The sequence below is a fragment of the Agrobacterium sp. 33MFTa1.1 genome, from assembly GCF_004328495.1.
GTDB classification, from domain to species: domain Bacteria; phylum Pseudomonadota; class Alphaproteobacteria; order Rhizobiales; family Rhizobiaceae; genus Agrobacterium; species Agrobacterium pusense.
This window is the reverse complement of record NZ_CP036358.1, coordinates 1,917,706-1,975,376: the sequence shown is the minus strand read 5'-3', so window position 1 is coordinate 1,975,376 and position 57,671 is coordinate 1,917,706. Positions and strand designations below refer to the sequence as shown.

Sequence of the window (57,671 nt, the reverse complement as noted above, 5' to 3'; positions counted from 1 at the left end):
GGCCGCTGGCCACAGCGTGCCGCTGCGCGAGACGCTTGCCGCCTTTCTGCATGCAGGTGTTTCACAGATCGTTTCTGCCGGTATCCGTCTCAGCGTCGCGGGCCAGAAAGATGGCGTTGCCATTCTGGCTGCAAGCGAGGCGGGGATTGCCGAGGTGGCGGCACGGGCCGTCCAGTCCACGCTTGATGACCTCGGCAGCGCCACGATCATCGCCGATACGGCGGCGATGCGTCATGAAACACAGGGGACCCGGCTTTTCCGGTCGTGAAAGCGACGGGAGCGAGCGCGTGCCACTTGTTTGTTCTCCCCGCCGAGGAGAAGGTCGCGGCAGCGGGATGAGGGGGCTCCGGTAGAGATATCCGGAGAGCTAGACCCCTCATCCGACCCTTCAGGCCACCTTCTCCCCGGCGGGGAGAAGAAACAAGTGGCACGATCCTTGCGTATATTTGAGCTGTAATTTGAGTGGTTGTCGTAAGATTGGACCACAGCATAGTGAAGGGAACAGAGTGATGAAATCGGGTAATGGTCCGCTGCGCGTTGGGATTGGCGGGCCGGTGGGTTCCGGCAAGACGGCGCTGACGGAAAAGCTCTGCAAGGCGATGAGCGCCGATTATTCGGTCGCCGTCGTCACCAATGATATCTATACCAAGGAAGATGCCGAGGCACTGGTGCGCATGCAGGCGCTGCCTTCCGAAAGGATCGTCGGGGTGGAGACGGGCGGTTGCCCGCATACGGCCATTCGCGAAGATGCCACGATCAATCTGCAGGCGATTGCCGGGCTCAACCAGCGCTTTCCCGATCTCGACGTGGTTTTCATCGAATCCGGTGGCGATAACCTCGCGGCGACCTTTTCGCCTGATCTTGCCGATATCACCATCTATGTGATTTCCGTCTGCCAGGGCGAGGAAATTCCCCGTAAGGGCGGGCCGGGCATCACCCGTTCGGACCTGCTCGTCATCAACAAGAAGGACCTTGCGCCTTATGTTGGCGCGGATCTGACTGTCATGGACAGCGATGCGACGCGCATGCGCAACGCCATGCCCTTTGTTTTTACCGACATGAAACGGGGCGATGGCGTGGACCGCATCGTCGGTTTCCTGAAAGAGCAGGGCGGTCTCTGAATAATGACGATGCCCCGCCGTTTCGGCGCTTACGAAGTTTCCCGTTTTGTCGACGGTGTCTACAAGGCACCGGTCAGCCATCTCATTCACCGCCAGGGTGCCGAAGCGCTGGCTGCGGCCTTTGCCGGCCATCACGGCGAAACAGTGGATATGGACGTCAACTGCTTCACGCTTTCGGGACCTGAGGGCATCTGGCTGATCGATGCAGGCTGCGGCACGGCCTGGGGCGAGGCCTATGGCCATGCCCGTGCGGCTATGATTGCCGCCGGTATCCAGCCCGATGATGTCAGCCGTGTCATCCTCACCCATATTCATGGCGACCACGCGCTGGGCCTCATCGATGGCGACCGGCCTTATTTTCCCAAGGCGGAGATATGGGTGCCGGAGGCCGATCTTGCCTTTTTCACCGATGCAGAGGCGCGAGAGGCATTGCCACCCGCCCGGCAGGGCGGTTTCGATCTGGCTGCCCGCCTGATCGATATTTGCGGCGCGATGTTGCGGCCGATCTCGGTGGGGACGGTTGCCGAGGACATAGAGGCAATCGCGGTGCCCGGTCATACGCCCGGACAGATGGCTTACCTCATAGGAAGAGACGATAAGCGGTTGATGTTATGGGGCGATGTGCTGCATGTCGGGGACATGCAGGCGGCCGATCCCGGAATTGCTTTTGTCTATGATATCGATTCCGAACTCGCCCACGCGACGCGTCTCGAAGCGTTGTCGGCGGCGGCTGACCATGGTTGGCTGGTGTCCGGCGGCCATCTCGGCGGCTTTTTTACGGTCGAGCGGCGGGGCGACAGTTTCGGTTTTATACCGCAGCCTGGATGACTTCCGTGCAATACCCCGAAGGGCGGAATGCCTGATGGCCTCCCGCCCTTCGTCCTCTCCCCGTATTTTCAGATCTGTTTCAGCGCCGCCACGTCATTGACCTGGACGATGCGACCGCGCACCGTGACGCCGGACTTTTTCAGGGTGGAGAAAGCGCGGGAGAGGGCCTCCGGCGCAAGGCCGAGCTTACCGGCGAGCAGGCTTTTCTGGAACGGCAACCGCAGCGAGAAGGATGTCGCGTCGCGCGGGCCCTGATTGATGAGGTAATGGGCGACACGCTGCGGTGCCGTCTGCAGGCGGTCATTGGCAACGCAGTCCATGGCGGCCAGCAGGCTGTTGGACAGGCAGCGCATGACGGCCTTGGCGATGGCCGGTTCCTGATCGATCAGGCTGCGCAGCCTGGTGAGTTCGAAACGCGCCACGGTGCAGCTTTCCGCCGCCTGCGCGCTGTAACGATAGGTGTCGCTACCGAAGATCAGGCATTCATTGAAGGTATCGCCGGGGCCGCTGACGCGCACGTCCGCTTCGCGCCCGTGCCTGTCCAGCCGGTAGAGCCTGACATAACCCGACAGCACGCAATAGAAATGCTGGGCCAGTTCGCCTTCCTTAAAAAGCACATGGCGGGCATTCACATTGGCAATGGTCGCCGCCTCCATCAGCTTCAGCGCCACCGCGTCATCCGCGATCCCGATCAAGGGCGCACGCAGCAGAATGTTCCTGTCCCTGTTGCTCAGCTTCACGGTCTTGTTCACGTCCATTCGGCTCCCGCTCAAACCTTTTGCCGGGCTGTCCGAAGCGATACGAAACCGGGGATGTTCCTTGCCCCTCACGCCCATCTGCACTGAACTCATCGCATTTTCCTCGACCGGCAATTCCCGATGCGAGGGAGACTAGCAGTTCAGGTGGAAAGCGAATTGATTTCGATCAAACGGGGGTGCGGCCGTTGTGAGGAAGGAAATGATGGGGCTGCTCATGCTTCCAATCACAAGGGAAATATGGAGCGAGCGCATGCGGCATATTTCTTCTCCCCGAGGGGGAGAAGTCCGCGGCAGCGGGATGAGGGGGCGAGGGTCGAGATATCAGGAGAGCTTGCCCTCTCATCCGACCCTTCGGACCACCTTCTCCCCGGCGGGGAGAAGAAACGATCCGCGATGTCGTGCTCTCCCAAAGTATATGGAAACGCCGGGCACATGACCCGGCGTCTCAATCTTCAAGCTGCAGCACTCACTCGGCGGCAAGCGGCGGCAGTCGCAATATATTGCTGCCCTTGTCCGCGGCCTTGTCGCCGCTGCCCTTTTCCATACTGGCCACCCGTGCCTCCAGCGAGGAAAGCGCGAGGCTGTTTTCGCGGGCGATCTCCGAGAGTTTCTCGTTGGAGAGGGCCTCTTCCTCCTCTTCCTTCTTGCCGACGAAACGGCCGAAGAGGTGGGCGAGCAGACGCGACAGGTCGTCCATGATCAGGAAGAAGGCCGGCACCACGATCAGCGACAGCACCGTGGAAACGATGATGCCGCCGATGACCGCAATCGCCATCGGTGCGCGGAACGAACCGCCTTCGCCGACGCCGAGCGCGGAGGGCAACATGCCTGCCGACATGGCGATGGAGGTCATGATGATCGGGCGGGCGCGCTTGCGGCCGGCCTCCACCATGGCATGCACCCGCTCCATGCCGTGACGGCGCATTTCGATGGCGAAATCCACCAGCAGGATGGCGTTCTTGGTCACGATGCCCATCAGCATCAGAATGCCGATGAGAACCGGCATGGAGAGCGCGTTCTGGGTGATGATGAGCGCGACTGCCACGCCGCCGATGGCAAGCGGCAGCGAGAACAGGATTGTGAAGGGCTGGATGACATCCTTGAACAGCAGGATGAGCACGACCAGCACCAGCATCAGGCCAAGCAGCATGGCGTTGACGAAGCCCTGCTGCATTTCGCCCTGCACCTTGGCGTCACCGCTTTCGGCAAGCCGAACGCTTGCCGGCAGGTTGGTTTCCGAAACGATGCGCTTGAACTCGGCCGTCGACGTATCGAGCGCCGTGCCGAAAGGCACATCCGAGCCGATGGAGACGACGCGGTTGCGGTCGTTGCGCTTGATCGAGCTCGGGCCTTCCGAGTAATCGATATCGGCCACGCTGTAGAGCGGCACCAGCGAACCGGAGGCGGTCTTGATCTTCAAGGCGCGGATGGTGGCGAGATCGCGGCGGGTATCGAGCGAAGCCTGCACGCGGATCGGGATCTGCCGGTCATCCAGCGAGATTTTCGTGAGCTGCGCATCGATATCACCGATGGTGGCGACACGCACGGTCTGCGAAATCTGCTGCGGCGTGATGCCCAGGCGGGCGATCTCATCCTTGCGCGGGCGGATCTGCAGTTCGGGACGGGGCAGAGCGCCTTCCGAACTGACATTGGCAAGGATGGGCGAAGCGCGCAGGCGGCTTTCGAGAATGCCCACGGCGTCGTTCAGATCCTTCTCGTTGGTTGAAAGGAAGTTGAAGGAAAGCTCGCGTTCCGCGCGGTCGTTCAGCTTGATGATGCGAACATCCGCAATGCCACGCACCTGCGCGAAAATATCCCGCTCGACATCCCATTGCGGACGTGTACGGCCCTTCTCCTCCAGCTTGGGAAGATATTGGCCGATGAGCGGAATGGAGCCGAGCCCCTTGTTGACGAGCGTTTTCAGCAGTGAGTGATCGATATGCTCAAGGATGACATTGACGGTGGCGCGGCGCAGCTCCAGGTCCCCCTTGGGCGAAGCACCACCGAGGATGAAGACGCTTTCCACGCCGTTGATGTCACGGATCGCCTGGTAGATCTGCGTCGTCGTGCGGTCGGTCTCATCCAGCGTCGCATTGGGCGGCAGTTCAACGGACAGGGTGACACGCGAGGCGTCATCAGGCGGCAGGAAGCTGCCGGGGACCTGGCTCAACAGCATCACTGAGGCGATGAGGAAGGCAATCGCTCCCAATAGCGTGAGATAACGCGCCCACCATTTCCGCGTGGTGGCGGTCACCATGCGCGTATAGGCCTTCATCAGCCTGCCGTCATTGTCGTGGTGATCGTCCATCGCGTCTTCGGCGCGCATCAGATAGGCCGCCATCAGGGGTGTGATGAGACGGGCCACTGCCAGCGAGAAGAATACCGAGAAGGCGACAGTGAGGCCGAACTGGATGAAGTACTGGCCCGGAATACCCGGCATGAACGAGACGGGCACAAAGACGGCGATGATGGTGAAGCTGGTCGCGATGACGGCAAGCCCGATTTCATCGGCTGCTTCGAGGGCCGCGCGATAGGGCGTCTTGCCCATCTTGATATGTCGGGCGATGTTCTCGATTTCCACGATGGCGTCGTCCACGAGAATACCCGTGGCGAGCGTAAGCGCGAGGAAGCTGACGAGGTTGAGCGAAAAGCCCATGATATCCATGATCCAGAAGGTCGGGATCGCGGAAAGCGGCAGCGCCACGGCGGCGATCAGTGTCGCGCGCCAGTTCCGGAGGAAGAGAAGGACCACGATAACGGCGAGGATCGCGCCTTCGATCAGCGTGTCTAGTGCGGCCTTGTAGTTGCCATAGGTGAAATAGACGGCGTCATCGACCATCTCGATCGAGACATCGGGGTGGTCCTTGCGGACCTGATCGAGACTTTGCGCGACGGTTTCGGCGACCGAAACCTCGCTCGCGCCCTTGGAGCGGAACACCGCAAAGGTGACGGCCGGATTGCCGTTGAAGCGCGAGAAGGACTTCTGCTCTTCATATGTGTCCGTAACCGTGCCGAGTTCGGAAAGCTTGACGAAGCGGCCGTTGGAAAGCGCAATCGTGGTGTTGGCAAGCTGGCTTACATCGCGTGTATCGCCCAGCGTGCGGATGGTCTGCTCGTTGCCGCCCACCTGGCCGCGGCCGGAGCCGAGGTCGATATTGGTGCCGCGCAGCTGGCTGTTCACCTCTGTCGCGGTGATGCCATAGGCATCGAGCTTTTCGGGGCTGAGCGAAACGCGCACCTCGCGGTCCGCGCCGCCGTAACGGTCGACCTTGCCGATGCCGGACTGGCCCTGCAGCGAGCGCTTGATCGTGTCATCCACGAACCAGGACAGTTCCTCCAGCGTCATGTTCGGCGAAGAGACGGCGAAGGTCTGGATCGCCTGTCCCTCGACGTCGATCTTGCTGACGACGGGCACTTCGATATCGGAGGGAAGATCGCTGCGGATCTTGTCGATGGCGTCCTTGGTGTCCTGAACCGCTTCTTCCGTCGGTTTTTCGATACGGAACACGACCGTTGTCGTCGACTGGCCGTCGACCACGGTGGACTGAATTTCGTCGACGCCACTGATGGCGGCAACGGCGTCCTCGATCTCCTTCGTCACCTGCATCTCCAGTTCGGAGGGCGAAGCCCCGCTCTGGGTCACGGTGACGGCGACGACGGGCACGTCGATATTCGGGAAACGTGTGATCGGCAGCGTATTGAACGCCTGCATGCCGAGCATCATCAAAAGCGCGAAGCCGAGAAGCGGCGCAATCGGGTTACGGATTGACCATGCGGAGAAGTTCATTTCATTCCCTCAGTCAGTTGGACGCAGCCGTCTGGGCTTCCACCGGTCTTATCCGGTCACCATCACGCACGAATGCTCCAGCTTTCTCGACAACCTTGTCTCCAGCGGCAAGGCCGCTGACGATCTCGATGAATCCACCGTCTTCTATGCCGGTCTCGATCTTCACCTGCTTGACGACGTCGCCCTCCACCTTGCGGGCGGTCGAGCCTTCACGCCCGGAAGTGACAGCCGAGAGCGGCAAGGCGAGCGCGTTCGTCTCCTCGATCACGATCTCTGCGCTGGCATACATGCCCGATCGCGCCGGGCTGTTTTCCGGCAGCACCACATGCACGGAACCGAGGCGCGTCGTCGGATCGACGGTCGGCGAAACGAGGCGCACCTTGCCTTCTATTTTCGCTCTTCCGCCAGCAACCGTCAAATAGGCTTTCTGGCCGACTTTCACGTTTTGAATGTCGGTTTCGGAAAGATCGGCAACAAGTTCGATGGCGCCGTCCTTGATGACGGTGAAAAGCGGGTTTCCGGCGCCGCTGGCAATCGCGCCCACCTTGGCGTTCTTGGCTGAAACGATGCCGGCGACCGGGGTTTTCACGCCGGTGCGCGTGAGCTTGAGATCGATATCGGCGATCTGCGCGTCAACCACCTTGATGTCGGCTTCGCCGGCGGAAACGGCCTGCTTGGCCGCATCGAGGCGAGCCTGCGCCACCTGCGCGAGGGCTTCGGTCTTTTCCGTTTCGGAAATGGAGCCTGAACCGGTCTGGCTGAGCTTGGCGGCGCGGTCGCGCTGGCGAAGGGCGTCGGCCAGATTGGCCTGCGCCTCCAGCACCTGCGCCTTGGACTGGGTGACGGAAGCTTCGGCCTTGGCCTTGTTGGCTTCGAGCTGGCTCTTTTGCAGGACGAGGCTATCGGAGGACAGGACGGCCAGAACCGCATTCGCCGCCACCCGGTCGCCGATATCGGCGTTCAAGGTGTCGATCGACAGGCCGTCGACCAGGGGCTGGACGTAGATTTCGTCCACCGGGCGGATTGTGCCTGTCGCAATAACACGGTCCACGAGGTCGCGCTTTGCGACATGCGCGACGATGATCGAGGGCACGTTCTGCTGTTTCACCGGCGCCTGTGCCTCTCCCTCCGCGGCTGCTGGAAGGGGAAGCGCCGTTGCGGACAGAAGAAGAAGGAAAAGAATGCGGTTAAACGTGACTTTATGCTGCATATGTCTTGGCTCGCGCAATATCCGCTCACATGTCCTGCAGGCTACGGCCCGTATCTTAAAAGGTCATGCGATGGCGAATGTGAAACAAGGGATCACAATACTCCCTTTTCGATCCTCCCGATTCGAACGCCCCTCAACGCGAATCTCAAGCACCTTTGCCCTGTGCTTTTTCTACAAGATCAAATTTGGCAGTCTTGTGGGCGGGACTGTAATTCTTGTTGTCGTGCAAATCAATCCGCATAGCCGCGAGGGTTGATATACATTTTTGTATAGGTCGAGGTGTTGTAATTGATTTGATGGGTTACCAATGCGTGACGCGGCCTGGAATTCTGAGAACGCTTAATACCCCGTCATCCTCGGGCTTGACCCGGATCCAGGCACATCGCCGCAATCGAAATGTCGGTAGATCCTCGGGTCAAGCCCGAGCATGACGGAAGAGAGGTTGTCATTCAAGAAAATCGCGCGGTCAACGCCGCGCGATACAATCTTTTCGCCTGCGCCTACTTCAACGCAGCGTCGGTAATTTCGGTCGTATATGCGCCCGAGGGCTCCTTGGTGATGACGGGGTCGGAGCCGCCGCCGAGCAGGGTCTTCACCGTTCGCTCGTAATCCGCCTTGTCGAGAGCGCCCTTCGAGCCGGCCGTCAGCTTTGCCACTTCGCCCATCATGCGCTTCTGGTGCTTTTCGGTCTGCGCGCCGGAGGCGTCGTTTTCGAGAACGATATCGGCGGCCTCGTCAGGGTTTTCCTCGGCCCATTTCCAGCCCTTCATGGAGGCACGGACGAATTTGACCATGTCCTCCTTGAACTTGGCGTCCTTCAGCTTGTCTTCGAGAACGTAGAGCCCGTCTTCCAGCGTCGCCACGCCTTCGTCTTCATATTTGAAGGTGACGAGGTCATCAGGCTTGATACCGGCATCGAGGACCTGTCCATATTCATTATAGGTCATGGTGGAAATGCAGGCGGCCTGTTTCTGCAAAAGCGGATCGACGTTGAAGCCCTGTTTCAGCACGGTAACGCCATCGGCGCCGCCGGTGGTCGGAATTTTCAGGTGCGCCATCCACGACAGGAATGGATATTCATTGCCGAAGAACCAGACGCCCAGCGTCTTGCCCTTGAAATCATCAGGCTTCTTGATGCCGGTTTCTTTCAGGCAGGTCAGCATCATGCCCGACGATTTGAATGGCTGGGCGATATTGACCAACGGCACGCCCTTTTCACGCGTGGCAAGCGCAGACGGCATCCAGTCGACGATGACGTCGGCCCCGCCGCCGGCCAGAACCTGCGCGGGCGCAATATCCGGGCCGCCGGGCTTTATGTCGACATCGAGGCCCTCGGCTTCATAAAAGCCCTTGTCCTTGGCGACGTAATATCCGGCGAACTGCGCCTGGGTGACCCATTTCAGCTGCAGGGTGATCTTGTCGGCGGCCTGAGCGCTAAATGCGGTCAGCAGTGACGCCCCGGCAAGAAGCATGGATGCAAGTTTCATTTTCATCGCTGTTCCCTTTTTCGTTATTTACGTTCGTCCCCCACGGACGGACGGATGCCAGAAGGTGACGGCCCGTTCTGCGAGCGCCACAAGACCGTAAAAGCCCGAACCTGCGAGCGCCGCCACGGCAATCTCGGCCCAGACCATATCGACATTGCTGCGGCCCATTTCCGCCGAGATGCGGAACCCCATGCCGACGATGGGCGTGCCGAAGAATTCCGCGACGATGGCGCCGATCAGGGCGAGCGTGGAGTTGATCTTCAGCGCGTTGAAGATGAATGGCCAGGCGGCGGGCAGGCGCAGCTTTATCAGCGTCGGCCACCAGCCGGCAGCATAGGTGCGCATCAGGTCGCGCTCCATGTGGCTGGCGGCGGCAAGCCCCTGCACCGTGTTCACCAGCATCGGGAAGAAGGTCATGATGACGACGACGGCGACTTTCGACTGCCAGTCGAAACCGAACCACATCACCATGATGGGTGCCACGCCGACGACCGGAAGGGCGGAGACGAAATTGCCGATGGGCAGAAGACCGCGTTGCAGGAAAGGCGAGCGGTCGATGAGGATGGCGACGAGGAAACCGAGGCCGCAGCCAAGGACATAACCCGTCAGTACGGATTTGATGAAGGTCTGGCGGAAATCCGCCCAGAGGACCGGCAGCGAGCCGAGAAGGCGGGCGAGAATGGCGCTCGGCGCCGGCAGCAGGATGGGCGGCACGGAAAATCCGCGGACCACCCCTTCCCAGAGAACCAGAATGGCAAGGCCGAACAGCAGCGGCACGGCGAGGCGGCTTATGCGTTTCGCGCTCTGGGAAATAAAGGCATGGCGTACCAGCCATTCGTTGAAGGCCCAGGCCGCAAGCCAGAAAAGGATAGCGCCGATAAACCAGCCGGGGTTGGTCATGGCCGTGCTCCCATTCGCTTGAGGACAGCGGCATGGGCGATGCCGATGATCGACACCAGAATGGCGGCGACGCCGGCTGCCATGAACAGCGCCGCCCATATCTGCACCGTCTGGCCATAATAGGAACCGGAGAGCAGTCTCGCGCCGAGACCCGCAACAGCGCCTGTCGGCAATTCACCGACGATGGCGCCGACAAGCGCGATGGCGATGGCGATCTTCAGCGATGTGAAGAGATAGGGCAGGGCGGCGGGCCAGCGCAGCTTCCAGAAGATCTGCGCCGGTGAGGCATTATAGGTGTGCATCAGGTCAAGCTGCAGTGTTTCGGGGCTTCTCAAGCCCTTCACCATGCCGACAACGATGGGGAAGAAGGAGAGATAGGTCGAGATCAGCGCCTTCGGCAGCAGCCCGGAAATGCCGATGGAGTTCAGGACAACGATGATCATTGGTGCGATGGCGAGAATGGGGATCGTCTGGCTGGCGATGATCCACGGCATGACGGAGCGGTCCATGGCGCGGTTATGGATGATCGCGACCGCCAGCAGGATTCCCAGCACCGCGCCGATGGCGAAACCGAGCAGCGTAGCCGAAAGCGTGATGCCGGCGTGGTAGACGAGGCTGCGCTTGGAGGTGACGGCCTTGTTGACGGTGGTATCCCAGAGTTCCGCGATGATCTGATGCGGGGCGGGGAGGACCGGGCGCTCCTGCGCGAAGGTTTGCGGCAGGAGTTCGAGGAAGCCCGGTGACTGGCCAGCGCGGGTGGCCTGGTCGCGGGCGAAGGGCATGTTGAGGTAGATGACGGCGAGGTGCCAGAGAATGAGGATGGCGAGGAGGACGGTGAGGGTGGGGAGGACGCGGTGGCGGAGGAGGGTCATGGGGTTTTGCTCCGCTGCTCATTCCGAGGGTGAGGCTTACCCCCCTCTGCCCTGCCGGGCATCTCCCCCTCAAGGGGGGAGATCGGCAAGAGGCGCGACCACCGCTTCATTCGCAAACGTTGAGACGGGCGAGACCCCACCACGAGTCGATCTCCCCCCTTGAGGGGGAGATGCCCGGCAGGGCAGAGGGGGGTAATGCTGGCGCTGACCTCACCCCTCATAGCCATGCCCCGCCTTCAACCCCTCACGCACCCGATGCGCAATCGCCAGAAACTCCGGCGTCTCGCGAATTTCCAGCGGCCTTTCGCGCGGCAACGTGGATTCAATCACATCGGTCACCCGGCCCGGCCGCGGCGACATCACGACGATCTTGGTCGAGAGATAAACGGCTTCCGGAATGGAATGGGTGACGAAGCAGATGGTCTTGCCGGTCGTATCCCAGAGTTTCAGCAGCTGTTCGTTCAGATGATCGCGAACGATCTCGTCCAGCGCGCCGAAGGGCTCGTCCATCAGAAGCAGGTCGGCATCGAAGGCGAGCGCGCGGGCGATGGAGACGCGCTGCTGCATGCCGCCGGAAAGCTGCCAGGGGTATTTCTTGCCGAAACCGTTGAGGTTGACGAGGTCCATGGTGCGGTCAATGCGCTCGCGCTGCTCGGCCTTGCTGTAACCCATGATTTCGAGCGGCAGGGCGATGTTCTTTTCGATGCTGCGCCATGGATAGAGCGCGGCGGCCTGAAAGACATATCCGTAGGACCGGTCCTTGCGGGCATTTTCCGGCGTGGTGCCGTTGACGGTGATCTCACCCGACGTGTGTTTTTCGAGATCGGCGATGACCCGCAGAAAGGTCGTCTTGCCGCAGCCGGAAGGGCCGATGAAGGAGACGAAGTCGCCCTTTTTCACGTCGAGATCGACATTGGACAGCGCGTGAACCGGGCCGTCCCCCGTTTCGAAAGTGAGGCCCAGTTTTCTGGCGGAAACGACGGAGTAGGAAGAGGCCTGGTTCATCGCGGCTTGGTTTCACTTTCCGTAAGTGCGGCGCGCGCCAGCGGCAGCATCTGGGTTTCCGTCAGTCTGGCGATGGTGACGCCGGGGGTGCGGTCGAGATCGAGCCAGCGGACTTCCTCGATTTCCGCCTGCGGGGTGACCTCGCTATGAAGCCTGGCGGTAAAGGCATGGGCGACGACATCAGCGCCCGGCTCATTGGCGGCTTCCTCGCGAAAGATGCCTTCATAACGCGCGGCATTTTCGGGCAGCGTCAGGCCGATTTCCTCGGCCAGCTCGCGGTGAAGCGCCTGTTCCGGCGTTTCGCCTGGATCGATCTTGCCGCCCGGCTGCATGAACTGCGTGGTGCCGCGCTTGCGCACCACGAGCATCTGCCGCTTCTCGTTGAGCAGGATGGCGGCGGCGATGAGGATTTCGCGTTTCGGCTCGCTCATGATCACACGCCCGATGCCGGAATGCCCGTGCGTTCCACCTTGCGTGGCGATACGAGCTCCTTCCAGGTGGAAAGCGCCTGGCTGACGGCCGGATAGGGATCGCGGGCGATGAACTGGCCGTGGCCGGCCTGTGTCTCGATGGTGCCTTCCTCGACGCTCACCAGCCCGCGCGAGAGCGTGTAACGCGGCAGACCCTTTACCTTCTGCCCTTCGAACACGTTGTAATCGATGGCCGATTGGTGGTTTGCCGCACTGATGGTCTTTGTAAGCGCCGGGTCCCAGACGACGATATCGGCGTCGCTGCCGACAAGGATCGCGCCTTTTCTCGGATAGATGTTGAGGATCTTGGCTATGTTGGTGGAAGTGACGGCGACGAACTCGTTCATCGTCAGCCGGCCGGTTGCCACGCCATGGGTCCAGAGCAGCGGCATGCGGTCTTCCAGCCCGCCGGTGCCGTTCGGGATCTTGCGGAAATCACCGAGGCCGAAACGTTTCTGATCGGTCGTGAAGGCGCAATGGTCGGTCGCCACACATTGCAGCGAGCCGGAGGCGAGACCCGCCCAGAGGCTGTCCTGATGCTGACGGTTGCGGAAGGGCGGCGACATGACGCGGCGGGCGGCGTGATCCCAGTCGGGATTGGCATATTCACCTTCGTCGAGGATCAGGTGCTGAATCAGCGGCTCGCCATAAACCCGCATGCCGTTTTGCCGGGCGCGGCGGATGGCTTCATGGGCCTGTTCGCAGGAGGTGTGGACGACGTAAAGCGGCGCACCGGCCATATCGGCGATGATGATGGCGCGGTTGGTCGCCTCGCCTTCGACGGAGGGCGGGCGGGAATAGGCGTGCGCTTCCGGCCCGACATTGCCTTCCGCCATCAGTTTTTCCTGCATCTGCGCGACGATATCGCCGTTTTCCGCATGCACGAAGGGAATGGCGCCGAGCTCCGCGCAGCGCGAGAAGGAGGCGAACATCTCGTCGTCATTCACCATCAGGGCGCCCTTATAGGCCATGAAGTGCTTGAAGGAGTTGATGCCCTTTTCCTGAACCACCGTCTTCATCTCATCGAAGACCTGTTCGCCCCACCAGGTGACGGCCATGTGGAAGGAATAATCGCAATTGGCGCGCGTCGCCTTGTTGTCCCAGCGTTGCAAGGCATCGAGAAGCGATTGCCCCGGCTCCGGCAGGCAGAAATCCACCACCATCGTCGTGCCGCCGGAAAGCGCCGCCCGCGTGCCGCTCTCGAAATCATCGGCGGAATAGGTGCCCATGAAGGGCATTTCCAGATGCACATGCGGATCGATGCCGCCAGGCATCACGTAACATCCGGTGGCATCCAGCACGGTGCCGCCGGTGAGATCAGGGCCGATCTCGGTGATCCTGCCGCCCTCGATCTTCACATCGGCCTTGTAGGTGAGATCGGCGGTGACGATGGTGCCGTTCTTGATGATGGTGGCGGTCATTCCACGATCTCCGCAGTCTCCAGCACCGCATGCAGCAGCACGTCGCAGCCGGCCTTTGCCCATTCGGGTGAAATTTCCTCCGCCTCGTTGTGGGAAAGCCCGTCCACGCAGGGGCAGAAGATCATGGTTGAGGGGGCAACTCTGGCCGTCCAGCAGGCATCGTGGCCGGCGCCGGAGATGATGTCCATGTGACTGTAGCCCAGTCGTTCGGCGGCGGAGCGCACCCGGCCGACCAGCACGGGATCGAAGGTGACGGGGTCGAAATGGCCGATGGCTTCGATCGAGCAGCCGACGCCGAGTTCTTCGGCGATGGCGGGCACCTCGCGTTCGAAGATGGCGCGCATGCTGTCGAGCTTTGCCTGCGAGGGGGTTCTGAGGTCGATGGTGAAGACCACCTTGCCGGGCAGCACATTGCGGGAATTGGGCGTGAAGATCATCTGGCCGACGCCGGCGACGGCGCCCGGCTGGTGGGCCATCGCCACTTCCTGCACTTTTTCGAGGATGCGGGCGGCGGCAAGGCCGGCATTAACGCGCATGGCCATAGGGGTCGAGCCGGTATGGGCTTCCTTGCCGGTCAGCGTCACTTCCAGCCACCACAGGCCCTGGCAATGGGTGACGACGCCGATCTGTTTGTTTTCGGCCTCTAGGATCGGGCCCTGTTCGATGTGATATTCGAAATAGGCATGCATCTTGCGCGCGCCGACCTCTTCCTCACCCAGCCAGCCGATACGTTTCAGCTCCTCGCCATAAGTCTTGCCGTCGGTATCCGTGCGGCTATAGGCGTAATCCAGGTCGTGAATGCCGGCGAAGACCCCCGACGCCAGCATGGCAGGCGCAAAGCGGGCGCCTTCCTCGTTCGACCAGTTGGTGACGACAATGGGGTGTTTCGTGCGGATATTGAGGTCGTTCAGGCTGCGCACGACTTCCAGACCAGCCAGCACGCCAAGCACGCCGTCATATTTGCCGCCGGTCGGCTGGGTATCGAGATGGCTGCCGATATAAACGGGGAGCGCGTCCGGGTCCTCGCCGGCGCGGGTGGCGAACATGGTGCCCATGCGGTCGACGCCCATCGTCAGGCCTGCCGCTTCGCACCAGCGCTGAAAAAGGCGGCGGCCTTCCGCATCCTCATCCGTCAACGTGCGGCGATTATTGCCGCCGGCAATGCCGGGGCCAATCTTCGCCATATCCATCAGACTATCCCACAGACGGTCGCCATTGACCGTCAAGTTCTTACCCGCCGTCATGAAGTGTCGTCCTCACCTGTTTTGTTTTTATCAAAGCAAAGCTTGTGCCGTTCCCTTTTTTGCCGGTTAAGATAACAGCCATTGCCTTGTGGCGGCGATGATGGATAAATTGACCGGCTGGTAAACATTGCAAATTCGCGATGGCGTCAGCAAGGGAATTTGTGACGAAACGCAGTAATTTTGCCTAAGCTATGAACGTCGATTATTTTTTAAGCATACTGTAGCGGCAATTGCATTGAAAAGAAACAGAGAGCTGAGAATGGCCATACCGCGCGCAGCGAAAACACAGAAGCGGACCCGCATTCAGGAGGAAAAGCAGGAAGCGATTCTTGAAGCCGCGCTCAGTGTTTTTTCCACGAATGGGTTCCGCGGCTCCACCATCGACCAGATTGCGGAAGCGGCCGGCATGTCCAAGCCGAATGTGCTTTATTATTTCCGCACCAAGGAGGCGATGCATCGTGCGCTGATCGAGCGGGTGCTGGACACGTGGCTCGACCCGCTGCGCGCTTTCGATGCCGAGGGTAATCCTGAAAGCGAGATCCGCTCCTATATTCGTCGCAAGCTGGAAATGTCGCGCGATTTCCCGCGCGAAAGCCGGCTGTTTGCGAACGAAATACTGCAGGGCGCGCCGCATATCGAGGATGAATTGAAAGGCCCGTTGAAACAGCTGGTGGATGAGAAGGCCGAGGTGATCCGCGCCTGGGTGAAGGCCGGGCGGATGGCCAAATGTGACCCTTACCACCTTATTTTCTCGATCTGGTCGACCACGCAGCACTATGCCGATTTCGATGTACAGGTGCGGGCGGTTCTGGGCGACAAGAATGGCGGCGAGGGACGTTTCGAAGACGCGGCCCGCCATCTGGAACAGCTTTTCATGGGCGGGTTGCGGATAAACGGCTGATCGGCCTGCTTCTCGCGATTATGTGATAAGCCCTCCGCATAAAAACATGAGGAAATTTATCACCTTTATACTTTACTCCAAAACTCATCTTTATTATGGTGCCGGCATCCCGAACGTCGGGGCCCAATATCGGGGTATCAAAAACCAACCGGCAGGTGAGGGAATGGCACGCAAGGAAAAGAAGAAGGCCGAACGTGGCGGCAAGCAGGGCAAAGGCGCTCCCCAGACCGAGCGGGACGTGGCCGAACAGCAGCTTTCCGGTCCGAAAAGCTTTCTTTATGTCGGCGGCCGTGACTGTCAGGTTGCCCATCTTCGCCAGATCGCCAGCAATTTCGGCGCCGAACTGATCCACCACGACGGCGGCTTGCGTGAGGCGGTGTCGCGCATCGATACCGTGCTTCCTTCCGTCGACTGCGTTTTCTGCCCGATCGACTGTATCAGCCACGATGCGTGTCTGCGGGTGAAGTCGGGTTGCAAGAAATTCGGCAAGACGTTCATTCCGCTGCGCAATGGCAGCAAATCCAGTCTGGAGCGGGCGCTTCAGACGATGAATGAACGGAGCCCCAGCGATGAGCGACGAGCGCAATAATTTTCCCGACGAGCACCGCACGGCGGACAGACCGTGTGGTGTGGAACTGCACAAGATGGCCGAACAGGCGAGCGATCCGGCCACGACGGAATTTTATGACATCATCGGCGAACGCGAAAGACGCAGCCGCGTTGCCGGAAGCGGCGGCAATGTGGTGACCTTTCCTCATCAGCGCGCCCGCCAGCCGGGTGAAACGACGGCCTTTCAAACAGGTGTGGCGGCTGAAAAAGGCCGCAACATTCTGCCGTTTCGCTGGACGCGTGGTTAGCGTTGAATCCTTGCCGAGAGGGCAAGATGGCGCCAGGTGTGAGGGAGCTCCGCTCGCACTCCGGGTCACGATGCAGATGCCCTAAAACAATCAGCCTTTAGGCTTCAAAAACGCTCCCGCGCACAACACCAGCCAACCCGCGATCATGCCGATGCCGCCCAGCGGCGCAGCGTATGGAAACAGGCTATGGCCGGAAAAATGCCTGATAACGAGATCGCCGGCGAAGATCGCCGTGCCGAGACCGAGGATCAAGCCCGCCGGAATGGCGGTCCTGATGCGATCCGCACCGATATGGAGCGCGATAAGAACCGGCGCATGCGCCAGCGCCATGGCGGAAGCATTACCGAGCATATAGGTCTCGCCGGTATGGGTGGCAGCGGCGGCAAGCATGACGCCGGCAGCACCCAGCAGGCTGCCCAGCAACAGAATGAAGGCCCGTAATCTGGCCCCGGGCACCGTCGCTATGGTCGCGTTCTGCGTGGTCATTGGCTGTCCGCCTCCCGGTTCTGCATGTGAAAGGCGAGCCTCTCGATCGGGGGCCATATGATGTCGCGCAGCTTGGGATTTTCGATCGTCTCCTCCATGGCGCGGCGGAAGCAGAGCAGCCATTCATCCCGCTCGGCAGGGCCGATGGGGGCGACGAAATGGCGGCGGCGCAGCATCGGGTGGCCGTGCTTCTCGACGTAGACCGGCGGTCCGCCAAGATATCCAGTCAGGTAATCGTAGAACTTCGCTTCGCTGCCGGAAAGATCGGCCGGGTGGATGGCGCGGCAGCGGGCTGCTTCCGGCAGAGTATCCATCAGTTGATAGAAGCGCCGGGTGAGCGCCCTGACGGTCGCATCGCCACCGATCGCTTCATAAAGGGTAATGGTTTCGCCAGTCATAATCCGCCTCTTGTGGCCCTCCGGCTCTTATCGCTCCGCGGAGCCGGAAGAGCAACAGGCACGGGCAGGGTGCGACATTTGGGACAGATTAAAAAGGGCAGATGCCGGGCTTGCCCGGCATCATCCAAAAATCATCCAAAATTTCGGATAAGGTCGAGCCCCTTGCTCAAAAGCGTCTCGGCCTCATCCTGATTGGCAGCTTCGACGTAGCAGCGCATTTCCGGCGCGTTGCCTGACGGGCGGAAGTGGATGGTGCTGCCGTCGGTCAATGACACGCGCAGGCCGTCGATGTCGCTCAGGCCTTTCACCGTGCCAACCGGCGCGAGGAAGGCTTCGAGATTGGTGCGCGAGGCGCGCAGATGAGCCATCAGCGCGGCGCTCTTTTCCTGCGCGAAATTTTCCAGGCGGTCGGCGGCGGCGACCGGAAGGTTATAGGCTGCGGCGATTTGCGACAGCGGTTTTTTCTGTTCCGACGAAAGAAGCAGCACGGCGAGAACGGGCAGGAAGCTGTCACGCGTAGGCAGCGGCGAGAGGGGCCTGCCGTTAAGCGTGAAGGAAGAGGCCGTCAGCAGGCCGCCATTCGCCTCGAAGCCCATCACGCCGTTCTTGCCGGCTGAAAGGGCGTCTGCCATGCCGGCAATGACGAAAGGCGAGCCAACCTTCGTACGAACGACCTCAAAGGAACCATTGGCCTCGATGCCGGAATTGGACGTTACAGGGGTGACAACGACGCCTGCGCCAAGGAAATTGGCGGTGATGAGGCCAATGAGGTCGCCGCGCAGCGGTACGCCCCTCTCATCGGCCAGCAGGGGGCGGTCACCGTCGCCATCGGCGGAAACAATGGCGTCGAGACTGTGCTCAGGAGCCCATTTTTTGAGAAGCGAAAGCGTCTCCGGCGAGACCGCCTCCGTATCGACGGGGATGAAGGTCTCCGAGCGGCCGAGCGGAACGACATCGGCGCCGTAATGGGCGAGAACGTCGACAAAGAGATCGCGCGCCACCGTGCTATGCTGGTAAACACCGATCTTGAGGCCTGAGAGAGCCTTTTCCGGCAACAGCGCGATGTTGCGTTCGTAGAATAGTTCGGCTGCGATGGCGGAATGGTCTTCGGCAGTCGCCGATTCGTCGCTGATGCCTTCCGCTTCGATTTCGGCGGCGAGGGCTGCGATGGCCGTCTCGTCCTGCTTGTCGATTTCGCCATCCGGGCGGTAGAACTTGATGCCGTTGCGGTCGGCCGGGATGTGGGAGCCCGTGATCATCAGCGCGCCCGCCTTCAGCGACAGAGCATAAAGCGCCAGAGCCGGGGTGGGCACCGTGCCGCAATCGAACGGCGTGAGGCCTGCCTTTTTCAACGCCGCGATGCAGGTGGCGGACACATCAGGGCTCGAATCGCGGAAATCGCGGCCAACGAGAATGGGATCGCCCGCCTTTGCCTGGCCCGATGTGAGAAGGTGCTTCGCAAATGCCGTGGCATAAACGGCCGACGCTTTTCCTTTCAGATCGACGGAGAGGCCACGAAGGCCGCTCGTTCCAAATTTCAGGCTCATTCTCAACTCCGCTTCCGTAAAATCCTTGAGGGCCAAATGGATAGTTCAAAAATGTAACGCTTGAAAGAACCGTATCGATCCATTCACGTCAATCCTCCCCTTCCCTGGAGGCCGCGAATAGGCGATGATGACGGCAATGATGCGGGTAACCTAAAATTCACCCGTCATATTTAAACTTGTCCGTCGATAGCGGCTATGGCGACGATGAGGATCATCGGTTGCCGGCTTTTTTTGGTTCGTTCGAGTTGGATTGGCTGATGTACAGGCTTCAAAAGGCGGGACATAAGCAGGTACGTCCGCTCGATGAAAAAAAGGCGCCGGCCGCGAAAACTCATGGTTCCCTGCTGGATGATCTGGTGGATGACGACGAGGTTTTCGAACGCACGGTGCTGAAAGAGCATCTCGAGCCGAAACCGGCCGCGGCTGCCGTCGAGCCCGCTCCGGCCGCGAGACCGGTGAAGGCGTCGTCGCCCAGCGGAAGTCTGGCCGCAGCATTGCCGGGCCTCAGCCATATCGACAGGATCGGCGTTGACGACGTCCTCATCTGGCTTCGCAGGGGCATCGTCTGGATCGTTCTGGCAATCATTCTCTGCGTCGCGGCTGCGCTCAGCTATGCGTATATGACGCCGCCACGCTACACGGCCTATACGGATATCGTCGTCAATCCCTCCAATCTCAACGTTGTCAACGACGGCGTGTTCTCGCCGAACCAGCAGCGTGACACGCAGATTCTCGAAGTCGAAAGCAAGCTGCGCACGATCACGTCGCGCAACGTGCTGGCGCGGGTGGTGGAGGAACTGAAGCTCGATCAGGATCCGGAATTCATCAGCCCGCCGCCGCTCGCCCGGCTGAAGGCGATGTTTTCATCCAGGCCGGAAGATGGCGACAACCGGCTCGGTGCACTCCGCTCCCTCGGCGACCGGGTCGCAGCGGAACGCGACCCACGCTCCTTCGTGGTGACGCTTTCCGTCTGGACCAATGATGCGGACAAATCCGTGACGGTCTCAAAGGCCATCGTGAAGGCGTTTGAGACCGAGCTGTTCCAGACGACCTCCGACAGCAGCCAGCGTGTCGTCGACGATCTCAGGAAGCGGCTTGAGGAAATGCGCGAGAATGTTACTGCGGCTGAAAAGCGGGTGGCCGATTTCCGTCGCGAAAACGGCCTGCAGGAGAATAATGGCCAGCTTGTCAGCAACCTGGCCTCCGGTGAGCTCAATGCACAGGTTCTCGCGACCCAGCAGCGCGTCATCCAGGAAGAATCCCGGCTGAAGCAGATGGAGGCGGCAATCGCGCAGAACCGCACGCAAAGCGATGCGATTTTCGATAGCCAGACCATGAACACGATCCGGGCGCAATACAGCACCCTGCAGCAGCAGATCGGAGCCATGACGCTGACCTACGGCGCGCGTCATCCGCGGCTGGCGACTGCAGGTGCGGAACGGGCCATGCTGGAACGCGGCATGGCCGACGAGGCGCGGCGCATTCTGCAGGCAGCAAAGACAAATGTCGCCGAAGCGCGCTCCTCGCTCGATGCGCTGCGACTGAAAGCCGTGGCGGAGCGTGCCAATGTCTTTACCGATAACGAAGCGCAGGTCCGGCTGAGGGATCTTGAGCGCGACGCCCGCTCGGCAGCGGCGATCTATGAGACCTATCTTACCCGGTCACGCCAGCTCGCCGAACAGCAATCGATCGATTCCACCAATGTCCGCGTTATTTCGCAGCCGGTTGCGCCGAACTCCAGAAGCTGGCCGCCGGGCAAGCTGGTCTTCCTCGTCGCTGGCGGCGCGGGCGGCCTGTTTCTCGGCCTCGCCATTGCGATCGCACTCGGGCTGTGGGGTTATCTGCGCCGGGACGATCATGCGGAAGCCGCGGCGCGTTAAACCTGGGACCCCGCGCCGACTTATTCTTCCGAGATCAGACCATCATAAACTTCAAGGAGAGCGGCGGCGATGGCCGCACCCAGCGCATTGCCGGCATCGCGAATGCCTGCCTCGTCGCCATCACGGACGGAAACGGCGAGATCGGACGCCTCGTTGGCAACGATTTCCTTCGCCCGTTCTATTGCCCAGAGGCCGAAATCGCCGCGGTTGTCGATTGAAATGGTTTCCATGGCCGGGACCTTTGTCATTGATGTTTCCGTCCATTAAACCATCGGACGCCAAACGGGAATAGGCGAGGGGAAGGTCATTCAACCAGCGGGCGTGCAATTTCCCCGCCTCAAGCGGAGGATTTATAAAAATATTAATGATAGTTCTTCGTAGTGTTTGAAGCCTTCTATTTTATGCATATGCGTGCCCATAACAATGAAACGATGCCTATCTTGGACGCCGGACAGATTATGACAGGGAGAGAGATGCCGCAGACGGAGGAGACTGGTCATTCCTGGCCGGTTATTTCTCTTGCGTCCCTACCCATTACTGACGCAACCATCGATGAAACCGCGCGGGATTTCATCCTGCGTGCAACGACGGAGCGTACGCCGGGTGCAAGGCCGTTTTATTCGACATCCGCAAACGGTCAGGTCATCGCGCTCTGCCACCACGACCGCGAATTCGACGCCATGCTGCGGCAGGCGGACCAGATTCACGCCGACGGCATGTCGCTGGTGATCTTCTCCCGCAAGTTCTGTGCCCGGGCGTTGAGAGAACGGGTTGCAACGACGGATCTCGTTCATGCGGTGGCCAAGCGCGCCGAAGAGACGGGCAGCCGGTTTTATTTCCTCGGCGGTTCCGAAGAGGTGAACCGTGCGGCGGTCGAGGAAATGCAGAGGCTTTATCCGCGCCTCGTCTTTTCGGGACGCCATAATGGTTATTTCAGTCCGGGTCGCGGGGACGAAATCATTGCCGATATTGTCGCCTCGAAGACCGATATTCTTTGGGTCGGCTTCGGCATTCCGCTCGAGCAGCGCTTCGTTTCGCGCAATCTGGACAGGCTTTCCGGCGTCGCCGTGATCAAGACCTGCGGCGGCCTTTTTGATTTCATTGCCGGCAAGAACAGCCGGGCGCCGCAGTGGATGCAGGATATGGGGCTGGAATGGCTCTACCGGGCGATGCTTGAGCCGAAGCGTCTGGGAAAACGTTACCTGCTGACCAATCCGATCGCCATATATTCGCTGCTGAAGTATCGCTTTGGCGCTTCGGGGCAGAACCGCTAGATCATTGCGCCGTCTTGCCCGATAAATGTAAGGTTTTTCTAACTTATTGAATCAGCGCGCTGCGGCGCCGAAACCCGTTGCAACTGCGAACGGGTGCGCTACACTGCACAAATATTACAAATTTATTCGAATCAGAGATATTTTGAGGCCACCAATGGTGATTACGTCCATTTCTCTTTTCATATATGGAATTGGCACCGTTACCTCTCTCGCCATGACCTATATTGAAGGCGCCCGCCGCGACAAGAGCTGGGATTTTTATCGGGTAACCGGCATTGTCCTTTGTTTTTTCTGGCCGGTGCTCGTGCCGCTTCTCGTACTTGCGACGGCCTTTTCGTCTTTCGGTTTGCAGAAGCGGCCCGCGAACCCGATGTCGTTCGGCAGGCAAAAGACGCTGGGTTAAACGTGACGGTAAGATCGGGCGTCAGCTTTTCTTCGCCGGTGCCTTATAGGGCGTGAGCGTGATGCCGAGGCTCGCCATCACCCGGCCCAGGGACATGAGGGGCGGATGGGTGGCGGGCAGCAGCGAACCGGTTTTCAGCAATGTGGAAACGGCGCGGAAGAGCGACAGGCACAGGCTGACGGCATTTTTGGCGGCGAGCAGCAGTCCGCCCCTCAGGCCGGGGCGGCGGGCGCGATCGATGCTGTAATTGATGATGCCGGTCCGGAGCGAGCGCTCCATGATCCAGCGCGGTGCCATGCGGCTTTCCGGCACGTATTCGATGATGAGGGCGTTCGCATTCCATGCGAATTTGAAACCGGCCTTGCGGCAGCGTGTGAAGAAATCCATGTCGCCGCCGCCGAGGAAGTTGAACCGCACGTCGAATTCCGGCTTCGGCAAGGTTTCGAACACTCGCCGTGAAATCAGGCAATTGCCCGAGCCGTGGATCTGGTCGACCGGGCCGGTCGGTGCTTCTATGGAACCGAACAGCGGATGCGAAAGAACCGCCCTGGAAGCCGGGGCGTCGAATTCGCGATTGACGGGTCCGCCGACGATATCGGCGTCGAAGGATTTCGCCGCCGAGACCATTTGCCCAAGCCAGACGGGGGAGGCGGCCTCGTCGTCATCGATCATCAGAAACCATTGCGCCGAAGGATAGCTCTGCCGGGCGGTGCGGAACGCCGTGTTGATGGCGTAACAATTGCCCTGTGTCGGTTCTACCAGGGCCAGCCCGGCCATGTCGTTTTCGGCAAAAAAGGCGCGCGCAACAGCAAGACCCTGCTGGCCTGCACCATCATTATCGACCACGACGACCGCGAAGGGAAAATCGACCTTCTGAGTTGCAAGCGATGCAAGTGTCTTCTTCAGGCCTTCCGGCCGGCGGAAACTGGGGATGCACACCACCGCTTCCGGCATGATCTCGGACATGGAAACTCCTAAATTCCGGCAAGTGCTGCGGCGGAAAAAACGACGGCCCGGAGGCTCTGGCGCGGGCGATGGATGACGGTGTCGGCCAGTGCCGAAAAGGCTTCCCGGTAACGGCGGGCACGAAACGCCTGGGCAACGGTATAGGCGTTCATATGGTTTTCGGATTTGCGGCGAAGCCGCCCGAGCTCCTGCGGGGGTATGGCTGCGACGATGGCGGGATCGGAAAACACGGCTTCGATTGCCGGTTCGCAATCGCGGAAGGTCAAGAGCCGGTTCATCATAACGCTCGTCCGGTGAACCCGATAATCGAGGACGTGGCGGCCGGGAAGATAAACAAAGCGGCCCGCGGCGGCTAGCCTGCACCAGCCGTACCAGTCTTCCGCATACCGCAGGGTCTCGTCGAAGCCGCCGAAATCCTGGAAGATTCGGGTTCTGACCAGCATGATGCCGCCATTGACGATGAAGTTTCCGCCGAGCAGCGGCCGAAGGATGAAGCCGTCAGGCTTTTCGCGGCGACGGATGAGGTTGCGACGGCCGATCTTTGCACCGTTTTCATCGATACGCTCGTAATCGCCATAAACGGCAACGACATCCGGGCCGGTGACGCCGGCGCAAAGCGCCGCGACGGCGCCAGGCTTCAGGCGGTCATCGGCATCGAGAAACATCGTCCACTCGCCACGTGCCTGCGAAAGACCGAAATTGCGAACCGCGGAAACGCCCTGCCGTCCCTGCGGCCGGGCAAGCAGTTTAACGCGCGGATCGGAAAAACCCTGCACCTTTTGCGCCGTGCTATCAGTGGAACCGTCATCGACCACCAGCACCTCGCAGACGGTTTTGCCCTGAAGCAATGCGCTTTCGATCGCTTCCACGATGTAACGCTCGCCATTGCGAACGGGGATGACAATCGAAACGGATATCAAGCTTTAAACTCCGTGAGGCATGGGCCAAGAATTCGCACGGCGAAGTTACTACCGGATTAAGCGGCGCTGGCCAATTATGACGTGGTATAGCGGCGGTTAACCTTGCAAATCTTTAATATCCTTTTGGCATGATCAGAATGTTATGTTTTGAGAATGGAGCGTGCCGGGCCCATCCGGATGTGCGGAAACGCTCCGACATTTTGGGCTGCGCATCGTTGCTGGCGAAAATCGATCCCGGTTTTCCCTCGATGCGCCGGGGTTGTGGAGGCGGATGAATGCGGATCGGGCGGCGGAATTTTCTGGGCGGTGCGGCAAGCGCGAGCCTTTTGCACGCCGTGACCGGCACGGCCTCTGCCGCGCAGAAAAAAACCTCGACCAAAACCGCACCTTACGGCGCGGCCATTTATCTGCCTGACCTCACCGCCGATAGCCGCATCGGCGAGGCGATCGTGAAATATTGCTCGCGCATCACCCCCGTGACTGAAATGAAATGGGAGGTCATGCGGCCATCGGAAGCGGTGTTCGATTTTGCGCCCGCCGATGCACTCGCCAACTTCGCGCGCCAGCACAAGCTTTCCATGCATGGCCATCCGCTGATCTGGTACGCCTCAAATGCCCCCTGGATTGCCGGCATCGGTGGCAGCGGCAAGGTCGAGAAGCTGATGGAAACCCATATCGTCAAGGTGATGGAGCGTTACGGGGATGTGGTCCATAGCTGGGACGTGGTGAACGAACCGATCCCGGATGTTCCCGGCAATGTGCGCGCCCGGCGTGACGCCTGGTATTACGGCGCCGGGCCGGACGCCATCAAGAAGGCCTTCGATATCGCCCATCAGGTCGATCCGAAAGCGCAGCTCGTTCTCAATGAATATGACGTGGAATTCGCGGTCGAAAAATCGCCAGCCAAGCGCGAGGCGTTCCGCAATCTCATTCTCGAGCTTCTGGAAAAAGGGGCGCCCATCAACGCCATCGGTCTGCAGGGGCACCTGCGTGGCGGCTGGCCGATCGCCAAGGACGAGCTTGCCGCCTTCGTGACGGAAATGCGCGGTTACGGCCTTGCCGTTCTGGTGACGGAGCTTGATGTGATGGACCAGACGCTGCCCGGTCCGGAAGCGGAACGCGATTTGCTGATCAACGGCCAGGTCCGGGATTTTCTTGAGGCGGCCTCGGCCGGCGGCCCGCTTTCCTCGATCACCACATGGGGTATTTCGGACCAGTATACCTGGATCCGCTGGGCCTATCCGCGTCGTGACGGCACGGCGAACCGGCCGTTGCCGCTCGACTGGAGCTTCAACGAAAAACCCATGATGGCCATCATCAATGAATTCCGGAACCGTGGTGCGTGACTATGAATGCTGAAATGCCGCTTCCTCCCGTCCAGAAAGCGCTGCAGGTCAATCTGCATCCCTTCGACGCTCCGCATGCCGCATTGACGTTGCCGCATCAGCTACGGGTCTGGGGCGGACAGGTGGACCGCATTCTGCTGACTGTCGATACCGGCCAGGTGGGGGCGGGTCGCTACAAGGGCAAAGGCTTCGAAGCGTCGCGCAAACGACTTTTCGACATGCTGGAGGAAATGCAGATCAACTATCCGCATCTCGTCGTCGATATCGTCGATTACAGTGATGAGGCGCGCAAGGCGGTGTCCGAGACCTTCTTTTCCCGGTCGGCGGTTCCCTATCCCGCCAAGGCTTTCGACGGCGGTCCTTTCCACGTCTATTTCCACGGTCTTAAACGGGCCAACGCCCGTTACGTACTGCACATGGACAGCGACATGATGTTTGGCGGCGGCAGCCAGAGCTGGTTTTCCGAGGCGATCGCGCTGCAGAAAGCCAATCCGGATGCGCTGTGCATCACGCCGTTTTCCGGGCCGCCGACAGTGCGGGGCGATCTCGATATTTCCCGCCATGTCGGCATGCCCGGCGTGAAGAACATTCCTGAGCCGCGCAAGTTGCCGTCGCGTATTCCCACCTGGCGCTTCGCCACCGTTTCCACACGTCTTTTCATGATCGACATGGAACGCTTCGCCAAGCGGATCGGTTCGCTGGAACTGCTCAGGCCCGATGTCAAACGGCGCATCCGCTCCTATGCCTATAATCAGCAGCCCGTCTCGATGCCCGCTGAGGAGGTGTTGAGCACCAACATGATGCGCCGCGGCGTCTACAGGCTGGATTTTCTCGGTACGGGTAAAGGCATGTATTCACTGCACCCGCCTTATCGCTCGCCGGAATTCTATTCGGCGCTCGCTTCCATCGTCGAGCGGATCGAAAAGGGCGATATACCCGAAGGTCAGCTCGGCGATTTCGATATCAACGGATCGATGGTGGACTGGACCAGCGCGCTGGCGGCCAAGACACGCTCCAAACGTTACGCGAAGGCCCTGCGCCATCTGATATCGGCCAATGTGGGTCGTTTTACCAAGGCTTGAGGCGGCGGCCCGGCTCGTGTCGGTCTGCGCGGGGCCTCAATAATCGGTGATGAGTTTGCTCCAGCTCTCCGAGCATAGTCCGCCTATATAGATATCCCCGGCCAGCGCCCTTTCCCTCAGCAGATCGTCCCGGGTGGCCATGCAGAAATATCCGTCATGGCGGAAGCTCATGTGGTTCTGGCGGTAAAGCGCGTTGATCAGAAAGGGCTGCGCCATGCCAGTGACATGGGCGTAATTCTCATTGTCAAAATGGTGGAACAGTGTGTTGAGGACATCGTTTTCGCGGCCGGCATCACAGACGAGATTGAGCACATAGGCGGTTCGCGCCGGCTGGCCGAAAAACAGGGCGGCTCCCATGACATGACCTTCGGCCGTCTCGATCGCCAGGCTTTTCAGTTCGCCCAGGCTCTCATTCGTCCTGCTCATGCCGATCAGCCAGTGAAATTCGTCATGGGACCATTCCGGGCGGACGGAAAAACGCTCGATCATCGGCAGCGCTGCGCGGCGGAAGGTTTCGAAATCCACTTCTTTTACCCTGGCGCCCGGAGCCTGCTGCGGCCTTAGGCCTTTTTTCCATTTGCGCAGGACGCCGTCCACGAAGCCGAGCGCCGCCAGGGCAAGCGTTGTCTTGGCCAGTTTCGAACGGCGCGGCATGCGCAGTGCGATGGTTGAGAAGGGCTTCAGCGCCTTATGCCATTGCAGGCTTTCGATGGGCAGCATGTTGCCGCCGGTCGCAACCCAATGGTCGGCGCTGACAGGCGAGGCTGTATCCGAAAACAGCATGTCGTGTTTCGATGCCCGCATGCCGCGGGACAGGCGCGCGGCCCCGAGTGCGCCAAGTTTTCCATCCGACGCGAAAGCACAGAGCAGGCGCGCCGTAACGGTTCTTCCATTGGCGACAAACCGCATGGGCACGGCCAGAATGACGCTTGTCACGCCATTCTCTCCCGCATCGTAAACCACGCTGCCGTAATCCGGATCAAAAACGGGGCTGCTGAAGAACAACGTCTCTACATAGGAGCGGAAATCGAAGCTCGTCGTGGGCCCTGTCTTCCTGAATGCGCTGTTCAGCACCCGCTCGACAGCCGGCACGTCGTCCCTGCGCATGGGGCGGACGCCGGTTGAGCTTTGCGGCGCCGGGCATCGCGTCAACTGACCGTTATCGCTATCGTCCGTCCTGGTGTGCCTCGGAACGTCCACCCTGGGTCTCCAGCCTATGCGCATTTACGAAATCAACCCAAAGATATATCTTGAGTTGTTAATATACGCTAAATAGAGTATCTGCTGGCTGCGTAAGTATACCTCCGGCATGCGAAGACGGTTCTCTTGTCGTGCAAGTAGAGGCGGGCTTTCCGGCCAGGAATTTCGTGGTAAATATTAAGGAAATCAGCGCATTAAATTTTCGATGCGAAGTTAACGCCTGAGAGCCGTTCTTCAGGGCGCAGCTTCTTTCCCGGCAGTCCTTCTCCGTTTCTAACCCTTTGACCTCGTTCCGGAAGCGCGGTCGGAAATGACGGAATTACTATTCTTCCGTGCATTATATATAACTAAAAAATAGGATTTTGGGAGGATATTCGGGTAACCGGATGAAGCATCGGACGGGATGCCGAGGCGGTGGAAAGAGGAAGAGAAAAACCCCTTATGGATGCACCGCATGACGGACAGGGGCGTGGCTACTGGCGGGACGCATTGTTTTATGTGACGTTCCTGTACTTCACAGTCGGTTTTTCGCCCTATATCTCGCTCTCCTCCACCTATCTGGGGTCCGCCATGGCGGCCGGGTCCAACCTGCTCAACCAGCTCACCGCAGTCATCCTGCTCTGCAGTTTTGTGGCATTCATGGCCAGGGAGCGCTCGTTCTCCATCATCCTTGCGCCGCGCCTGCTGACAGCGGCAATTTTCGGCTGGTTTGCCTTGACCTCGCTTCTCGGTGAAGCACCATCGTTTTCTCTACGTCGGCTTGTCATGTGCGCCATCATCTGCGTGCTCGCCGGCGGGTTCCTGCAGCTGCCGCGCACCGAGCGGCATTTCACCACGCTGCTCGCCACCTGCGTCCTCGTCATATTGTTCCTGTGTTATTTCGGCGTCGTCGCCCTGCCTTCGCGGTCCATTCACCTGGCAAGCGATGCGCTGGAGCCGCTGCTGGCCGGCAACTGGCGCGGGGTCTTCCAGCACAAGAACGAGGCCGCATCGGTCATGGCGGTGCTGATCATCGTGTCGATTTATCTTTGCAGGCGCTGGTCCTTCATCGGCGGCCTCTCGGTGCTGCTGCTGTCGGTTTTCTTCCTGGTCAAGACAGGTGGCAAGACGGTGCTTGGCCTGATGCCGATCATCGTGGCAACCGGCTGGTTCATCGTTCGCTGGCCCCGGTGGCGTTATATGGTCGTGACCCTGCTTCTTTTGTTCTGCGCGGCCGTGACCGTGGGCACCACGGTAGACCCGGTGTTTTCACAGATGCTGACGAAAATGGGCATCGACGCCAGCTTTACGGGCCGAACCGATATCTGGGCTGTCGCCATCGATTACATCCGCAAAAGCCCAATCCTCGGATATGGCTACCAGGCCTTCTGGCGCAGCGATACGCTGATGTCGAGCTTCACCGAAGACAATAGCTGGGCGACCACCGCGCCGGCTTCCCATAGCGGCTATTTCGACCTGCTGCTGGAAGGTGGCGTGCCGGGGCTGGTTCTGGTGCTGATATGGATTTATCTGCTGCCGCTCCATAATCTCGGCAAAATGGACAGCGCCACGCGCAACAGTCCGTTGACGCGGCTTTATGTCGGCGTCTGGCTTTACGTCCTGCTATACGGCTTTCTGGAAACCCTGTTTCTTCTGAGCGCGGGTTTCGTCTGGTTTTTCCTGCTCGTCGCGATGATGGGCCTGCATCTGCAGGCCCATGCCAGCCTCGTCGAGGAAGAGGCGGAGCGGGAACCCGGCCAGTCCGGCGGCCCCGTGCGCAGTGTAGCGAAGCCGGGCGGGCCGCCTGCCGCACAACCGCAGGTCCTGCATTCCCGTTGACGGTTCGAGATGCGCCGCCACCGCCGGCCGCGCTGCGTCGGGTAATGATGCAAGATCACTGCTCCATACTGGTTCCATCATTTGATGTCGCGGGCAGCAGCTGCACCGCGAATCCCTGTCGGCACCTGCAATTTTTCGGCGTGAAGAAATTATAAAGTTTTTGATCATAATTATTTTGCGATAAAAGGAATCACGAGCAGCCCATCGATCGGCTCTGCTCAGCTTTTCCTCAAGATGCGGCCTGGCGCCTGGCCTTTCAGGGGCGCCATGCCACGGGGGGAGACGACCTGTGCGTATTGCAGGGACAGGCCCGGACTTTCTTCGGCGTATGCATGATGCAGAGGCAATCCCAGCCGATGATGCGGCTATCGAAGCCCTGATGACCGGGGTCCTCGACGTGCCATGCCAGCCTTGCCGAACACCTCCTGTGGCACGGGGAAGGAGCGGTTTTTTCATGACGTGAGGTTTCCGTGTCCTTTCTCCAGAACGCCAGCATCCGCACAAAAATTCTTTCCCTCATTCTGCCGATCTGCATCGTCGGTCTTGGCGCCACCGGCTTCATGTCCGACCGCTACAAGCACGCGGACACGGCCTATTCCGATTTTATCGCCAAAGACAACGCCGCCCTGGTGGAGCTTGCCCGGGCAAACCGAAACCTGCAGTCCATGGCCTATGGTGCGTATCAGATCATGGTTTATGACGCCAATAGCCCCGACTTTAAAATCGTGAAGCAGGAATATGCGGTGGACAGGGCAGAGGTGGTAACGCGGCTGGACGATGTCAAAGCCATTTTTCCGGAAGAGACAGCAGCACTCGACAGGCTGTTGCGAGACGTCAAGGGCATTATCGCCATCACGGACAAGGCCGTGGAATTCGGTTCGGCCAACCGCAACCAGGAATCCGCTGCGGAGCTTCTGAAGGCTGACGTTGCCATGCGCGCTACGGGCGCCGACATCGCCAATCTTCTTGACAAGCTTGCCAAGGGTGTCGTCAAGGGAAGCGACGACCTGACCGATCAGACCAATTCGACCATCCTCACCTCGCTGATGGCTGTCGGCGTTGCTTTCGCGACCGGCATTATTCTGGCGCTTTTCGTGGCTTCGCGCGGCATCACCACGCCGATTGCCCGGCTGCGCGAGCGCATGGTCTCGCTGGCCGCCGGTGAAACGACGGCGGAAATTGACGGAATGGCACGCAAAGACGAAGTCGGCCAGATGGCGCAGGCGGTTCAGGTTTTCCGTGAAAATGCCATCGAGCGCATTCGTCTCGAGCAGGAAACCGAAGCGAACCGCAGCCTGTCGGAACAGGACCGGATCGACCGTGAGCAGCAGAAGGCGAAGGAAGCGGCCGACGTCAAATTCGCCGTCGACAACCTCGCTGCCGGTCTCTCGAAACTCTCCGACGGCGATGTCTCCTACCGCATCCGCGAGCCGTTCACGACAACGCTCGATACCGTGCGCAACGATTTCAACACATCGGCGGAAAAGCTGCAGGCAGCCCTGACCCGTGTTGCGCAGAACGCCAACGGCATTGGCGCGGGGGCAAACGAAATCAAATCGGCCGCTGACGATCTGGCGAGACGTACCGAACAGCAAGCGGCGGCCGTGGAGGAAACCGCCGCGGCCCTGGAGGAGATAACCACGACCGTGCAGGATTCCACCAAACGCGCGCAGGAGGCGGGCCTGATCGTCAGTCGCGCCAAGGCGGGCGCGGAACAATCTGGCGAAGTGGTGCGCCGCGCCGTGGTCGCCATGGAGCAGATCGCGAATTCTGCCAATGAAATCAGCAATATCATCGGGGTGATCGATGAGATCGCCTTCCAGACAAACCTGCTTGCCCTGAATGCCGGCGTGGAGGCCGCCCGCGCCGGTGAGGCCGGCAAGGGCTTCGCCGTCGTGGCCCAGGAGGTGCGCGAGCTTGCGCAACGCTCCGCCCATGCTGCCAAGGAGATCAAGGCGCTGATCACCACCTCGAACGATCAGGTGCAGCAGGGCGTGCAGCTGGTGGGTGACACCGGCAAGGCGCTGGTGACGATCGTATCCGAAGTGCAGGAAATCAACCGGCACGTGGTTTCCATCGTGGAGGCTGCGCAGGAGCAGTCCTCGGGCCTGCAGCAGATCAACACCGCGGTCAACCAGATGGATCAGGACACCCAGAAAAACGCGGCGATGGTCGAAGAAACCAATGCCGCAAGCCACAGCCTGGCCAAGGAGGTGGCCTCTCTCAACCAGTTGCTGTCGCAATTCCGCCTCGGCGACAGCGCCTATCAGCCGCAGAGCCAGCCCGCGCCGGTGCGCACCGCCGCCGGCGGCGAAAGACCGGTAGCATCACCCGTGCGTGCGCTCGGCCACAAGCTCGCTGCCGCCTTCGCGGGCAATGCCGCCCTCGACAGATCGAGAGACGAATGGCGTGAGTTTTGATCCTGCGACTTCATTCGCCTGAAACCAGCGCCCGGTGCTTCGACCACCGGGCGGCTTTTTGCCTCTGGGTTGTCGAAGACCGGATAGCTTATCTCAGGCCACCACTGATCCGCCGCCGCCAGCCTCGCCCATCGCCTTCAATGCTTCAGTAATATCGATCGGGACGGAGTCTAACGGCGTTTTCGGGGAATCCGTCTCAGACTGCCGCGACGCGCACTTGTCAAAGCATGCCTCCTCCCGGATGCGGCAACGCCATACATGCTTTCCATAGGCTCCCGTCAAAAACGAAGCGTGGCAATCCGGGGTGATACGTTCTGCGTAAAATGGCGCACCCGACAGGATTCGAACCTGTGACCTTTGGAATCGGAATCCAACACTCTATCCAGCTGAGCTACGGGTGCAGCGGCCACGCTTGAATCGCGTGCAGCGGTTGGTTCATACCCTAGCTTTCTTTCCGCATCAATGACTAAAAATCCAAGATTTGCGAAACCTTGCCAGTTTTCGAGACCGCAGGGTGAAGAGGGCCGGAAGTGGGGGCGTGCGGGTTTTTGGCGACTTTGCGCGCGGGGCTGCGTCGTTTGGCGTGCCAGGTCTCGCGGAAATCGATTTCACTTATAAGTAGTAGCTTGTCACGGGTCCCGCATGCAGTTTCAGCATGTTCATCCGTCGTGGACCGGAGTGCCCGTATGCCTGCCAGACAAGGGTTGCCACGCGGTTCCGGCCCCTCAAAATTGGCGGGTAAATAGTCATGCTTTCGGCGCAGATTTTGTCGCCAGATGGCGGGCAGCATTGGGTTTCCGCCCATTAACTGTCAAATTCTTATACAATATTAGTATCATCTACATTTATTTAGGATACAGTTTCGTGACATTGTCAGTTATGATTTTGGCAGGGTAAAGGACGAATCAGGCGGGGGATCGGATGGCTTTGCGATTGGCACATAGCAACGGGCCGCGGACGGAAAAGGTCGAAAGCGGCAGCGCGCAAACGACGCATCTCACCGCGATCGATTACGGTTTGCTGACGACTGCGATCAGCTACCATTTGCGGCACTCGCAACTTGCCGTGGCAAACGGTTTTTCCGATGTGCTGGCGGAGCAGGGATTGCGGCCGGCCGATTTTTCCGTTCTCGTCATCGTCGGCGGAAATCCGGGTCTTAAACAAAGCGATGTGGCCGAGGCGCTCGGCATCCAGCGGGCTAATTTCGTTGCCATCGTCGACAGCATGGAAGAGAAAGGTCTGCTCGTCCGCCGCAGGTCGGAAGAGGACAGGCGCGTTCATTTCCTCGACATGACGGCCGAGGGTAGCCGTCTTCTCGAGCGCCTTTCCGATGTCTGGCGCGACCGCGAGGAAAAGCTGATCGACCGTATCGGCGGCAAGAAGGCCCGCGACCAATTGCTGGCGCTGCTCGGCCGCCTGCGCGACTGACGTCCGGCGCCGGTGTTCCCCATGCTCAGATCGGCAATGCTGGGCGGAAGGGGCGGCGGATTTCATCCGTGGTCGCACGTTACCCCCGGTTATCAGGTAATCTCCATCACGGCAGCCTGATATCCCTCGGTCCGATTTGCGTTGCAATTTGTCTGCGAAACGGTCAAGACGCATGGAATTCCCGTGCCATGCGTTGCCCGCGCGGCAGCGAGCGACTGACCGGAAAAGCCAGAGACGGAAACACCATGCTGAATATCGATACGAGTCATCCGCTTTATCGTCCCCTGTGGGTGCGGTTGCTTATCGTCGGTTTCTGTGTGGCATGGGCTGTCATCGAATTCGTCAATCGCGAGTTTTTCTGGGGAACCGTCGTGGGCGGCATAGGCGTCTATGCGGCCTATGAACTGTTGGTAAAATTCAAACCCGCAAGCGACGGCGACAAGGGTGGGGACGGGGCGGTTGCGCGCGCCGCCGAAAATCCACCCACCGATAAGGACGATGCCGGCTGACGCGTCGCGATTTTCCGTTCATCGCCTGTCTTGAGCTGCCCGCCTCTTACCGGAAATGCTCTCGCATCCGAAGCATGCGGAGCGCCTGGTCGATCAGGAGATTGGCTGCCGTCATGCGCAGTGTCGCATTGTGCCGGAACTGCGGTTTCACCCGGTCGGGATGATTGAGGCGGGCGAAGGCGCGGCGCTTTTCCGCGAGCGTTGCCGCAGTGTCGGTCTCCTGGATCGCCAGTTCCGCCGAAACATCGGCAAGTGAGGTCTTTTCGAGGTGGGCCGGCATCGGTTCCGGTTCGCTCTCCGGTTCCGGCTGGGGTTCCGCCGGTGGCGCGGGGTCTTCCAGGAAGGCGAGATAAGCGTCGAGATTGCCGTTCGCAGCCGCCGGCGCTTCGATATGCGTATCGACAACGAAGCCTGAGCTGAAGCCGGCAATGCGGTTGTCCGCGGGCGGGGGCGGCTCTGCGCCTTCGTCTTCTTTCTCCTGCTTCAGTCTTTCGACGACAGACTGGAAAACGGATTGTCCGAAGAGCATACGGCTGTTCCTTCGCCGGTCACGATTTCCGGCCCTTGTAGTGGATGAAGGTGGCGTCTGGCTTGCCGCCGTCACTGGGCAGTCAGCTTGCGGCTTTCATCCAGCACCAGATCGTAAAGCAGGCGGGCGCTGGGCGGCAGGACGCGCCCCTTGGTGGTGATGATGCTGTAGGGCTTGACGACCAGTTCGAAATCCGTCGGCAATATGCGGGTCCGGCCGATATCGGCCCGCTGGCCGGCCACGAATTCGGCCATGTCCTGCGCAATCGGCGCAATGGCATCGGTGTTGCAGACAAGCGCAAGCGTGAGAACCACGGATGGCGTGTTGATGACGTTGCGCGGCATGGCGACGCCGTGGGTAAGGAAGACATCCTCCATGGTGCGCCGCAAAAGCGCGCCAGGGGGCTGGAACACCCAGTCGTAACCGGAGAGATCCTGCAGGGTGACGGGATCGCCGCCCAGAAGCGGGTGGCCTTCGCGCACCACCAGACAGGCGCGCTCAATGCCGATTTCGTGGATGGAGAACAGGCCGGGATCAAAGTCATCCGGTATGCGGCCGATGATGAAATCGTGGCGCGCAGCCAGCAATTCCCGCGCCAGCACGTTGCTGCTCTCCACCTGAACATTGATTTCAATGCCGGGATAGGTGTCCATGGCCCGTCTTATGGCGGGAACCACGAGGCTGATGGCGGGCGCGGTCACCGCGCCGATGAAAACGGATCCGCCGCTGCCGGACTTCATCTGATTGAGTTCGCGACTCGCCTCACGCAGCTCCAGCAATATGGTGCGCGCCCGTCGCGCCAGCGCCTCGCCGAACTTCGTCAGAACCACACCGCGCGATGCTCTCTGACAGAGCGGCGATTTGACGATCGCTTCCATTTCCGAGAGCATGCGCGAGGCCGCCGGCTGCGTCATGTTCATGGCGGCGGCAGCCGCGCTGACCTGCCCGTGCTCCTCGATCATGACCAGCATGCGCAGGTGGCTCATCTTCAATCCGGCCCGCAGCAACGGGTTGTCTTCAAAGACAAAAAGGGCATCCGTTGTTTGCGCCTGCTCATACACTTTCTGGTTGCTCATTCGCGATTTTATACCCCTCATCGGTTTTTGTATCGATTTAATATATCATAATTGATATATGGAAACTGATTTATTCTATTTGACAGTTATATGGATTCAGAACAATTTGCGGAATGCCGGGGAGGAGCGGCAGCTGTTCCATTTCGCAATTGCGAAAAGGGAGCGAGCAGGGCGCGGCTTCTTCCTCTGACGGCATGAATTTCCTGGTGCACCGCAACATGCGGGTCCAGAGAAGGGCTCAAGGGAGAGAGTTAATGAAGTCCATTATTTCGCTGATGGCAGCTTGTGCCATCGGTGCTGCGTCTTTCGCAGTGCCGGCTTTCGCACAGGACAAGGGCGCTGTTGGCATCGCCATGCCGACCAAGTCTTCCGCGCGCTGGATCGATGACGGCAACAACATCGTCAAGCAGCTTCAGGAAGCTGGTTACACGACCGACCTGCAGTATGCCGACGACGATATTCCGAACCAGCTTTCCCAGATCGAAAACATGGTCACCAAGGGCGTCAAGGTCCTCGTGATCGCCTCGATCGACGGCACCACGCTGTCGGACGTGCTGAAGCAGGCCGGCGAGCAGGGCATCAAGGTCATCGCTTATGACCGCCTGATCCGCAACAGCGGCGACGTCAGCTACTACGCCACCTTCGACAACTTCCAGGTTGGCGTTCTGCAGGCGACTTCGATCGTCGACAAGCTCGGTCTGAAGGATGGCAAGGGTCCGTTCAACATCGAACTCTTCGGCGGCTCCCCTGATGATAACAACGCCTTCTTCTTCTACGACGGCGCTATGTCTGTTCTCCAGCCTTACATCGACAGCGGCAAGCTCGTCGTGAAGTCCGGCCAGACCGGCATGGACAAGGTCGGCACGCTGCGCTGGGATCCGGCAACGGCCCAGGCCCGCATGGACAACCTTCTCTCGGCCTACTACACCGACGCCAAGGTTGACGCCGTTCTGTCGCCTTATGACGGTCTTTCCATCGGCATCATCTCCTCGCTGAAGGGCGTTGGTTATGGCACGAAGGATCAGCCGCTGCCGGTCGTTTCCGGTCAGGACGCTGAAATCCCGTCCGTGAAGTCGATCATTGCCGGCGAACAGTATTCCACCATCTTCAAGGACACCCGCGAACTCGCGAAGGTTACCGTGAACATGGTGAATGCCGTTATGCAGGGCAAGGAGCCTGAAGTGAACGACACCAAGACCTATGAAAATGGCGTCAAGGTTGTTCCGTCCTACCTGCTGAAGCCGGTTGCAGTAACCAAGGAGAACTACAAGCAGGTTCTCGTCGATGGCGGTTACTACAAGGAAGACCAGCTGAAATAAGCCTGATACACATGCGGGGATGGCTTGGCGTCATCCCCGTTTTTCCATAAAAATAAAAACGCCGGAATTAATCGGGCGCTGGATTGCGATATGGCCAATACCATTCTCGAAATGCGGAACATCACCAAGACGTTTCCGGGCGTGAAAGCGCTTGAGAACGTCAACCTCAAGGTTAAGGAAGGTGAGATCCACGCACTCGTCGGTGAGAACGGCGCGGGAAAGTCGACCTTGATGAAGGTCCTTTCCGGTGTTTACCCCGCCGGCACCTATGAGGGCGAAATCCACTATGAAGGCGCCGTGCGAAACTTTCGCGCCATCAACGACAGTGAAGATATTGGTATCATCATCATTCACCAGGAACTGGCGCTCGTGCCGCTCCTGTCGATTGCGGAAAACATCTTCCTTGGCAACGAGGTCGCCTCGAACGGCGTGATCAGCTGGCAGGAGACCTTCAACCGTACCCGCGAACTTCTGAAGAAAGTGGGCCTGAAGGAATCACCGGAGACGCTGATCACCGATATTGGCGTCGGCAAGCAGCAGCTGGTCGAAATCGCCAAGGCGCTGTCGAAAAGCGTGAAGCTGCTTATCCTTGATGAGCCGACCGCTTCGCTGAACGAAAGCGATTCCGAGGCGCTGTTGAACCTGCTGATGGAATTCCGCAAGCAGGGCATGACCTCGATCATCATCACCCACAAGCTGAATGAAGTGCGCAAGGTGGCCGACCAGATCACCGTGCTGCGCGACGGCATGACGGTGAAGACGCTCGACTGTCACAAGGAAGAAATCAGCGAGGACGTCATCATCCGCAACATGGTGGGCCGCGATCTCGAAGATCGTTATCCGCCGCGCGACGTGCCGATCGGCGAAACCATTCTCGAAGTGAAGAACTGGAACGCCTATCACCAGCAGCACCGCGACCGCCAGGTTTTGCATGATATCAACGTCACCGTGCGCAAGGGCGAAGTCGTCGGTATTGCCGGCCTGATGGGGGCAGGGCGCACCGAATTTGCGATGAGCGTGTTCGGCAAGTCCTATGGCCACAGGATCACCGGTGAAGTGCTGATCAACGGCAAGCCAGTTGACGTCAGCACCGTGCGCAAGGCAATCGATGCCGGTCTTGCCTATGTCACGGAAGACCGCAAACATCTCGGTCTCGTGCTCAACGACAACATCCTGCACAATACCACGCTCGCCAATCTTGCCGGCGTCTCGAATGCCAGCATCATCGACGACATCAAGGAAATGAAGGTGGCGAGCGATTTCCGCACGCGCCTGCGCATCCGCTCGTCGGGCATCTTTCAGGAAACGGTCAACCTTTCGGGCGGCAACCAGCAGAAGGTTGTGCTCTCCAAGTGGTTGTTCTCCAATCCCGACGTGCTGATCCTCGATGAACCGACCCGCGGTATCGATGTCGGCGCGAAATATGAAATCTACACCATCATCAACCAGCTCGCTGCCGATGGTAAAGGCGTTCTGATGATCTCATCGGAAATGCCCGAACTGCTCGGCAATTGCGACCGCATCTACGTCATGAACGAAGGCCGCATCGTCGCTGAATTGCCGAAGGGAGAGGCGAGCCAGGAAAGCATCATGCGCGCTATCATGCGCTCAGGGGAGAAGAACTCATGAGTTCGGCAAACACAACAAACGAAGAAAGTAACGTCGTCTCGGTCACATCCTATATTCGCTCCAATATCCGCGAATATGGCATGCTGATCGCGCTCGTCGCCATCATGGTTTTCTTCCAGTTCTATACCGGCGGCATCCTGTTCCGCCCCGTGAACCTGACCAACCTCATCCTGCAGAACTCGTTCATCGTCATCATGGCGCTGGGCATGCTGCTTGTCATCGTGGCCGGGCATATCGACCTTTCGGTCGGTTCCATCGTCGCCTTCGTCGGCGCGATCGCGGCCATATTGACCGTGCAATGGGGCATGAACCCCTTTCTGGCGGCGCTGATTTGTCTCGTCATCGGCGGCATCATCGGTGCGGCCCAGGGTTACTGGATCGCCTATCACCGCATTCCGTCCTTTATCGTGACGCTGGCGGGCATGCTGGTGTTCCGCGGCCTGACGCTCTTCGTGCTCGGCGGCAAGAACATCGGTCCGTTCCCGACCGATTTCCAGATCATCAGCACCGGCTTCCTGCCCGATATCGGCGGCATTGAAGGTCTCAACACCACCTCGATGATCCTGACGGTGCTGATTACCGTCGTGCTGTTCTACCTCGCATGGCGTCGTCGTGTCGTGAATGTGAAGCATGGCATCGATGTCGAGCCTTTCGGCTTCTTCATCGCCCAGAACCTGCTGATTTCGGCCGCGATCCTGTTTCTTGGCTACCAGCTTTCCACCTATCGCGGCCTGCCGAACGTGCTGATCGTGATGCTTGCTCTCGTTGCGCTCTACAGCTTCGTGACGCGTCGCACGACGATCGGCCGTCGCATTTACGCCATGGGCGGCAATGAAAAGGCGACCAAGCTTTCGGGTATCAACACCGAACGCCTGAGCTTCCTGACCTTCGTCAACATGGGCGTTCTGGCTGGTCTCGCCGGCATGATCATCGCGACCCGCCTCAACTCGGCAACGCCGAAGGCCGGCGTGGGCTTCGAGCTTGACGTGATCGCGGCCTGCTTCATCGGCGGTGCTTCGGCATCCGGCGGCGTTGGCAAGATCACCGGTGCGGTCATTGGCGCCTTCATCATGGGTGTCATGAACAACGGCATGTCGATCGTCGGTCTCGGCATCGACTTCCAGCAGATGGTCAAGGGCCTCGTGCTGCTCGCCGCCGTGTTCTTCGACGTCTACAACAAGAACAAGGGCTGATCGGCTCACACTTATCGCAGTCCAAAAAGTGGCCGGTTTCCGGCCACTTTCATAAGATGCAGGCGCAAGGCGTCGCGTAGAAGAGATAAAGGCGCCTTGCGCCGGAGGAAGAAAATCCCGTGCTCATTTCACAGATTAAAGATGCCAGCGGCAAGATCACCGTAGCGGTTCGCGAAGAAGGCGGAGAGGCACGCGCAGTCAAGGGCGCAGAGTCCGTTTATGCGCTTGCCATGGAAGCCGCCAATGGCGGCAAGAACCTTGCAGATGTCATTTCCGCCCATGGTCTGGGCGATGCCGTCGATCTTGAAAAGGCTTATGCCGAAGGTCGCTTCCTGCCGCCGATCACCCATCCCGATCCGGCTCATCTGCATCTGACCGGCACTGGCCTTACCCATCTCGGTTCGGCCGCGACCCGCGACAGCATGCACAAGAAAACCACGGAAGCCGCCGAGGAAAGCCTGACGGACTCCATGAAGATGTTCCGCATGGGTCTGGAAAACGGCAAGCCGAAGGCCGGTGAAAAGGGCGTTCAGCCCGAGTGGTTCTACAAGGGCAACGGCCATGTGGCGGCAGCGCCCGGTGCGGCGCTCACCTCGCCTTCGTTTGCGCTGGATGGCGGCGAAGAGCCTGAGATGGCCGGCATCTACGTGATTTCCGACAAGGGTGAAGCGGTGCGTATCGGCTTTGCCGTCTCGAACGAGTTTTCTGATCACGTCACCGAGCGGATCAACTATCTCTACCTCGCCCATTCCAAGCTGCGCCCGGCAAGCTTCGGCCCGGAAATTCGCGTCGGCGCTCCGCCGTCCGATATTCGCGGCACCTCGCGCATCCGTCGCGGTGATAAGGTCATTTTCGAAAAGCCGTTCGTATCGGGTGAAGACAACATGTCCCATACCTTCGCGAACCTCGAATATCACCACTTCAAATACGGCCTGTTCCGTGCGCCTGGCGATGTGCATGTGCACATGTTCGGCACGGCAACGCTTTCCTTCGCCGAAGGTATCAAGCCGGAAGCGGGCGACGTCTTCGAAATCGAAGCCGCCGGTTTCGGCCTGCCGCTGAAGAACCCGCTGGCGGTCGATGCGGAAGAAGACATCGTGGTTCGGCAGATCTGATCTGCGAGAGTAGCACGTAAAGGGTTGAGGTGTGGTCTCGGAGTATTCCCACCTGTCAACGTCATCCTCGGGCTTGACCCGAGGATCCACAACCCGGCGCTCACATGGATCCTCGGGTCTAGCCCGAGGATGACGCTAGAGTTTAGGTTTTGTGACCAATCGTCCCTTTGCGAGGACGATTTTCAAGCGGGCTCTTGTCAGCCATCACCGTTAGTCAGATGCGAAACATCCGCCAGTGAAACGACGGCGCGGTTCTGCCAGTAATCGTCTTCCTTTAAATGGGTGATGCTGCCGGAGCGCGCCGGAAAGCTGACATAACCGGCGCTGTCGATCGGCATCTTGATCCATGCCGCGATGACGAAGGTCAGGGCGAAGCCATGGGTCACGATGATCTGCGTGGCGCAGTGCCGCGCGATGATCATGTTTACGGCTCGATACACCCTTTCGGCAAATTCGCGTCTCGTCTCGCCATCGGCAATACCGCCACGATGGTCAAGGCGATTATGGTGCGGTGCCGGGATTTGACGCTCATCGAGCCATTGCTGCGGCATGCCTTCGGCCTCACCATAGCTCATTTCCCTCAAGTCACGCATGGTCTCCATTCGCTGCCCGAAGCGTTCCGCGATGATTTCTGCGGTCTGCGAGGCGCGAAGCAGGTCGGAGGTGAAGATTTCCACGGGCTCACCACCGACCAGCGTCGCCAGTCTGGCAGCCGCCGCCCTGGCATCGGTCCTGCCGTGCGGCGTCAGTTCGGTATCATACCAGCCGCCGACCCGGTTCTCGACATGGTGGACCGACTGAGGATGAGTTACGACATAGATGTTCTTCACGGTGGCGTCCTGTTTCTTTGCGGTCAGCCCTGTTCAAATCCCCAGAGCTTGCCTTCTCCCACTTCCACCGAGTTCCCGGAGGGGTCGCGGATATAGACGGAATAGCTATCATTCGGCCAGCGGTGATAGTGCTCGATAGGAATCCCGAGCGTTTCGAAGTGCGCTTTCCAGCCGTCTACCTCCGATTTGTCCCTTGCGTAAAAGCAGAAGTGGCCTTCACCTGCCGTGCCATGGCGAGGGATGGGATTATCGGGATCGGCCTTGCGCGACTTCTCGGGGTCGAAAACCAGCAGTACCTGCTGCCCGCATCTGAAAAAGACGAAGCTTCCGGGCACCTTGCGGATGATCTCCAGCCCGAAGACATCGCGGTAAAAAGCCTCGGCGGCTTCCAGATCATTCACATAGATCGCGGTTTCCATGATGGCTGTTGGCGGTTGCATGGTGCCTCCTATGGTCGAGATGTGGTGAGGAATGATGGGTAGGCGGCGGGCGGCGTCATGTCTTGTAGGTCAGCACCGTCAGATCGTGCTCGCCGACGCCCCGTTCGAGGATGGTCCAGCCGCAGTTGAGGTAATAGTCCTCAAGACTTGCCTCGCAGCAGAGGTAGCACGTCTCGTGACCGAGTTCGGCGGCCCTTTTTGTTGCGGCCTGCATCAACGCGCGCGCCACGCCAGAGCGCCGGCGGTCTTCCTCCACCCACAGGGCCGCGACCCAGGGAAGATAGTGCGGGCGCTCCTCGAGATCGCAATGAATGAGAAAAGCGGAGCCGACATAGGCGTCGCCATCATGGGCGACGAAACCGGTGGGGAGGGCGTGAGGATTTGTCATCTCTTTCAGGTGCTCGAGGACATCGCCCACCTTGAGGCCGCTATCTTGCCACCACGCCGTCCAGACCCTTTCTGCTATGATGGGTCCATGCGACTGGCAGTCGCGATAGTCGGAAATGCTGTACAATGCCGTCTCCCGGCCGGTTTTGTCCCAAAAGGATAAACCGGATCATGCTTTCAACTGAGAACGGCGATTAAAACGGGTGCTGCGCCTTTTTGCAACCGTGAACCTGTCGCGGTTGGTTAGCGCTTTTTGGCCATGACATGCAGCCAGTCTGTCGGCAGCTTGTCGTAACCGCTTCCCTGCCGGGCTTCGATCTCTACGCCCGTCCAGTCATATTGCCCGTAAAGCTCCTCCAGCCATGACCTGGACGGATAATTGTAATAGCGGCCGAACGTATCGCGTCCTTCAGCCTCTCCGGCCTTGAAGCTCGCATAAAAGACGCCGCCCTGTTTCAGTGCCGTGTGGATACGGCCGATGATGCCGCGCAGAGCAGGGCGTGGCACGTGCAGCAGGCAGGCATTGGCCCAGACGCCGTGATAGCGCCCGACCTCATCGATATTTTCGAACAGCAATGTCCTGACAGGAATGCCGAGTCGGGCTTCCGCAGCCTTCGCTATATCGGGCGTTCCATCTGTGGGATGCACGTCGAAACCGGCTGCCAGCATATATTCGCTGTCCTGCCCGCCGCCGCATCCAAGTTCGAGGATGGTCGCGCCTTTTTCCAACTGCGACAGGAATGTCTTGAGATGCGGGCGGTCTGCTGCCTGCCCGCGGGTGGTATAGGCGGTTGCGTTGTCAGTATAGAAACCGATCGTATCGTCGTCTCTGGCGGCCATGATCTCAGCTCTGGGACTGGCTCTGGCTCTGCGATTGCTGCACGGTAACTGAAACGCTCAGCGTCTCACCGGCCGGGCCGATGCGCATGCCAGATATAGGCGCGCAATCGCGATAGCAGAGACCGGATGCGATGCGGACATAACGGTCATCGGGGCAGATATTGTTGGCGGCGTCGAAGCCGACCCATCCAAGGCCCTGCAGATGCACCTCGGCCCAGGCGTGGGTAGCGGTTTGTTCCTCCACCGCCTCCATCATCAGATAACCGGATACATAACGGGCAGGCAGGCCCATCTGCCGGGCAGCGGAAATGAGAATATGGGCGTGGTCCTGACAGACGCCCCTGCCAGCCTCCAGTGCCGCTTCGGCCGTGGTTTCGATGTCGGTGGAGCCGGGAACATACTCCACCTTGCCGTGAATGTTTTCCATGAGATTGTGGAGGCGGGCAAGCTCGCTCTCGCCGACGCTCACCTTCACCAGTTCGCGTACCAGCTTTCCCGGTTTGGTCCGCGGCGTTTCCCGCAGGAAGAGCCAGAGCGGCGCGTTGCCGATGTGGTGACCGAACACGCCGGCCTTGTCCTGCGTGTTCACCGTGCCGCTCGCCACCACTTTGACCCGCTGCTGTGGGCCTTCCGTTTCCACCAGCGCGACGCGATTGCCGAAATGGTCGTCATAGGTCACTTCGACGGTGGCGCCATCGACCGAGACATCCCAGTCCTCCACCGTCTGGCTCGGGCCGGTCTGCGGTGTCAGGCGCAGCCGCTGCAAGGCATAGGGCATCGGCTCGTCATAGACATATTCCGTCGTATGGGTGATTTTCAGACGCATAAGCTGTCCCCGTCTACGCGCTCATTGATAGAAGCGGTAGCCTTCCGTGATTTCCTGTCCCAGTTGCCCGTTGCGATGGACGAATCTTTCCAGAAACTCGTGCAGGCCCTCGTCCATGACCCGGGCGATGGTGGTCGCGCGCAGGCTGTCGCGGATGCTTTCCGCCGTATCGTGTGCCTTGTGCCGTTCGCTGTAGTCCTCGGCGATGTAATTGAGGTTGCTGGCGATCTTCTCGTAACAATAGGCAAGCGAACGCGGCATGCGTCCATTAAGAATGAGGAAGTCGGCGATGTTGGCCGGTTTGTATTCCGCATCATAGACCCAGCCATAGGAACGGTGGGCCGAAACCGAGCGCAGAATGGATTCCCACTGCGCATTGTCGAGCGATGAGCCGACATGCGCCACAGCTGGCAGCAGCACGTAATATTTGACGTCGAGAATGCGCGCCGTATTGTCGGCGCGTTCGATGAAGGTGCCGATACGGGAGAAATTGTAGAGATCGTTGCGCAGCATTGAACCGTGGAAGGCGCCGCGCACCAGACCGGCGCGGTGTTTGATCACGTCGATGGTCTGCGGCAGTTCCGCATGGTTGAGCTTGCGGCCGAGGATGTTCTTCAGCTCGATCCAGAATTCGTTGGTGGCTTCCCATGTCTCGCGCGTCAACGCCGTGCGCACCATGCGGGCATTGTTGCGCCCCGCTTCGATGCAGGACATGACGCTGGATGGGTTCGATTTCTCGCGGAGAAGATAATCGATAGCATTTGCCGCCGTCACCTTTTCGCGTGTTTCGAGGAATTCCTCGTGCACGCCCGCGCTTTGCAGCACGCCGTCCCAATCCTCGTCGCCGCTGCCTGAGCGCGTCAGTGAAACGCGCAGGCCCGCATCGATGAGCCGGGCGATGTTTTCAGCGCGCTCGATATACCGGAACATCCAGTAGAGCCCGTTTGCCGTTCTGCCCAGCATGGCTTAATCCTCCAGTACCCACGTATCCTTGGTGCCGCCGCCCTGGCTGGAATTGACCACCAGCGAGCCCTGCTTGAGCGCAACGCGGGTCAGGCCGCCGGGAATGATCTGCACCTTGTCCGAAACAAGCACATAAGGACGCAGATCGACATGGCGCGGCGCGATGCCGTTCTTGACCATGATCGGCACGGTGGAGAGCGACAGCGTCGGCTGCGCAATATAGTTGGATGGGCGTGCTTTCAGCTTTTCGGCAAACAGCGCCCGTTCCTTTTTCGATGCGGTGGGACCGACCAGCATGCCGTAACCGCCTGAACCGTGGACCTCCTTGACGACGAGATCGGCGAGGTTGTCGAGAACGTATTTCAGGCTGTCCGGCTCGGAACAGCGCCAGGTCGGCACGTTTTCCAGGAGCGGCTTGCGGCCGGTATAAAATTCGACGATCTCGGGCATGTAGGAATAGATCGCCTTGTCGTCGGAAATGCCGGTGCCGGGGGCGTTGGCGATGGTGATGTTGCCGGCGCGATAGACATCCATGATGCCGGGAACGCCAAGCGCCGAATCCGGCCGAAAAGTCAGCGGGTCGAGGAAGTCGTCGTCGACGCGGCGGTAGAGAACGTCGATGGCCTCATAACCGCGCGTCGTGCGCATCTTCACCTTGCCGTCCATGACGCGAAGGTCGGAACCTTCCACCAGTTCCACACCCATCATGTCGGCGAGGAACGAGTGCTCGTAATAGGCGGAATTATAGATGCCGGGGGTCAGCACCGCGACGCGCGGCTTGCCGGTGCAGCCCGGAGGGGCGAGCGAGGCAAGCGACTGGCGCAGCAGATAGGGGTAATCCTCCACCCGTCGCACGCGGTTTTCATGGAAAAGTTCCGGGAACATCTGCATCATCGTTTCGCGGTTTTCCAGCATGTAGCTGACACCGGAAGGCGTGCGGGCATTGTCTTCCAGAACATAGAACTGGTCTTCGCCGGTGCGGACGATATCCGTGCCGACGATATGGGTGTAGACCCCGCCGGGCGGCGTGAAGCCGATCATTTCCGGCAGGAAGGCTTCGTTCTTTTCGATGATCTCACGGGGGATGCGCCCGGCGCGGATGATTTCCTGTTTGTGGTAGATATCGTCGAGGAAAGCATTGAGGGCGAGAACACGCTGTTCGATGCCCTGGGCCAGTTTGCGCCACTCACGGCCGGAGATGATGCGCGGGATAATATCGAAGGGTATCAGTTTTTCTGAACTATCGGCGTGGCCATAGACTGCGAAAGTAATGCCGGTTTTTCTGAAGATGTTTTCCGCGTCTTTTGATTTCTGGATCAGGTGTGCCCTGTCCTGCCGGCTGTACCATTCGTTATAGTTTTCATATGGGCTTCGCGGCGTGTTGTCCGCATTTATCATTTCGTCAAATGCCAACTTCGATGTCCCCTTTTTTGCCATATGAATACAACGACAAATGCAATGCAAGAACTATGCAGGCCTCCCCGAGAAGATTTTTTGTCGCTCTAGAGTTTTAAAAAAGAAGCGTTTTTTCGGCTTCCGCCTATAAATGCGGCATCGGCAAATTGGTTGCGGGGCGACGAGCGGTGTAAGCGGGCGGTGGCGCTGTTTGCGCCGTGGGCGAATGCATAAATTTTGTTCGCTCGCTTTCGGTTGATGAATGTCCGGCGTCGCATCAGAAAATCTGAAAGATGTGATCACCAAAACGCCTTTGACCTTTTGCCGGGATGCGGATACCGCCATGCTGAACACCCGGGTCGACTATTCGCCGGTTTGCGTGAAGCCGCAGAAATATCAATTCGCCGACTGTTCCGCACCGGTAGCGGACACCATGCTACACAGAGGATGCGCCCATGTCGCTCGACCGTTTGGCTCCGGCCATCTTCGTCTTTCTCTGGTCGACGGGCTGGGTCACCGCCAAATATGCGGTCTATTATACCGGGCCGCTGACCTTCCTCTGTCTGCGCTATCTTCTGGCGGGCGTTTTGCTGTGGGCGATCTGCCGCTTTTCGTCCATCCAGTGGCCCGAAAGTCGTGTCGATATCTTCCGGGCGATCCTGTCAGGCGTCTTCCTGCACGGTCTTTATCTCGGCATGATCTGGTGGGCGATAGGGCAGGGCGTGCCGGCGGCGATCGGCGGCATTATCGCCGGCCTGCAGCCGCTGATGACGGCGGTGGCCGCCCGTTTCATGATCGGCGAAAGGATTTCGCCGCTGCAGCGCGCCGGCCTGCTCATCGGCTTTGCCGGCATCGCCATCGCGGTGCTGCCGAAGGTCATGGCCGCGGGTGCTGTCGGGCTGTCGGTGCCGCTTTACGCCGTGGCGGTGAATGTGCTGGGCATGACCTCGGTCACCTATGGCACGCTCTACCAGAAGAAGTACGTGCATGGCGGCAACATCATGGCGGTGGCAACGCTGCAATATGTCGGCGCACTGCTGGTAACGGTTCCCTTCGCGCTTCTGCTGGAAGATGGGCATGTGGACTGGAGCCTCGGCCTTGCCGCCACGCTCGCCTGGTCTGTCGGCGCGATTTCCATCGGGGCCGTGGCGCTGCTTCTTTATCTGATCCGGCGCGGCCAGGTTTCACGCGCCGCTTCGCTGATCTATCTCGTGCCGCCGCTTGCCGCGGTGGAAGCCGCCCTGCTTTTCGGCGAGACGCTGACGCCTGCGATGATTGCGGGTACGGTTCTGGCGGTGACAGGCGTTTATCTCGCCAATCGCAAACCTGCCGCATCGGTTGCGGCTGGTTAATTACTGCAACCTCATATTAGGGGTTTATTAACCATAAAATTATACCTCTCGTTAATCACATGATTTGGCGGGGGTTACATGTCTATTTCACGTCGTGGTGTTCTGTTTGGATTGCCGCTGTTTCTGGCTGGCTGCGCAAACACCGGCATCGGCCAGCACAGGCTGGATTACGCGGCGAAGCCGGAGGAAAAATTCCCGCTTCCCGCCATGCATCTCGATAAGGTGAAGCCCGAACTGCGCCGGCAGGAGGTGGCCTATGATACGCGCCATCCGGCTGGAACGGTGGTTGTGGATACGCCGGCGCGGCGGCTTTATTATGTTCTCGGCGACGGTCGCGCAATGCGCTACGGCGTCGGTGTAGGCCGCCAGGGTCTTGCCCTGAAGGGTGACGCCTATATCGGTCGCAAGGCGGAATGGCCATCCTGGACACCAACCGCGAACATGATGCGCCGCGATCCGCGCAATCTGAAATTCGCAGCCGGCATGCCCGGCGGCCCGAACAATCCGCTTGGCGCCCGCGCGCTCTATCTTTATCGCGGCGGCAACGACACCATGTTCCGCCTGCATGGCACCAACCAGCCGCAGTCCATCGGCCACGCCATGTCGAGCGGCTGCATCCGCATGCTGAACCACGACATCATCGACCTCTATAGCCGCGTGCCTGTCGGTTCGAAGGTGGTGGTGCTGCAGGCGTGAGGCGGGACGGTTTTTCCGCCTGTTGCGATCGAAAAAATGTCTGAAGCCCTGAGTTGATTTTTCTGTAAGAAAGTCAATTTTCTATGGTGAAATCAACTATTTGTAGAAAATGGCGTTTTGAGTATTTTAGGTAGTTCTGCAATATCGGAAACGTGATTTCCGCTATTTCGGAGGTGTATCCATAAACGTGCCATCGCGCTCTTATCGGCGCTTCACCACTTCAACGGGGACACATCAACATGGCAATTTTCGATTCTCTCTCCCGCTATCGCCCACAGGCACTCGGGGCGCTGCGCATCATGACGGCGCTGCTTTTCATTTCGCATGGAACGCAGAAGCTGTTCGGTTTTCCGGCATCGCAGATGGAAGGCTCCCTGCCGACGATGCTGCTGGTGGCGGCGATTCTGGAATTCGTCGGCGGCATTCTCGTGCTGATCGGCCTTTTCACGCGTCCGGTCGCATTCATCCTGTCCGGCCAGATGGCGGTTGCCTATTTCATCGCGCATGGGCCGAAGAGCTTCTTCCCGGCACTCAACGGGGGTGATGCCGCCATCCTGTTCTGCTTCATCTTCCTCTATCTGTTCGTGGCCGGTCCGGGCGCTTTCTCGGTGGATGAGCGCCGGGCCTGATCTGCCTGACCGGACATCGATTTGTTTTGCCGAAGCCCCGCGTGGCCAACGCCGCGCGGGGCTTCTTTTTAGAGCAGGGTCGATACTTCGGCCGCGGCCGAAGCATAGGCGTCTGTTTTCCGGTTAAGAACGGGTCACCCTCAATCTAGTTGGAAATCGATCCGTGTCCTCTGAGAACCCCATCGCCCGCGAATTGCTGCTTCTGGCCCTGTTGTCCACGCTGTGGGCCGCATCCTACACTTTCATCAAGATCGGGGTGGAGACCATTCCGCCCCTTACCTTCATCGCATCGCGCACGATGATCGCCGGTCTGCTGCTCTTCGCGGTGATCCGGCTGCGCGGGTTGCGTTTGCCCACGGATTTAGCGACATGGCGGCTGTTCTTCATTCAGGCCTGTATCAACAGCGTTCTCCCCTTCACGCTGATCGCCTGGGCCGAACAGAGCATCGATGCCGGCCTCGCCGTCATTCTCAATGCCACGACGCCGATCTTTACCTTTCTTCTCACGGCGCTCGTGATCCGGCATGAGGCAGTCAGCGGGCGCAAGCTGTTCGGCACGATTGCCGGCATGACGGGCGTTTGCCTCATTATCGGCATGGAGGCACTTGATGGGGCGGGCGAGGCGATATGGAGCCAGCTCGCCGTGCTGACAGCGGCATTTTCTTATGCCTGCGCGGCCATTTTCAGTAAAAATTTCAAAGGGCTCGATCCGATCATGCCGGCCGCCGGCTCGCTTATCTGCGGTGCTGTCCTGCTGCTGCCCGTGAGCCTGATTGTCGACCGACCCTGGACCTTGTCGCCTTCGGCGGCATCACTGGCGGCGCTGTTGTGCCTCAGTGTGTTTTCGACCGCGCTCGCCTTCATGATCTATTTCCGGCTGATGCAGACGCTCGGTTCGGTCGGGACCACCTCGCAGGCCTATCTCAGGGTGCCGGTCGGGGTCGCCTTCGGCATGGCGTTTCTGGGGGAAATGCCGACGCCCGCCATGTGGGGTGGGCTCGTCTGCGTCATTGCGGGCGTGCTGGCGATGACCCTGCCGTCACGGCGTCGTCCGGTCGCGCAGGGGAACTGAAGGCGAAGAAAAGCCCCGCTACCGAGTGTGGCTGCGGGGCTTGATTATTGGCGAGCGCGTGCCGCTTGTTTCTTCTCCCCGCCGGGGAGAAGGTCGCGGCAGCGGGATGAGGGGGCAAGGGTGATGAGATACGGCAACTTTACCGTCTCATCCGACCCTTCGGGCCATCTTCTCCCCGGCGGGGAGAAGAAACGCCCGGCAATGCCGCGGCGTCCTCAATCCATTCAGAACGACTTAACGGTTGCGGCCGCGATGGCCGTTACCGGAAGCGCGTTTTTCCTGGCCGTTGCCGCCGGCAGGGGCGTGGCGGTTGGCGCCGCTGCCGCCGGGCTTGCGGGCCGGACGACGATGCTTGCGCGGGCCAGCCGGGCGGCCTGCGTCGCCTTCGGCCTGCTTCACGCGCTTGAAGTCTGAGGTGACTTCAAGATCATTGTCCGCATCGCGCGGCGCGTGGTGGCGAGACGGGCGGGATTCGCCGTTGTGGCGTCCGCCTTCGCGCGGGCCGCGCTGCTGGCCGCCATTGTTATTGCGTCCGCCGCGGTTGTTGTTGGGGCGCGTCGGGCTGGCAAGACCGGCCGGGCGTTCACCAGAAGCAACCGGAATATCGATCTTCATCAGCTTTTCGATGTCGTGCAACAGGCGGGTCTCGTCCGGTGCGCAGAAAGCAATGGCGATGCCATCGCGGCCGGCACGGGCGGTACGGCCGATGCGGTGGACATAAGCGTCCGGTACTTCCGGCAGGTCATAGTTGAAGACGTGCGTCACGGCCGGGATATCGATGCCGCGCGCCGCGACGTCGGTTGCGACCAGAACCTTGATCTCGCCGTCCTTAAAGCCCTTCAGGGCGCGCTCGCGCTGGCCCTGGCTCTTGTTGCCGTGGATGGAGGCGACCTTGAAACCGATATGTTCGAGATGCTTGTAGAGCTTCTCCGCACCGTGCTTTGTGCGCAGGAACACGATGGCGCGGCCATCCGGGTTCTCGTTGAGAGACTTCTTCAGAAGCTCGGTCTTGTCGTTCTTTCCGGCGACGAAGTGGACATATTGCTCCACCTTGTCGGCTGCCTTGCCGGGCGGGGTCACTTCGACCTTCAGCGGATCGGTCAGGTAGCTGTGGGCCAGATCGGCGATCGCCTTCGGCATGGTGGCGGAGAAGAGCAGCGTCTGGCGCTTGGCGGGCACCATCTTCGAGATCTTGCGCAGATCGTGGATGAAGCCGAGGTCGAGCATCTGGTCCGCTTCGTCCAGCACCAGATAGGTGACCTTGGAGAGCGAGATGGCGTTGCGGGCGATGAGGTCAAGCAGGCGGCCGGGGGTTGCCACCAGAATGTCCGTGCCCTTTTCGAGCTGGAGCTGCTGCTTGTTGATCGATGCGCCGCCAACCACCTGGTTGATGCGCAGCGGCGTCTTCTTCACGAAAGCGCGCAGGTTTTCGCCGATCTGGTTCACCAGCTCGCGGGTCGGGGCAAGGATGAGCGTGCGGCAGGTGCGGTTTGCCGGGCGGTCCGCCTGCTTCATCAGCATTTCGATGATCGGCAGGCCGAAAGCGGCGGTCTTGCCGGTACCGGTCTGTGCGAGGCCGATCAGGTCGCGGCCTTCGAGCAGCAGCGGAATGGCTTTTGCCTGAATGGGGGTCGGGGTTGTGTAGCCAAGCTGGGTAACGCTGGCAACAATCTTTTCGGAGAGGCCGAGTTCGCTAAAACTGGTCAATATAATGCCTTTCGGGGCGCCAAAAACCAATCGTCCGGAACAGGGCTGCTGTCCGGCGGTTTCGGCGTCAAGAACCCCGCGTGAATTGGGAACTTGTGGGTTGGAATAACTTTCTGCGCATCAGTGCGGCACATGCCGTCTTCTGTATTCTCTGCGCTTTTCCTTCATGCGGGCCAAGTCTCTCTCGGACCAAGTCTTCTCAACATACGCTGCAGCTCACGCGGCTGCCGAAGGTGAAAGCTTGACCGGCATGTGGGCGTTTTACTCGCCAAAGTCAAGCGATAGTTTCATGACATGGCTGCCGGACGGCGCATGGCAGCCATGCGGAACGCCGCCGCCAGCTGGCCGAAGAGCTGGGTCGCAGCGAATAATTATGGTTAAAAAAGTGTATTGCCGGGCAGGGCGCATAGCAAAAACAGATTTTCTCACATAACGTTTTTGCGAAGTCATCTAGAAATATTTGATTCGACAAAGTGAAACTGCACGCTGTGGAGTATCGATTGACCGAGGGCAGCGGGTTGCTGGAAAAGGCTTGCAGGGCTGTTGCCGCCCTGAACCTGCCCGCGTGCATCAAGGACAGCGAGCTGCGCTATCTCGTGGTCAACGCCGCCTACGCACGGTTGATGGGGCGTCCCCTCAGGGCGTTCGAAGGCCACACCAGCCTTTCCCTCTCGGCTGATATCCGTGATGCGGAGCGGGAGGACAGGGAGCGCCGTTCACTCGTTTTTGCGACGGACGAGATGATCGCCTGCCATGCCTCGGTTTCCTCCCTGCCATACACACTTCGCTGCGAGCGCTTCACCGATGATGACGGCAGCCTGTTCCTGTTCGAAACGGTGGAAGACATGCCGTTGGGCGTTCTGACGGGGACGGCGGATATCGGCGGGGCGTCGGACCTGCTGTTCAGTAGCGGCCTCATGGATTTCATCGATGCCGGCATCGTCGTCTACGATCCGGAAAACCGGCTGGTTTATTGCAATGCCCGTTTCGCGGAGTTCTATAGCGGTTTTGGCGTCGAGCTGAAGCCGGGCATCCGGCTCGAGGCGCTGATGGAGGCGCTCTATTTTTCGAGCGGATATCGTCGCGTCAAAGAAGACGACCCTGCGTTCGAAGGCTGGATGCGGGAGCAGTTGCGCGATTTTTCCCTGCCCTATCTCGAAAGGGTGGAGCAGTTCGCCGATGGCCGCTGGGTGCGCATGGTCAACAAGCGGCTGGAAAACGGCATGCTGGTTGGCCTGCGCATCGATGTGACCGAGTTCAAGGCGCACGAGACCCTTCTCAGCGCCCAGATCCGCGAGACCTGGTTGCTGCGCGCTGCCCTCGAACAATTGCCTGTGGGGGTTTTCCTGAGGGATCAGGACAGGCGGCTGACCTATGCCAATGCCGCCTATGATGCATTTCTCGGCGGCAATCTCGCCGACTATATCGGCAAGACCGAATCCGAAATGTTCCCGCAGAATGGCTCCCAGTTCCAGCAGGAAAACGAACGGATCTTGCAGACCGGGGAGGCGCTCGAACGCACGGGAAACATGCCTCAGCGCAACGGACGGTCCATTCCCGTCATCACGCGGCTCGGCCGCGTTGCGACACCGGATGACGAATATTACCTCGTGGGCTCCGTCACCGATGTCAGCCTCCTGCAGGAGCGGGAAAAGGCGCTGATCGCCACACAGGCCGAAGCCGAGGCGCTGCATCGCCAGCTCGAGGCGGTGCTTCACGCGCTGCCCGTGGGGGTGCTGCTTCTCAGCGCCGATCTCGTCATCGAATATGTCAATCCGTTCTTCTACCAGGTCTGGGGCGAAATCGGCGGCGAGAAATCACTTGTGGGCAAAGACTATCGCGAATTCATGAGGATGAATTTCGATAGCGGCCTTTATGATTATGGCGATCGGCCTTTCGACGAGGTCTATAGCGAGCGGGCGCAGCGGCTCCTGAAGGATGAGGCCTTTGCCCCCCGCGAGGTGCGCAGCAAAAGCGGCAAGGTGACCGTCATCTCCAAAACGCGCCTCGAAGGCGGAAAAATCCTCAGCACCTATGCCGATGTGACGGATGTGCGAATGCGCGACGCCGAAATCAGCAAGGCGAAGGCCGAGCTGGAGCGCGTCGGCGAATATATGCAGGGCGCGACGCGCGCCATGGCGCAGGGCCTGGTGCTGGTGGAGCAGGGCACGATCATCATGTCCAACGAGGCGATGGCGCGGATGTTCGACGTGCCGCCCGAGCTGCTGGAAAAGGATCGCGACTGGTCCGGCTTCTTCGCCCACTGTGCCGCGCGCGGAGATTTCGGCACGGCCGAGGAAGCGGCCGCGATGCTTAATGCCTGGAAAGACAACATTGCCGCCAACCGGCCGTTCTCCTGGCTTATCCATGTCGCCGGCAAGAGCTGGCTCAACCTGGAAGCCACCAACAGTTCCGGCAATTACTGGCTCGTGATCGTCACCGACGTGACCGAGATGAAGATGCGCGAAGGCGAATTGCAACGTCTGCTTTCGCGGGCGGAAGCGGCGGACCGCGCCAAATCGGAATTTCTGGCCAATATGAGCCATGAAATCCGCACGCCGATGAACGGCGTGCTTGGCATGGCGGAGCTTCTGGCCAAATCCAACCTCGATACGCGCCAGAAGACTTTCACCGACATCATCGTCAAGTCAGGCAATGCGCTTCTGACGATTATCAACGACATCCTCGATTTCTCCAAGATCGAAGCCGGGCAGATGAAACTGCGCAGCGTATCTTTCGATCCGGCGGAAGCCGTTGAGGATGTGGTTTCGCTCCTGTCCTCGGCGGCGCTGGAGAAGAACATAGAGCTGGTGGTGCGGATCGATCCGTCGGTTTTCGGCAAGGTCATCGGTGACGCCGGACGCTTCCGCCAGATTGTTACAAACCTCGTCGGGAATGCCGTCAAGTTCACCGAAACCGGCCATGTGCTGGTGGAGCTTTCTGCGCAGTCAGCGGAAGCTTCGGAGGCCATCCTGTCGCTGCGTGTCGAAGACAGCGGGATCGGTATTCCCTCCGACAAGCTGGAGACGATCTTCGACAAGTTCAGCCAGGTCGATAGTTCCGCCACGCGCCGTCACGAAGGAACCGGGCTCGGCCTGGCGATCACCGTCGGCCTTGTCGGACTGTTCAATGGCAAGATCGATGTCGTCAGCGAAGTGGGCAAGGGGTCGAGTTTCGAGGTCAACATCCCGTTTCAGATGACCGAAAGGCGGAGGGATGTCCCACCTCTTTCGGTGGCGATCGAAAATATCCGGGTGCTCGTCATCGATGACAACGATGTCAACCGGCGCATCCTGACGGAGCAGCTGCAAAGCTGGGGCATAGACGGCCATGCCGTCGAGGGTGGGCCCACGGGCATCGCCGTGCTGCAGGAAGCCGCAGCGGTGGGTCTTTCGATCGACGCCATCATTCTCGATTATCACATGCCTGTCATGAACGGCCTGGACGTGGTGGAGCGGATCAGGGCGGATCGCCGTTTCGATGACATCGCCATCATTTTCCTCACGTCCATGGATGTCGTGGGTGACGAGACGCTCTTTACCGATCTCAACGTGCAGGCCCATCTGATGAAGCCCGCGCGGGCGCGGCTGTTGCGTTCCACCCTGTTCGACGTGGTGCGCGACGTGCGGCTGAAACGCGCGCGGCCGGAAGCTTTCGCAGGTGCCTCGGACGGCGGTTCGTCCCGGCCGGAAGGTCCTGCTTCAGAAAAGAAGCGGCGGGCAGAGGTGCCGACAGTTTCCGTCCGGCTGCGGCCCAGCCTGATCGATGTGCTGGTGGCCGAGGACAATGACGTCAACCAGATTGTTTTCACGCAGATTTTGCAGCAGACGGGTCTGCGGTTCCTGATCGTCGGCAATGGGAAAAAGGCCGTTCAGGCGTGGGAGGAATATAATCCCGCGATCATCCTCATGGATGTCTCCATGCCTGTCATGAACGGGCATCAGGCAACGCAGGCGATCCGGACGGCCGAACTTGCGGCCGCCGAAGGCCGGCATGTGCCGATCATTGGCGTGACGGCCCATACGCAGGATGCTGACCGCGATCTATGCCTGCAGGCCGGCATGGACGATTATCTGTCGAAGCCCATCAGCCCCGAAATTCTCGAGGATAAGATCGCCCAGTGGCTGGGTGAAGATATTCCGCGCCGGGTATCTGATGACGCAACCGGTCGCTGATGTCGTTTTGGTCAAACCGGGGGCCTGGTGCCGCAGAGCATTTCCCGTTTTCCTGCGAAACCCTTGCGTCGTTCCACATCAAAACCGGCGGCGATGAGATTGCGGCGGACGAAGCCTGCGGCGGCATAGGTGGCGAAGGTGCCTGCCGGCGCCGTCCTGGCGAACAGTGCCTGCATGATCTCCAGCGACCACATGTCCGGGTTGCGCGCAGGTGCGAAACCATCCAGGAACCAGGCATCGAAGGTTTCGTGACTGTTGGAAATACCGGTGAGCGCCTCGCCGCAGACCACCGTCAGGCGTGTTTCACCATCGAGTTCAATCTCTACCTTCCCCTTCGGTTCGGCGGGCCAGAGGGCGGTGAGCGCCCTGCGTTCGGCGTCCACCTCCGGCCAGCGGGAAAGTGCCCGGCCGATCTCGTCCGCCTTCATCGGGTAGAGTTCGAAGGAGATGAAATGCAACGTGGAGCGGCCGTTGCGGAGCTCTTTCCATTGGCGCCATGTCTCGCACAGATTGAGCGCGGTGCCGAAGCCCAGTTCCCCGATGCGGAAGACGCCTTCGCGTTCCCGCCAGCGTTGCGGCAGGCCGTTTCCTGACAGGAAGACGTGGCCACATTCCAGCCTGCCATCCGTCTGGCAATAAAAATGGTCGTCAAAAGCCAGCGAATAGGGCATATCCCCGTCACGCCAGTCGAGTGCAGTGTGGGTTTCGCCGGTTGCCGAACCGGCCTGTGCGCCAGTCTCTCTGATAGTGTCGTTGGAATCTTTCATGGCTAAAGCCGATAATCCCGCTTTCGAACAGGGTCAATCACCAAGAACGCCTTTGCCTGCTTCCGTCCCTCTCCTCATCGTCGGGGGTGGTATCATGGGTCTATGGGCTGCGGTTAAGGCGGAACGGCTCGGCATCGATACGTTGTTAGTGGAGGCGGATCATCCCGGTGGCGGCGCGAGTGGCGGGCTGCTC

General features: G+C 59.8%; 52 protein-coding genes, 1 tRNA gene and 1 pseudogene (2 of these 54 only partly in view). 25 read left to right on the top strand and 29 right to left on the bottom strand.

What is annotated here, in order from left to right:
- The 3 genes from EYD00_RS10000 to aidB all read left to right on the top strand — a co-directional run.
- A protein-coding gene (locus EYD00_RS10000; protein ID WP_004443283.1) for an urease accessory protein UreF crosses the window boundary here: on the top strand, positions 1-268 show its 3' end. 404 nt of this gene lie to the left of the window's left edge; only the last 268 of its 672 coding nucleotides appear in the window; its start codon lies beyond the left edge, outside the window; the stop codon is at positions 266-268.
- Positions 269-509: 241 nt separating this feature from the next.
- Positions 510-1,121, top strand: a complete 612-nt coding sequence (gene ureG, locus EYD00_RS09995) for an urease accessory protein UreG (protein ID WP_004443279.1) — start codon at positions 510-512, stop codon at positions 1,119-1,121.
- A 3-nt stretch (positions 1,122-1,124) separates the two neighbouring features.
- The gene (aidB, locus tag EYD00_RS09990) at positions 1,125-1,949 is read left to right on the top strand and encodes an AidB family quorum-quenching N-acyl homoserine lactonase (protein ID WP_004443278.1); all 825 of its coding nucleotides are present in this window, start codon (positions 1,125-1,127) and stop codon (positions 1,947-1,949) included.
- 68 nt (positions 1,950-2,017) lie between these two features.
- Here the strand turns inward: aidB and EYD00_RS09985 are convergent, their stop codons facing one another.
- The 10 genes from EYD00_RS09985 to EYD00_RS09935 form a co-directional block, all read right to left on the bottom strand.
- Complete coding sequence (locus tag EYD00_RS09985; RefSeq protein ID WP_004443275.1) at positions 2,018-2,707, bottom strand: Crp/Fnr family transcriptional regulator; 690 nt, start codon at positions 2,705-2,707, stop codon at positions 2,018-2,020.
- 466 nt (positions 2,708-3,173) lie between these two features.
- A complete protein-coding gene (locus EYD00_RS09980; protein ID WP_004443274.1) occupies positions 3,174-6,494 on the bottom strand; it encodes an efflux RND transporter permease subunit in 3,321 nt (1,106 codons plus the stop codon).
- A gap of 13 nt (positions 6,495-6,507) precedes the next feature.
- Positions 6,508-7,704, bottom strand: coding sequence for an efflux RND transporter periplasmic adaptor subunit (locus EYD00_RS09975; protein WP_004443272.1), 1,197 nt, complete (start codon positions 7,702-7,704; stop codon positions 6,508-6,510).
- Between the two features lie 500 nt (positions 7,705-8,204).
- Positions 8,205-9,197 (bottom strand): ABC transporter substrate-binding protein, encoded by a 993-nt coding sequence (locus EYD00_RS09970; protein WP_004443268.1) that lies wholly within the window; start codon positions 9,195-9,197, stop codon positions 8,205-8,207.
- Between the two features lie 21 nt (positions 9,198-9,218).
- The gene (locus EYD00_RS09965; RefSeq protein ID WP_004443266.1) at positions 9,219-10,091 is read right to left on the bottom strand and encodes an ABC transporter permease; all 873 of its coding nucleotides are present in this window, start codon (positions 10,089-10,091) and stop codon (positions 9,219-9,221) included.
- Positions 10,088-10,963 carry an ABC transporter permease gene (locus tag EYD00_RS09960; RefSeq protein WP_004443263.1) on the bottom strand — a complete coding sequence of 292 codons (876 nt, stop codon included), beginning with the start codon at positions 10,961-10,963 and terminating at the stop codon, positions 10,088-10,090. Before EYD00_RS09960 ends, EYD00_RS09965 begins: the two co-directional genes overlap by 4 nt.
- A gap of 210 nt (positions 10,964-11,173) precedes the next feature.
- Positions 11,174-11,968 (bottom strand): ABC transporter ATP-binding protein, encoded by a 795-nt coding sequence (locus EYD00_RS09950; protein ID WP_004443261.1) that lies wholly within the window; start codon positions 11,966-11,968, stop codon positions 11,174-11,176.
- On the bottom strand, positions 11,965-12,399 hold the full coding sequence (locus EYD00_RS09945; RefSeq protein ID WP_004443258.1) for an NUDIX hydrolase: 435 nt from the start codon (positions 12,397-12,399) through the stop codon (positions 11,965-11,967). The genes EYD00_RS09950 and EYD00_RS09945 overlap by 4 nt, the downstream gene beginning before the upstream one ends.
- A 2-nt stretch (positions 12,400-12,401) precedes the next feature.
- Positions 12,402-13,859 (bottom strand): dihydropyrimidinase, encoded by a 1,458-nt coding sequence (gene hydA / locus EYD00_RS09940; protein ID WP_004443255.1) that lies wholly within the window; start codon positions 13,857-13,859, stop codon positions 12,402-12,404.
- Positions 13,856-15,103 (bottom strand): Zn-dependent hydrolase, encoded by a 1,248-nt coding sequence (locus tag EYD00_RS09935; RefSeq protein ID WP_004443253.1) that lies wholly within the window; start codon positions 15,101-15,103, stop codon positions 13,856-13,858. The genes hydA and EYD00_RS09935 overlap by 4 nt, the downstream gene beginning before the upstream one ends.
- Positions 15,104-15,362: 259 nt before the next feature.
- Here EYD00_RS09935 and rutR point away from each other — a divergent pair, with 259 nt between their 5' ends.
- From rutR to EYD00_RS09920, 3 genes and pseudogenes are all read left to right on the top strand, one after another.
- A complete protein-coding gene (rutR, locus tag EYD00_RS09930; protein ID WP_004443251.1) occupies positions 15,363-16,004 on the top strand; it encodes an HTH-type transcriptional regulator RutR in 642 nt (213 codons plus the stop codon).
- Positions 16,005-16,269: 265 nt separating this feature from the next.
- Positions 16,270-16,593: pseudogene (locus EYD00_RS09925) on the top strand (DUF2325 domain-containing protein); the annotation flags it as partial.
- The gene (locus tag EYD00_RS09920) at positions 16,574-16,861 is read left to right on the top strand and encodes a hypothetical protein (RefSeq protein ID WP_004443246.1); all 288 of its coding nucleotides are present in this window, start codon (positions 16,574-16,576) and stop codon (positions 16,859-16,861) included. The pseudogene EYD00_RS09925 and the gene EYD00_RS09920, both read left to right, overlap by 20 nt.
- Positions 16,862-16,951: 90 nt before the next feature.
- On the opposite strand, the gene EYD00_RS09915 is transcribed toward EYD00_RS09920, so the two are convergent.
- The 3 genes from EYD00_RS09915 to uppO form a co-directional block, all read right to left on the bottom strand.
- Positions 16,952-17,347, bottom strand: a complete 396-nt coding sequence (locus EYD00_RS09915) for a DUF423 domain-containing protein (protein WP_004443245.1) — start codon at positions 17,345-17,347, stop codon at positions 16,952-16,954.
- The gene (locus EYD00_RS09910) at positions 17,344-17,745 is read right to left on the bottom strand and encodes a group II truncated hemoglobin (RefSeq protein WP_004443244.1); all 402 of its coding nucleotides are present in this window, start codon (positions 17,743-17,745) and stop codon (positions 17,344-17,346) included. The genes EYD00_RS09915 and EYD00_RS09910 overlap by 4 nt, the downstream gene beginning before the upstream one ends.
- 131 nt (positions 17,746-17,876) lie before the next feature.
- The gene (uppO, locus tag EYD00_RS09905; protein WP_004443243.1) at positions 17,877-19,292 is read right to left on the bottom strand and encodes a polysaccharide biosynthesis phosphomannomutase UppO; all 1,416 of its coding nucleotides are present in this window, start codon (positions 19,290-19,292) and stop codon (positions 17,877-17,879) included.
- 257 nt (positions 19,293-19,549) lie between these two features.
- Here uppO and uppM point away from each other — a divergent pair, with 257 nt between their 5' ends.
- A complete protein-coding gene (gene uppM / locus EYD00_RS09895) occupies positions 19,550-21,172 on the top strand; it encodes a polysaccharide biosynthesis protein UppM (RefSeq protein ID WP_034498834.1) in 1,623 nt (540 codons plus the stop codon).
- Positions 21,173-21,192: 20 nt separating this feature from the next.
- Here uppM and EYD00_RS09890 read toward each other — a convergent pair whose 3' ends face one another.
- Positions 21,193-21,402: a hypothetical protein gene (locus EYD00_RS09890; RefSeq protein WP_003491679.1), complete on the bottom strand. Its 210-nt coding sequence runs from the start codon at positions 21,400-21,402 to the stop codon at positions 21,193-21,195.
- A 243-nt stretch (positions 21,403-21,645) separates the two neighbouring features.
- Here EYD00_RS09890 and uppL point away from each other — a divergent pair, with 243 nt between their 5' ends.
- Entirely contained in the window at positions 21,646-22,446 is an 801-nt protein-coding gene (gene uppL, locus EYD00_RS09885; protein ID WP_004443235.1) for a polysaccharide biosynthesis UDP-hexose transferase UppL, read from the top strand.
- Between the two features lie 154 nt (positions 22,447-22,600).
- On the top strand, positions 22,601-22,849 hold the full coding sequence (locus EYD00_RS09880; RefSeq protein ID WP_004443233.1) for a hypothetical protein: 249 nt from the start codon (positions 22,601-22,603) through the stop codon (positions 22,847-22,849).
- A gap of 21 nt (positions 22,850-22,870) precedes the next feature.
- On the opposite strand, the gene uppJ is transcribed toward EYD00_RS09880, so the two are convergent.
- Together uppJ and uppH are read right to left on the bottom strand one after the other, a co-directional pair.
- On the bottom strand, positions 22,871-23,815 hold the full coding sequence (gene uppJ / locus EYD00_RS09875; RefSeq protein ID WP_004443232.1) for a polysaccharide biosynthesis UDP-hexose transferase UppJ: 945 nt from the start codon (positions 23,813-23,815) through the stop codon (positions 22,871-22,873).
- 8 nt (positions 23,816-23,823) lie between these two features.
- Entirely contained in the window at positions 23,824-24,735 is a 912-nt protein-coding gene (uppH, locus tag EYD00_RS09870) for a polysaccharide biosynthesis endo-1,4-beta-xylanase UppH (protein ID WP_004443231.1), read from the bottom strand.
- A gap of 275 nt (positions 24,736-25,010) precedes the next feature.
- Here uppH and uppI point away from each other — a divergent pair, with 275 nt between their 5' ends.
- Together uppI and uppG are read left to right on the top strand one after the other, a co-directional pair.
- Entirely contained in the window at positions 25,011-26,081 is a 1,071-nt protein-coding gene (gene uppI, locus EYD00_RS09865) for a polysaccharide biosynthesis UDP-hexose transferase UppI (protein ID WP_004443230.1), read from the top strand.
- 2 nt (positions 26,082-26,083) lie between these two features.
- A complete protein-coding gene (gene uppG / locus EYD00_RS09860; protein WP_006699579.1) occupies positions 26,084-27,163 on the top strand; it encodes a polysaccharide biosynthesis glycosyltransferase UppG in 1,080 nt (359 codons plus the stop codon).
- Positions 27,164-27,199: 36 nt separating this feature from the next.
- Here uppG and EYD00_RS09855 read toward each other — a convergent pair whose 3' ends face one another.
- Positions 27,200-28,270 (bottom strand): hypothetical protein, encoded by a 1,071-nt coding sequence (locus tag EYD00_RS09855; protein WP_006699580.1) that lies wholly within the window; start codon positions 28,268-28,270, stop codon positions 27,200-27,202.
- Between the two features lie 534 nt (positions 28,271-28,804).
- Between EYD00_RS09855 and uppW the strand changes: the two genes are divergently transcribed.
- Entirely contained in the window at positions 28,805-30,181 is a 1,377-nt protein-coding gene (uppW, locus tag EYD00_RS09850; RefSeq protein WP_034498725.1) for a Wzy-type polysaccharide biosynthesis protein UppW, read from the top strand.
- Between the two features lie 470 nt (positions 30,182-30,651).
- Complete coding sequence (locus EYD00_RS09845; protein ID WP_004443208.1) at positions 30,652-32,601, top strand: methyl-accepting chemotaxis protein; 1,950 nt, start codon at positions 30,652-30,654, stop codon at positions 32,599-32,601.
- Between the two features lie 324 nt (positions 32,602-32,925).
- Here the strand turns inward: EYD00_RS09845 and EYD00_RS09840 are convergent.
- Positions 32,926-33,002: transfer RNA gene (locus EYD00_RS09840), tRNA-Arg, on the bottom strand.
- Positions 33,003-33,522: 520 nt separating this feature from the next.
- On the opposite strand from EYD00_RS09840, the gene EYD00_RS09835 reads away from it, so the two are divergent.
- The gene (locus EYD00_RS09835; protein WP_004443154.1) at positions 33,523-34,029 is read left to right on the top strand and encodes a MarR family winged helix-turn-helix transcriptional regulator; all 507 of its coding nucleotides are present in this window, start codon (positions 33,523-33,525) and stop codon (positions 34,027-34,029) included.
- Between the two features lie 245 nt (positions 34,030-34,274).
- Positions 34,275-34,538, top strand: a complete 264-nt coding sequence (locus EYD00_RS09830; protein WP_004443153.1) for a hypothetical protein — start codon at positions 34,275-34,277, stop codon at positions 34,536-34,538.
- 46 nt (positions 34,539-34,584) lie between these two features.
- Here EYD00_RS09830 and EYD00_RS09825 read toward each other — a convergent pair whose 3' ends face one another.
- Both EYD00_RS09825 and EYD00_RS09820 read right to left on the bottom strand, forming a co-directional pair.
- Positions 34,585-35,067, bottom strand: coding sequence for a hypothetical protein (locus tag EYD00_RS09825; protein WP_004443152.1), 483 nt, complete (start codon positions 35,065-35,067; stop codon positions 34,585-34,587).
- A gap of 71 nt (positions 35,068-35,138) precedes the next feature.
- The gene (locus EYD00_RS09820) at positions 35,139-36,143 is read right to left on the bottom strand and encodes a LysR family transcriptional regulator (RefSeq protein WP_004443150.1); all 1,005 of its coding nucleotides are present in this window, start codon (positions 36,141-36,143) and stop codon (positions 35,139-35,141) included.
- Between the two features lie 254 nt (positions 36,144-36,397).
- On the opposite strand from EYD00_RS09820, the gene chvE reads away from it, so the two are divergent.
- The 4 genes from chvE to araD1 all read left to right on the top strand — a co-directional run bounded on the left by chvE (position 36,398) and on the right by araD1 (position 41,399).
- A complete protein-coding gene (chvE, locus tag EYD00_RS09810; RefSeq protein WP_004443148.1) occupies positions 36,398-37,462 on the top strand; it encodes a sugar ABC transporter substrate-binding protein ChvE in 1,065 nt (354 codons plus the stop codon).
- Between the two features lie 90 nt (positions 37,463-37,552).
- The gene (gguA, locus tag EYD00_RS09805) at positions 37,553-39,091 is read left to right on the top strand and encodes a sugar ABC transporter ATP-binding protein GguA (protein WP_004443147.1); all 1,539 of its coding nucleotides are present in this window, start codon (positions 37,553-37,555) and stop codon (positions 39,089-39,091) included.
- The gene (gene gguB, locus EYD00_RS09800; RefSeq protein ID WP_004443145.1) at positions 39,088-40,284 is read left to right on the top strand and encodes a sugar ABC transporter permease GguB; all 1,197 of its coding nucleotides are present in this window, start codon (positions 39,088-39,090) and stop codon (positions 40,282-40,284) included. The genes gguA and gguB overlap by 4 nt, the downstream gene beginning before the upstream one ends.
- Positions 40,285-40,403: 119 nt before the next feature.
- Positions 40,404-41,399, top strand: coding sequence for a 2-keto-3-deoxy-L-arabinonate dehydratase AraD1 (araD1, locus tag EYD00_RS09795; protein ID WP_004443144.1), 996 nt, complete (start codon positions 40,404-40,406; stop codon positions 41,397-41,399).
- 197 nt (positions 41,400-41,596) lie between these two features.
- Here the strand turns inward: araD1 and EYD00_RS09790 are convergent, their stop codons facing one another.
- From EYD00_RS09790 to EYD00_RS09760, 7 genes are all read right to left on the bottom strand, one after another.
- Positions 41,597-42,229, bottom strand: a complete 633-nt coding sequence (locus tag EYD00_RS09790) for a histidine phosphatase family protein (RefSeq protein ID WP_004443143.1) — start codon at positions 42,227-42,229, stop codon at positions 41,597-41,599.
- A gap of 23 nt (positions 42,230-42,252) precedes the next feature.
- A complete protein-coding gene (locus tag EYD00_RS09785; RefSeq protein ID WP_004443141.1) occupies positions 42,253-42,669 on the bottom strand; it encodes a VOC family protein in 417 nt (138 codons plus the stop codon).
- Between the two features lie 55 nt (positions 42,670-42,724).
- The gene (locus tag EYD00_RS09780) at positions 42,725-43,183 is read right to left on the bottom strand and encodes a GNAT family N-acetyltransferase (protein WP_004443140.1); all 459 of its coding nucleotides are present in this window, start codon (positions 43,181-43,183) and stop codon (positions 42,725-42,727) included.
- A gap of 116 nt (positions 43,184-43,299) precedes the next feature.
- A complete protein-coding gene (locus EYD00_RS09775; protein WP_034498729.1) occupies positions 43,300-43,896 on the bottom strand; it encodes a class I SAM-dependent methyltransferase in 597 nt (198 codons plus the stop codon).
- Positions 43,897-43,900: 4 nt separating this feature from the next.
- Positions 43,901-44,722, bottom strand: coding sequence for a transglutaminase family protein (locus EYD00_RS09770; RefSeq protein ID WP_004443136.1), 822 nt, complete (start codon positions 44,720-44,722; stop codon positions 43,901-43,903).
- A gap of 21 nt (positions 44,723-44,743) precedes the next feature.
- The gene (locus EYD00_RS09765; protein ID WP_004443135.1) at positions 44,744-45,685 is read right to left on the bottom strand and encodes an alpha-E domain-containing protein; all 942 of its coding nucleotides are present in this window, start codon (positions 45,683-45,685) and stop codon (positions 44,744-44,746) included.
- A gap of 3 nt (positions 45,686-45,688) precedes the next feature.
- The gene (locus EYD00_RS09760; protein ID WP_006699591.1) at positions 45,689-47,098 is read right to left on the bottom strand and encodes a circularly permuted type 2 ATP-grasp protein; all 1,410 of its coding nucleotides are present in this window, start codon (positions 47,096-47,098) and stop codon (positions 45,689-45,691) included.
- A 437-nt stretch (positions 47,099-47,535) separates the two neighbouring features.
- Between EYD00_RS09760 and EYD00_RS09755 the strand changes: the two genes are divergently transcribed.
- The 4 genes from EYD00_RS09755 (at position 47,536) to EYD00_RS09740 (ending at position 50,829) form a co-directional block, all read left to right on the top strand.
- A complete protein-coding gene (locus tag EYD00_RS09755; protein ID WP_004443133.1) occupies positions 47,536-48,432 on the top strand; it encodes a DMT family transporter in 897 nt (298 codons plus the stop codon).
- Positions 48,433-48,510: 78 nt separating this feature from the next.
- Positions 48,511-49,128: a L,D-transpeptidase gene (locus EYD00_RS09750; protein ID WP_004443131.1), complete on the top strand. Its 618-nt coding sequence runs from the start codon at positions 48,511-48,513 to the stop codon at positions 49,126-49,128.
- A 239-nt stretch (positions 49,129-49,367) separates the two neighbouring features.
- Positions 49,368-49,757: a DoxX family protein gene (locus EYD00_RS09745; protein WP_004443130.1), complete on the top strand. Its 390-nt coding sequence runs from the start codon at positions 49,368-49,370 to the stop codon at positions 49,755-49,757.
- Positions 49,758-49,920: 163 nt separating this feature from the next.
- Positions 49,921-50,829 (top strand): DMT family transporter, encoded by a 909-nt coding sequence (locus tag EYD00_RS09740; RefSeq protein WP_034498732.1) that lies wholly within the window; start codon positions 49,921-49,923, stop codon positions 50,827-50,829.
- 234 nt (positions 50,830-51,063) lie between these two features.
- Here the strand turns inward: EYD00_RS09740 and EYD00_RS09735 are convergent, their stop codons facing one another.
- Positions 51,064-52,536, bottom strand: coding sequence for a DEAD/DEAH box helicase (locus tag EYD00_RS09735; RefSeq protein WP_004443127.1), 1,473 nt, complete (start codon positions 52,534-52,536; stop codon positions 51,064-51,066).
- A 500-nt stretch (positions 52,537-53,036) separates the two neighbouring features.
- Between EYD00_RS09735 and EYD00_RS09730 the strand changes: the two genes are divergently transcribed.
- A complete protein-coding gene (locus tag EYD00_RS09730; RefSeq protein ID WP_034498734.1) occupies positions 53,037-56,711 on the top strand; it encodes a response regulator in 3,675 nt (1,224 codons plus the stop codon).
- Between the two features lie 11 nt (positions 56,712-56,722).
- Here the strand turns inward: EYD00_RS09730 and mnmC2 are convergent, their stop codons facing one another.
- Positions 56,723-57,478: a tRNA (5-methylaminomethyl-2-thiouridine)(34)-methyltransferase MnmC2 gene (gene mnmC2 / locus EYD00_RS09725; protein WP_004443123.1), complete on the bottom strand. Its 756-nt coding sequence runs from the start codon at positions 57,476-57,478 to the stop codon at positions 56,723-56,725.
- On the opposite strand from mnmC2, the gene EYD00_RS09720 reads away from it, so the two are divergent.
- Positions 57,477-57,671, top strand: partial view of an NAD(P)/FAD-dependent oxidoreductase gene (locus EYD00_RS09720; RefSeq protein WP_034498736.1) — the beginning only. The gene runs 1,020 nt beyond the window's last position; the window shows 195 of its 1,215 coding nt (coding positions 1-195); the start codon lies at positions 57,477-57,479; its stop codon lies beyond the right edge, outside the window. The two genes, mnmC2 and EYD00_RS09720, sit on opposite strands and share 2 nt — an antisense overlap.

Coding starts and splice junctions, on each gene's coding strand:
- mnmC2 (WP_004443123.1), bottom strand. CDS start 57,478: ATGAAAGATTCCAACGACACTATCAGAGAGACTGGCGCACAGGCCGGT.
- EYD00_RS09855 (WP_006699580.1), bottom strand. CDS start 28,270: ATGCGCAGGGACGACGTGCCGGCTGTCGAGCGGGTGCTGAACAGCGCA.
- EYD00_RS09920 (WP_004443246.1), top strand. CDS start 16,574: ATGAGCGACGAGCGCAATAATTTTCCCGACGAGCACCGCACGGCGGAC.
- uppO (WP_004443243.1), bottom strand. CDS start 19,292: ATGAGCCTGAAATTTGGAACGAGCGGCCTTCGTGGCCTCTCCGTCGAT.
- EYD00_RS09770 (WP_004443136.1), bottom strand. CDS start 44,722: ATGCGTCTGAAAATCACCCATACGACGGAATATGTCTATGACGAGCCG.
- uppM (WP_034498834.1), top strand. CDS start 19,550: ATGTACAGGCTTCAAAAGGCGGGACATAAGCAGGTACGTCCGCTCGAT.
- EYD00_RS09890 (WP_003491679.1), bottom strand. CDS start 21,402: ATGGAAACCATTTCAATCGACAACCGCGGCGATTTCGGCCTCTGGGCA.
- uppG (WP_006699579.1), top strand. CDS start 26,084: ATGAATGCTGAAATGCCGCTTCCTCCCGTCCAGAAAGCGCTGCAGGTC.
- gguA (WP_004443147.1), top strand. CDS start 37,553: ATGGCCAATACCATTCTCGAAATGCGGAACATCACCAAGACGTTTCCG.
- EYD00_RS09835 (WP_004443154.1), top strand. CDS start 33,523: ATGGCTTTGCGATTGGCACATAGCAACGGGCCGCGGACGGAAAAGGTC.
- EYD00_RS09965 (WP_004443266.1), bottom strand. CDS start 10,091: ATGACCAACCCCGGCTGGTTTATCGGCGCTATCCTTTTCTGGCTTGCG.
- EYD00_RS09750 (WP_004443131.1), top strand. CDS start 48,511: ATGTCTATTTCACGTCGTGGTGTTCTGTTTGGATTGCCGCTGTTTCTG.
- EYD00_RS09910 (WP_004443244.1), bottom strand. CDS start 17,745: ATGACTGGCGAAACCATTACCCTTTATGAAGCGATCGGTGGCGATGCG.
- uppW (WP_034498725.1), top strand. CDS start 28,805: ATGGATGCACCGCATGACGGACAGGGGCGTGGCTACTGGCGGGACGCA.
- uppI (WP_004443230.1), top strand. CDS start 25,011: ATGCGGATCGGGCGGCGGAATTTTCTGGGCGGTGCGGCAAGCGCGAGC.
- EYD00_RS09765 (WP_004443135.1), bottom strand. CDS start 45,685: ATGCTGGGCAGAACGGCAAACGGGCTCTACTGGATGTTCCGGTATATC.
- EYD00_RS09935 (WP_004443253.1), bottom strand. CDS start 15,103: ATGACGGCGGGTAAGAACTTGACGGTCAATGGCGACCGTCTGTGGGAT.
- uppL (WP_004443235.1), top strand. CDS start 21,646: ATGCCGCAGACGGAGGAGACTGGTCATTCCTGGCCGGTTATTTCTCTT.
- EYD00_RS09985 (WP_004443275.1), bottom strand. CDS start 2,707: ATGGACGTGAACAAGACCGTGAAGCTGAGCAACAGGGACAGGAACATT.
- EYD00_RS09970 (WP_004443268.1), bottom strand. CDS start 9,197: ATGAAAATGAAACTTGCATCCATGCTTCTTGCCGGGGCGTCACTGCTG.
- EYD00_RS09975 (WP_004443272.1), bottom strand. CDS start 7,704: ATGCAGCATAAAGTCACGTTTAACCGCATTCTTTTCCTTCTTCTTCTG.
- chvE (WP_004443148.1), top strand. CDS start 36,398: ATGAAGTCCATTATTTCGCTGATGGCAGCTTGTGCCATCGGTGCTGCG.
- rutR (WP_004443251.1), top strand. CDS start 15,363: ATGGCCATACCGCGCGCAGCGAAAACACAGAAGCGGACCCGCATTCAG.
- hydA (WP_004443255.1), bottom strand. CDS start 13,859: ATGACCGCCACCATCATCAAGAACGGCACCATCGTCACCGCCGATCTC.
- EYD00_RS09980 (WP_004443274.1), bottom strand. CDS start 6,494: ATGAACTTCTCCGCATGGTCAATCCGTAACCCGATTGCGCCGCTTCTC.
- EYD00_RS09755 (WP_004443133.1), top strand. CDS start 47,536: ATGTCGCTCGACCGTTTGGCTCCGGCCATCTTCGTCTTTCTCTGGTCG.
- EYD00_RS09825 (WP_004443152.1), bottom strand. CDS start 35,067: ATGCTCTTCGGACAATCCGTTTTCCAGTCTGTCGTCGAAAGACTGAAG.
- EYD00_RS09915 (WP_004443245.1), bottom strand. CDS start 17,347: ATGACCACGCAGAACGCGACCATAGCGACGGTGCCCGGGGCCAGATTA.
- EYD00_RS09830 (WP_004443153.1), top strand. CDS start 34,275: ATGCTGAATATCGATACGAGTCATCCGCTTTATCGTCCCCTGTGGGTG.
- aidB (WP_004443278.1), top strand. CDS start 1,125: ATGACGATGCCCCGCCGTTTCGGCGCTTACGAAGTTTCCCGTTTTGTC.
- EYD00_RS09960 (WP_004443263.1), bottom strand. CDS start 10,963: ATGACCCTCCTCCGCCACCGCGTCCTCCCCACCCTCACCGTCCTCCTC.
- ureG (WP_004443279.1), top strand. CDS start 510: ATGAAATCGGGTAATGGTCCGCTGCGCGTTGGGATTGGCGGGCCGGTG.
- EYD00_RS09775 (WP_034498729.1), bottom strand. CDS start 43,896: ATGGCCGCCAGAGACGACGATACGATCGGTTTCTATACTGACAACGCA.
- EYD00_RS09950 (WP_004443261.1), bottom strand. CDS start 11,968: ATGAACCAGGCCTCTTCCTACTCCGTCGTTTCCGCCAGAAAACTGGGC.
- uppJ (WP_004443232.1), bottom strand. CDS start 23,815: ATGTCCGAGATCATGCCGGAAGCGGTGGTGTGCATCCCCAGTTTCCGC.
- EYD00_RS09820 (WP_004443150.1), bottom strand. CDS start 36,143: ATGAGCAACCAGAAAGTGTATGAGCAGGCGCAAACAACGGATGCCCTT.
- EYD00_RS09880 (WP_004443233.1), top strand. CDS start 22,601: ATGGTGATTACGTCCATTTCTCTTTTCATATATGGAATTGGCACCGTT.
- EYD00_RS09785 (WP_004443141.1), bottom strand. CDS start 42,669: ATGCAACCGCCAACAGCCATCATGGAAACCGCGATCTATGTGAATGAT.
- gguB (WP_004443145.1), top strand. CDS start 39,088: ATGAGTTCGGCAAACACAACAAACGAAGAAAGTAACGTCGTCTCGGTC.
- EYD00_RS09945 (WP_004443258.1), bottom strand. CDS start 12,399: ATGAGCGAGCCGAAACGCGAAATCCTCATCGCCGCCGCCATCCTGCTC.
- EYD00_RS09745 (WP_004443130.1), top strand. CDS start 49,368: ATGGCAATTTTCGATTCTCTCTCCCGCTATCGCCCACAGGCACTCGGG.